A 51,535-nucleotide genomic window follows, 5' to 3' on the forward strand; every position below is an offset into this window, starting at 1 on the left:
CTGATCGTTCTCCATGTAGCGCTCAATGATCGCGTCCAGCACAGCGTAGTCCGGCAGGCTGTCCTGGTCCTTCTGATCGGGCCGCAGTTCGGCGCTGGGCGGGCGCGTGATGATGCGCTCCGGAATGGGATTCGCGCCTGTGCCGTAAGGGTCGTGCGCGTTGCGCCAGCGGGCCAGCTTGAAGACCATGGTCTTGGCAACGTCCTTGATGACGGCAAACCCGCCGGCCATGTCGCCATACAGCGTGCAATAGCCCGTGGCCATCTCGCTCTTGTTACCGGTGGTCAGCACGATGCTGCCGAACTTGTTGGACAGGGCCATGAGCAGGGTACCGCGGATGCGCGCCTGCAGGTTCTCTTCCGTCGTGTCTTCGGGCAGGCCAGCGAACTCGCTGGCCAGGCTGGCCTTGAACGCTTCAAACTGGGGAGCGATGGCAATTTCGTCATAGCGCACGCCCATGCGCGCGGCCATGTCACGCGCATCGATCCAGGAGATGTCGGCGGTGTAGGGCGACGGCATCATCACGGTGCGCACCCGGTCCTTGCCCAGGGCATCGACTGCGATGGCCAGCACCAGGGCCGAGTCGATGCCACCCGACAAGCCAAGAATGGCCCCTGGAAAGCCGTTCTTGCCGAGGTAGTCGCGCACGCCCAGCACCAAAGCGTGCCAGAGGTCGGCCTCCGGACTGTGGGCGCGGTCGGTCTCGGCCGTGATCTGCCAACCCGCGCCCTCCCGCGCAAAAACCACATCGAACAGCGCTTCCTCGAAGCTCACCGCCCGACCGGCCAGCGCGCCGTCGGCGGCCAGCACGAAGCTGCGCCCCTCGAAGACGATTTCGTCCTGCCCGCCCACCAGGTGCGCGTAGACCAGCGGCAGGCCGGTGGAGCGCACCCGCTCCCGCATGGTGGCTTCGCGCTCGCCACCCTTGCCGGCGTGGAACGGAGAGGCATTGATGACAGCGAGCAGTTCGGCGCCGGCTGCGAGGGCGTCGGCGGCGGGGGTATCGAACCAGGCGTCTTCGCAGATCAGCAGGCCGACGCGAACGCCCTCCACGTCGATCACGCAAGGCGCGCTGCCTGGCACGAAGTAGCGCCGCTCGTCGAACACCTGGTAGTTGGGCAGTTCGCGCTTGGCATAGGTGTGCGTCAACCGGCCCTCGCACAACACGCTCGCCACGTTGTGCAGGGAGGCCACGGCCACGCCGCGTTCGCGCCTTTCGACCGTTGCGCCGGGCATCCGCGCGGGATGTCCCACCACGATGTGCAGGCCTTTGAGGTGGGCCGTTCCGTCGACGATGACTTTGAGGGCATCATCGCACGCATCGATGAACGCTGGCCGCAGGAAAAGATCCTCGGCCGCATAGCCGCAGAGGGCCAACTCCGGTGTGAGCAGCAGACGCGCGCCACGGGCATGGGCCTGGGCGGCGGCATCGATGATTTTCCGGGCGTTGCCCACCATGTCGCCCACCACGAAGTTGAGCTGGGCCACGCAAATGGAGAGAGTCATGGAGTCTGGAAACCTTGCAGAAAAGGCCGCAAAAACGCGGTGGGCGGGAGCCGTGTTTGTCTGAAATCGATTATGTCACCCGGGTCTTCGCCTCACCGATGGCGATCGATGCCGCCGCCTGGAACGCGCTGCTGGAGAACGAGCCCGACCCCAGCCCCTTCATGCGCCATGAGTACCTGAGCGCGCTGCACGAAAGCGGCAGTGCGAGGGAGGCCACGGGGTGGCAGGCGCAATTCGTGACGCTGTGGCAAGGCCATGTGCTGCACGCGGCCTGCCCGATGTACCTCAAGAGCCATTCCTACGGGGAATACGTGTTCGACTGGGCCTGGGCCAACGCGTACGCCCAGCATGGACTGGACTACTACCCCAAGGCGCTGGTGGCCGTGCCGTTCACGCCGGTACCCGGCGCCCGCCTGCTGGCCCGCGATCCGGCTTCGCGAGCGGCATTGGTCAAGGCCTTGATCGAGCACGCCCGCCAGGAACAACTGTCGTCGCTGCACCTGCTCTTTGCGCAGCCCCACGACATCGACGCCTGTCACGCTGCCGGCATGATGCTCAGACACACGGTGCAGTTCCACTGGACGAACCGCGATGCGAAGGGCCGGCCTTTCGACGATTTCGAGCAATTTCTCGCCAGCCTGCAACAGGAAAAACGCAAGAAAATCCGGCAGGAACGGCGCAAGGTGGCAGACGCGGGCGTGCGCTTTCGCTGGTCGCGCGGTGCCGACATTTCAGACGCCGATTGGGACTTTTTCTACCGTTGCTACGAGCGCACCTACCTCGAACATGGCAACGCGCCCTATCTGAACCGGGGCTTTTTCGACCGCGTGTCCAAGGCCATGCCGCCGCACTGGCTGCTGTTCATCGCGGAGCGCGAAGGCCGGCCCATGGCCTGCAGCTTGATCGGGATCGATGATCGCTCTGGCGTGGCCTACGGGCGCTACTGGGGTGCGTTGGAGCGGGTGGACTGCCTGCATTTCGAGGCCTGCTACTACCAACCGCTGGCCTGGTGCCTGGCGAACGGCTTTGTGCGCTTTGAAGGCGGCGCCCAGGGCGAGCACAAGATGGCACGCGCCCTGTTGCCTGTGAAGACGACCAGTGCCCACTGGCTGGCTCATCCCGCGTTCGCCGATGCGGTGGAACGCTTCCTGGAACGCGAAGGCCAGGGGATCGGCGAATACCTCGATCACCTGGCCTTGCGAAATCCGCTCAAGGCATCGCCCTGAGCATGGGCCATCAGGCCTGGTTTGCCTTGTTGTAGTTCGCAATGCCGTCCAGGATTTCTTGGTGGGCCGCGTCCTTGCCTTCCCAGCCGATCACCTTCACCCATTTGCCGGGCTCGAGGTCCTTGTAGTGCTCGAAGAAGTGCTGGATGGTGTTCAGGCGCATCGGATTCAGGTCTTCGGGCTTCTGCCACTGGGTGTAGATCGACAGAATCTTGTCGGTCGGCACCGCCAGCACCTTGCCGTCTTCGCCGGCCTCGTCCTGCATCTTCAGGATGCCGATTGCGCGGCAGGGCACAACCACACCAGGGATGAGCGGCACCGGGGTGATCACCAGCACGTCGACCGGATCGCCGTCGCCGGAAATCGTCTTGGGCACATAACCATAGTTGGTCGGGTAGTGCATGGCCGTGCTCATGAAGCGGTCCACGAAGATCGCGCCGGTTTCCTTGTCCACCTCGTACTTGATCGGGTCGGCGTTCATCGGGATCTCAATGATCACGTTGAACGATTCGGGAACGTTTTTGCCAGGGGTGACGTTGTCAAGGGACATGTTGATAAGGTCGTGGTTTGGAAAGGGGCTGTTTCGGCCCGGCGGGCCTGCCGGCGAACAAAGGCGCGCCTGGAATGGGCCCGGCGCGCCTAGGATTTACCCTGATTTTACCGACTCCAGGCTGACAAACCCGCCCACAAACGATAGCCAGGCGGCATTTCCCCGCTAAATTCAAGGGGTTGGCCAATCGCCCTGTTTCAACGCCGTGCAACGCGGCGCAAACCGGCAGCGAGGAAGCAACGCAGCGGGGGCAGCCCCGGAGGCGTTGCCCCCTCCAAGTCGAAACAAGCAGGAGTAACTCTCATGGTTGGACAATCTGCGCTGATCTTTGCGTTGGTCTGCGGGCTGGTGGCCGTCATCTACGGCTTCTGGTCCCGCAGCTGGGTTCTTTCTCAGGACGCGGGCAACGCCCGCATGCAGGAAATCGCGGGGGCCATTCAGACTGGCGCCGCGGCCTACCTGGCGCGACAGTACAAGACGATCGGCATCGTCGGGGTGGTGCTGGCCATCCTCATCGGTGTCTTCCTGGATGGCCCCACCGCCATCGGTTTCGTGCTCGGGGCCGTGCTCTCGGGCGCCTGTGGCTTCATCGGCATGAACATCTCCGTGCGCGCCAACGTGCGGACCGCGCAAGCGGCCACCCGGGGCATCGGCCCGGCGCTGGACGTGGCCTTCCGCGGCGGCGCCATCACTGGCATGCTGGTGGTCGGCCTGGGCCTGCTGGGCGTCTCAGGCTTCTTCTGGTTTCTGGTCGGCAACGGCAACCTCACGCCTGCGGCCAACCTGGCCAAGCTGCTGAATCCGCTGATCGGCTTTGCGTTCGGCTCCTCGCTGATTTCCATCTTCGCGCGCCTGGGCGGTGGCATCTTCACCAAGGGTGCCGACGTGGGCGCCGACCTCGTCGGCAAAGTCGAAGCCGGCATTCCGGAAGACGACCCCCGCAACCCGGCGGTGATCGCCGACAACGTGGGCGACAACGTGGGCGACTGCGCGGGCATGGCGGCCGACCTGTTCGAGACCTACGCCGTCACGCTGATTGCCACCATGGTGCTCGGCGCGCTCATGGTGGCGGCCGCACCCATGCAGGCCGTGCTCTACCCCCTGGTGCTCGGTGGCGTGTCCATCCTCGCGTCCATCGTCGGCTGCTTCTTCGTCAAGGCCAGCCCGGGCATGAAGAACGTGATGCCCGCGCTGTACAAAGGCTTGGCCATCGCAGGCGTGCTCTCGCTGATCGCTTTCTGGTTCGTGACCGCCTGGATCATGCCGGACAACGCCATCAGCGCCACCGGCAGCCAGCTGCGCCTCTTCGGCGCCTGCGCCGTCGGCCTGATGCTGACGGCCGCGCTGGTCTGGATCACGGAGTTCTACACCGGTACACAGTACTCGCCGGTCAAGCACATCGCGCAAGCGTCCACCACGGGACACGGGACCAACATCATTGCCGGCCTGGGTGTGTCCATGCGCTCCACCGCGTGGCCCGTGCTGTTCGTCTGCGTCGGCATCGTGGCTTCCTACACGCTGGCAGGCCTGTACGGCATTGCCATCGCCGCCACTGCCATGCTGAGCATGGCAGGCATCGTGGTCGCGCTGGACGCCTATGGCCCCATCACCGACAACGCCGGCGGCATCGCCGAAATGGCCGAACTGCCCAGCAGCGTGCGCGACATCACCGACCCGCTGGACGCGGTGGGCAACACCACCAAGGCCGTGACCAAAGGCTACGCCATCGGCTCTGCGGGTCTGGCCGCGCTGGTGCTGTTCGCCGACTACACCCACAAGCTGGAGACCTACGGCCATCAGATCAAGTTCGATTTGAGCGATCCGATGGTGATCATCGGCCTGTTCATCGGCGGCATGATCCCCTACCTCTTCGGCGCGATGGCGATGGAGGCCGTGGGGCGCGCCGCCGGCTCGGTGGTGGTGGAAGTGCGCCGCCAGTTCAAGGAGATCCCCGGCATCATGGAAGGCACGGCCAAGCCCGAGTACGGCAAGGCGGTCGACATGTTGACCACCGCCGCCATCAAGGAGATGGTGATCCCGTCCCTGCTGCCGGTGGTGGTGCCGATCCTGGTGGGTGTGTTCCTGGGGCCCAAGGCGCTCGGTGGCCTGCTGATGGGCACCATCGTCACCGGCCTGTTCGTCGCCATCTCCATGTGCACCGGCGGTGGCGCCTGGGACAACGCCAAGAAGTACATCGAAGATGGTCACCATGGCGGCAAGGGCAGCGAGGCGCACAAAGCCGCGGTGACCGGCGACACCGTGGGCGACCCCTACAAAGACACGGCGGGACCGGCTGTCAACCCGCTGATCAAGATCATCAACATCGTGGCGCTGCTGATCGTGCCGCTGTTGCCGCTGGCGGCCTGATCCCGCTGGCGATGGTTCAAGAGGCCCGCTTCGGCGGGCCTTTTTTCTGCCCCCCTTCCACGGCGGCTCCGGCCAGCAGGCGAACCACCGCACTGGCGCTGGGGGTCAGGCGGTCGAGCTGAGCAGCTTCGCCACGTTCGATCGCCTGCAGCACCAGCTCCTGGATGCCGCCCACGGCCGCCACCGCCATGGTCGCAGAGAGCACCTCACGCTCGGCGTTGATCGTCTCCAGCATGAAATCGGCCAGGTGTTGCATCACCTCGCGGCGCACCAGCGCCCCCGCCGGCCCGAGGTGGTGGATTTCCACAAACAGCATTCGGATCAACTGCGGCCCGCTCGCCAGATGCGCCAGATAGGCGCCCAGGGCGTGCTCGACCTGGTCCTGCCAAGGGCGTTCGGGCTGCACCGCTTCGCGCAAGGTGCGCAGTGCGGAGGCGCTCGCAGCCCGGTACAGATCGAGGAAGCAAGCGTCCTTGTCCTTGAAATGCTCGTAGAACGTGCGTTTGGACACACCCGCCTCGGCGACCACAGCCGCGATCGACGTGGCCGCCAGACCCTGGGTCGCCGCCACTGTGGCCATGGCCTGCAGCAGGCGCCCCCGGTGTTCGTTGGGCACTGGGGTGTCGGTGCTGCGGGTGTTCTTCGTCTTCATGGACGGCCATCTTAGATGGCCTGTGCCCCGGTCTTCGCCGCTTGACAGTCCGCGGCAAAAATCGCACCATAGGGAATTGGTACGATGCAGTACCACCACTTGCCAAGCTCCGCCCACCATGACCGAACTCGTTGTCCGCCGCCTGCTGATCGACCTGGAACAACCCGTGGCCCGCCACTGGTGCGGCGGCGACGCCTTTCTCACCGCCTGGTTCAACGCGCTCTCGATGAGCTTTCCCATCGGCGAGCAGTTCTTCATCGACTCGGTGCGCAACGGCTTCAAGGCTTTGCCGCCGCAGCGCCAGGCCGAGCTGCAGGCCGAGGTTCAGGGTTTCGTGGGGCAAGAGGCCACCCACCGGCGCATTCATGCGCTGTTCAATGCGCAAATCGAGAAACACGGCCTGGTGAACGATTGGGAGCCGCGGGCGCGCGAACGCCTCCGGTTGCTGGAAGGCACCGACCCGCGCCATGGCCTGGCCATCACCGCAGCCAACGAACATTTCACCGCCCTGTTCGCCGAGTGGCTGCTGTCGCACCCGCAGTTGCTCGACGGCTGCGAGCCCCGATTGAAAACGCTGTGGCTCTGGCACAGCGCCGAAGAGGCGGAACACAAGTGCACCGCCTTTGACCTGTACCAGGCGCTCGACGGCAGCCACACTTGGCGCTCGACATGGATGCGCCGCATCACACTGGTCTTTCTCACCGACACCTTGCGCCAGACCGTGAACAACCTCCAACGCGACGGCACGCTCTGGCGTTGGAGCACCTGGCGCAGCGCGGCCCGCCATATGCTCGGCCGCGACGGCCTTCTGCGCCAGACCTTCAAACCCTGGCGCGCCTACTTCCGCCGCGACTTCCACCCAGACCAGCAATCCAGCGACCTCTCCGCCAACTGGCTGCGCGACAACGCGACGCAGTACACCCGGGTGGGGCGCGCCGAGCCTGCGTGACCTGAGCCACGCGGGACGGAAATGCCCTCGTGGCATCTCCGGTACCCCCGGTGTTCCCGTGCATCCGGCGGTCACTCGCCCATAATCGGCCCATGTCCGAACGCGTCATCCCCCTGATCGACCAGCGCCTGGTGTCGGTGCCCGCGCGCATCCCTCAGATCGGCACCACTCCGATCGGCCGGGTCGGCGACCAGCTGGGCCGCCCACTGCGCGACCTGCGCATCAGCGTGACCGACCGTTGCAACTTCCGCTGCAGTTATTGCATGCCGAAGGACATCTTCGACAAAGACTACCCCTACCTGCCGCACAGTTCGCTGCTGACCTTCGAGGAGATCACGCGCGTGGCCCGCCAGTTCGTCGCGCACGGCGTGCAGAAAATCCGCCTGACCGGTGGCGAGCCGCTGCTGCGCAAGAACCTCGAGATCCTGATCGAACAGCTGGCCGCGCTGCGCACGGTGGAAGGCCAGCCGCTGGACATCACCTTGACAACCAACGGCTCGCTGCTTGCGCGCAAGGCGCTCGCGCTCAAGGCGGCGGGCCTTCAAAGGGTCACGGTCAGCCTCGACGGGCTGGACGACACCATCTTCCGAGCCATGAACGACGTCGACTTCCCCGTGGCCGACGTGCTTGACGGCATCGCTGCCGCGCAGGCCGCAGGCCTGGGGCCGATCAAGGTCAACATGGTGGTCAAGCGCGGCACGAACGACCACGAGATCCTGCCCATGGCGCGCCACTTCAAGGGCACCGGCATTGTGCTGCGCTTCATCGAGTACATGGATGTGGGCGCCACCAATGGCTGGCGCATGGACGAGGTGCTGCCCAGCGCCGAGGTGGTGCAACGCATCCACCGCGAGCTCCCGCTGGTGCAGCTCGGTGCATCGGCTCCAGGCGAGACCGCCGAGCGCTGGGGCTACGCCGATGGCTCAGGCGAGATCGGCGTGATCAGCAGCGTGACGCAGGCTTTCTGCAGCGACTGCAACCGCGCGCGCCTGTCCACGGAAGGCCAGCTCTATCTCTGCCTCTTCGCCAGCCAGGGCCACGACTTGCGTCACCTGATCCGGGGCGATGCCACCGACGAGCAGCTCGCCAGCGCGATTGCGGCAATCTGGCAAGGCCGTGGCGACCGTTATTCCGAGCTGCGCGCCAGCCTGCCGCCCGAAGCGGGTGCAGGCACCCGCCGCGTCGAGATGAGCTACATCGGCGGCTAGTACGATGACCCCCACGCGCCATCGCTGCACGAGCCGCTGCCACCCCTGTGAGCCCGCCTTGCCTGGAGCCACCTCGAAAGGCGGCCTGCCTACCCCATGATCCATTCCCATCAAATCACGGGCCTCGTGCTCGCCGGCGGCCGCGGCTCGCGCATGGGCGGCGTCGACAAAGGCCTGCAGAACTTCAACAGCACGCCTCTGGCGCTGCACGCCTTGCTGCGCCTGCAGATGCAGGAAGGCGGACTGGTCGGCGGTCAGATGGTCAACGCCAACCGCAACCTGGCGGCCTACGAGGCGTTCGGCGTTCCCGTCTGGCCCGACACGCTGGATGGCTACGCAGGCCCACTGGCCGGCTTCATGACCGGCCTGGAGCGCTGCGAAACCCCTTACCTGCTCACGGTGCCTTGCGACACCCCCCTCTTCCCGCTTGACCTTGCCCCCCGCCTGGCGCAGGCGTTCGAGGACAGCAGCACCGAGATCGCCATGGCCGCCGCCCCGGAGGAAGACGGCCAGTTGCGGCCCCAGCCCGTGTTCTGCCTGCTGCGGGTGGACCTCATGGAGAGCCTGCTGGCCTTCACGCACGGCGGGGGGCGCAAGATCGATCGCTGGACGGACCAGCACCGCACGGTGATCGTGCCCTTCGACCGGCCAGGTGACGACCCCAGGGCCTTCTTCAACGCCAACACCCTGGCCGAACTGCACGCCCTCGAGAAGGGCTGAGCGTTCCGGCCCTTCCGTTCGTCTTTCCATGAAATCCATCGAGCAGATCGCGGCCGAACTGCAGGGCTATGACCCGCAGGCCATCAGCGCCGAACGCGTGAATCACTTCCTGGCCCGCCTGGTCGAACCCATCACCGCGACAGAAGGCCTCGGCGTCTTCGACGCGTTGGGCCGGGTCCTGGCGCAGGACGTGGTCTCACCGATCAGCGTGCCGCCGCACGACAACTCCGCCATGGACGGTTTTGCCTTCGACAGCAGGCAACTGCGCCCGGGCGAACCGCTGGGCCTGCGCGTGGCGGGGACGGCCTTCGCTGGCAAGGCCTGGGCCGGCAGCGTGGGCCCTGGCGAATGCCTGAAGATCATGACGGGCGCCATCATGCCGAATGGGCTGGACACCGTGGTGCCACTTGAATTCGTGAAAACGGAAGGCGAACGCATCGTGGTGCCACCCAACGTCGTCGGCCCGGGCGACAACCGCCGCCTTCTGGGCGAAGACCTCATGGCCGGCGAAGCCGCACTGCGCCAGGGCCAGGTGCTCGGCCCTGCGGCGCTGGGCTTGCTGGCCAGCCTGGGTCTGCCCACCGTGAAGGTGTTCCGCCGCGTGAAGGTGGCCTACTTCTCCACCGGCGACGAGATTCTGAGCCTGGGCGAAACGCCGCGCGAAGGCGCGGTGTACGACAGCAACCGCTACACCGTCTTTGGCCTGCTCACCCGTCTGGGCGCGCAAGTCATCGACATGGGCGTGGTGCGCGATGAGCCCGCCGAGCTGGAAGCCGCCTTTCGCACCGCCGCACTGCAGGCTGACGCCATCATCACCAGCGGCGGGGTAAGCATGGGCGAGGCCGACCACACCAAGGCCATGATGAAGCAGCTCGGCGACGTGGCCTTCTGGCGCATCGCGATGCGCCCGGGGCGGCCCATGGCGGTCGGCCGCATTGACGAGGCGGGCAAGAGCGCCGTGCTGTTTGGACTGCCGGGCAATCCGGTGGCGGTGATGGTCACTTTCCTCGCCTTTGTTCGCCCCGCCCTGCAGCGACTCATGGGTGCTTCAGCCAGCGAGCCGGTGCTCTTGCAGGCGCGCAGCGGCGAAGCGCTGCGCAAGAAGCCGGGCCGCACCGAGTACCAGCGCGGCATCGTCACCCGCACGCCCGATGGCGCGCTCAGCGTGCGCACCACGGGCAACCAGGGTTCGGGTGTGCTCAGCTCGATGGTGGAGGCCAACGGCCTGATCGTGCTGCACCACGGCCAGGGCAATGTCGCCGTGGGCGACACGGTGGACGTGATGATGTTCGACGGCGCGATCTGACCCCATTCATTTGGCCGGGATGACGGCATCCGCGTGGCCGCCGCCGTGCTGCGCGGCCTTCGCCTTCGAATGGGATTTTTCGCGCGAGAGCAGCGTGTACATGGTGGGCACCACGAAGATGGTCAGCAGCGTGCCCACGCTCATGCCTCCCACGATCACCCAGCCGATCTGCTGCCGGCTCTCGGCGCCCGCCCCAGACGCCAGCGCCAGCGGGATCGCGCCCAGCACCATGGCACCGGTGGTCATCAGAATGGGGCGCAGGCGCAGGGAAGCCGAGCGCCTGACGGCCTCGAACTTCTCCAGGCCCTGATCGCGCAATTGGTTGGAGAACTCCACGATGAGGATGCCGTGCTTGGTGATCAGCCCCACCAGCGTGATGAGCCCGATCTGGCTGAAGACGTTGATCGTGCCGCCGGTCATCTTGAGCGCGAGCAACGCGCCCATCATGGACAGCGGCACGCTGAGCATGATGATGAAAGGATCGACAAAACTCTCGAACTGCGCGGCCAGCACCAAGTAAATGAACAACAGCGAAAGCGCGAAGACGATGGCCAGCGAGCCCGAGGCATTGCGGAACTCGCGACTCTGGCCATTCAGGTCGGTGGTGTAGCCTGCGGGCAGCACCTCGCGCGCGGTCTTGTCCATGAACTGCAGCGCCTCGCCCAACGAATAGTCAGGCGCGAGGTTGGCCGTGATCGACGCGCTGCGGCGCTGGCCGAAGTGGTTGAGTTCGCGCGGCACCACCACTTCGCTGATCTTGACCAGCGAGGCCAGTGGAATCATGGCCTCGTTGCGCCCTCGCACGAACAAGCGGTCAATGTCTTCCGGCGTGCTGCGGTTGCCTGAGACCGTCTGCACCACCACGTCGTACTGCTCACCGTCTCGCTTGTAGCGCGTGACGATGCGCCCGCCCAGCATGGTCTCGACAGTGCGCGCGATGGCGTCCACGTTCACGCCCATGTCGGCTGCGCGCTCTCGGTCCACATCCATGCGGATCTCGGGCTTGTTCAGGCGCAGATCGGTGTCGATCTGAACCAGGCCCGGGTTCTTGCTCAGCTCATCCTGGAAGCGGCGCACCGTCTGCGCCAGGTTCTCATAACTGTCGGAAGTGACGATCACATAGTTGATCGGGCGCTCGCGAAAGCCTTGACCGAGCGAGGGCGGCGTGATCGGGAAGGCGCTGATGCCTGGCAGGGACGCCAGGCGCGGCGTGATCTCGCGCGCGATGCGCTGCGTGGATCGTTCGCGCTCCTCCCAGGGCAGCGCGCGCATGAACACCACGCCTTGCGCCACCGAGGGGTTGCCCACGTTGACAAAGATGCGGTCGAATTCCGGGTAGCCCTGGGCGATGCCCTCGATCGCCTCGGCGTACTTGCGGGTGTAGGCCAGCGTGGCGCCATCCGGGCCGTTGATGTTGGCCAGGATCACGCCGCGGTCCTCGATGGGCGCCAGCTCCTGGCGCATCGTCTGCAGCATCCACGCGCTGGCCAGCGCGCTGCCGGCCATGACCGCCACCACCACCCAGCGCACGCGCAGGGATATCCCCAGGGCCCGACTGAATCCGCGCGTGACAGCATCGAGCACGCGCTCCATGCCGCGGTCGAACCGGCCCGGATTCGGGTTGTGCCGCAGCAGCTTGGAGCACAGCATGGGCGAGAGCGTGAGCGCCACGAAGCCGGAGACCACCACAGCGCCGGCCAGGGCCAGCGCGAACTCGGCGAAAAGGCGTCCCGTTCGGCCGGGGGTGAACGCCAGCGGTGCGTACACCGCAGCGAGCGTCAGCGTCATCGCCACAATGGCAAAGCCGATCTCGCGAGCGCCCTGGATCGCGGCATCAAAGGGCTTCATGCCCTCTTCGATGTGCCGGTAGATGTTCTCCAGCATCACGATGGCGTCGTCCACCACCAGGCCGATGGCCAGCACCAGGGCCAGCAGCGTGAGGGTGTTGATGGAAAAGCCGAACATCGCCATCAACGCAAATGCGCCGATCAGGCTGACCGGAATCGTCATGAGCGGGATGATCGAGGCGCGCAGCGTGCGCAGGAAGACGAAGATCACCAGCGCCACCAGCACCACGGCCTCGGCGATGGTGGTGTAGACGGCCTTGATCGAGCGGTCAATGAAGACGGAGTTGTCGTTGGCGATGTCCACGTTCACGCCGGCGGGCAGGTCCTGCCTGACCTTCTCCAGCATCTGCCGCACAGCGGCCGAGAGCTCCAGCGGATTGGCGGTCGCCTGACGGATCACGCCCAGCGAGACCGCGTCGCGGCCGTTGAGCCGCACCGAGGTGCGCTCATCCTGAGGCGCCTGCAACACGCGGGCCACGTCGGCGATGCGGACCGTCTGGCCGTTGACGTTGCGGATCGCCACCGCGGAGAACTGCGCGGGGGTCTGCAGGTCGGTGGCAGCGGTCACGTTGAACTCGCGCAGGGTGCTCTCGATGCGGCCCGCGGGCACTTCCAGGTTGGAGCGGCGCAGGGCGTCTTCCACGTCCTGAACGGTCAGCGCGTAGGCCGCCAGGCGGTCCGGGTCCACCCAGATGCGCATGGCATAGCGGCGCTCACCGTACACACGCACCTCGGCCGCACCCGGCGCCGTTTGAAGCAGCGGTTTGGCCAGGCGGTTCGCGAAATCGCTGAGTTGCAGCGCACTGTGGGTGTCGGAGGTGAGAGCCAGCCAGATCACGGGCGAGGCGTCGGCCTCCACCTTGGCGATCACCGGCTCGTCCACATCCTGCGGCAGGCGCTGGCGCACGCGACTCACCTTGTCGCGCACGTCGGCGGCGGCCGAGTCGGGGTCCCGCTCCAGCTTGAAACGCACGGTGATCTGACTCTGCTCCTGACGGCTGATCGAGGTGATCACATCCAGGCCCTCGATGCCCGCGAGCGAGTCCTCCAGCGGCTTGGTGACCTGCGACTCGATCACCTCGCTGGACGCCCCGCCAAAGCGGGTGGAGACCGTGACGGTGGGCTCGTCGATCTTGGGGTACTCGCGAACCGTCAGGCCGTTGAAGGACACGATGCCCACCAGCAGGATGAGCAGCGACAGCACCGAGGCGAACACCGGGCGCCGGATCGATATCTCAGGCAGTTGCATACGGGCTCCCGGGGGTTCAGCGCGCGGGCGCAGGCGCCGCTTCGGTGGCGGCTGGGGCAGCCATGTTCACGACCCGCACTGCGGTGCCGTCGCGCTGCAGACGCTGCTGGCCGGCAATCACCACGGTCTCGCCCTGTCGCAGGCCGCTGACAACCTCGACCTCCGAACCCCGGCGCGCGCCCAGGGCCACTTCGACCCGGCGCGACAGGCGCTTCTTCGCATCGCCCTCGCCCTGTTCATCGAGCACGTAGGCGTACTGCTTGCCGGCCTGGGGCACCAGGGCCTCCTCGGGCACCACCAACGCACGCTCGTTGACCGAGAAAACGATCAGCACGCGCGCGAACATGCCGGGGCGCAGCACGTTGTCGGCCGCTGGCGGCATGACCGCGCGCACGGAAATGGAACGGCCATTGGCGTCGAGCAGCGGGTCCACGGCCAGCACCTTGGCCTCGAAAGACCGGTTCGGCAAGGCATCCAGCTGCACCTGCACCACCTGGCCCGGGGCGATCTGAGACTGGTAGCGCTCGGGCAGGCGGAAGTCCACGGTGAGCATGGACGTGTCCTCGAGGTTCACGAGGTTGTCGCCGTCCTTCACATAAGCGCCCAGGTTGATGCTGCGCAAACCCACGGTGCCAGCGAACGGGGCGGTGATGCGCATGCGCTGGAGCCGTGCGTCCGCCAATGCCACCTGGGCCTCAGCCACCTGCAGACTGGCCTGGCTCTCCTCCAGCACCCGCTGGGCCACGAAATTCTGCGCCACCAGCTCCTGGTTGCGTTTCAGGTTGGCACGCACGATGGACAGCTGGGCCTGCGCCTGGCTCAGCTCGGCGCGCTGCAAGGTGTCGTCGAGTTGCACCAGCAACTGCCCCGCCTTGACCTTGGCCCCGTCCGAAAACACGATCCGGGCCACCCGGCCGCTGGTCTCAGGCTTGAGCGTCACGCTCTGGCGCGAGCGAAGGGTGCCCACGGCCTGGGCGTCGTCCTGCAGCCGCACGGCCTTCACCCGCGTCACCTCCACGCCGGGTGCGCCACCAGTGGCCGCACCGACCGCGCCCGATCCCGCATTGCCCGCAACGGGGGCTTTTGCATCCCGGTGCTGCAGCCACCAGGCCGCACCGGAGGCCAGGCCCATGCCCGCAACGGCCACCACCACGTATAGCGCTTTGTTCGCCATGGATTCCACTGCCCAGGGGTAAGGACGCCTTACCTCGTGAGGTAGGGCACAGATCGATGAAACGAAATGTAGCAGCGGGTGGGGCGGCCCAGTGACGGGATTTCCCCTGTAGGACTCAGGCCGGCACGCCCCGGTTGGCCAGCGCGTCGGCCCGTTCGTTGCCCGGGTCGCCCGCATGGCCCCTGACCCAGTGCCACTCGATCTTGTGGGGCCCGGCATGCACCAGCTCATCGAGCTTGCGCCAGAGGTCGGCGTTCTTCACCGGCTGCTTGGCCGCCGTGACCCAGCCCTTGCGCTTCCAGCCATGGATCCACTCGGTGATGCCCTGCCGCACGTACTGGCTGTCGAGGTACAGAGAGACCCGGCAAGGGCGCTTGAGCGCGGCCAGCCCTTCGATCACCGCGGTGAGCTCCATGCGGTTGTTGGTGGTTTCCCGCTCGCCCCCCCACAACTCTTTCTCGAATCCCTCCGATTTGAGGTACACCCCCCAGCCACCGGGCCCTGGGTTGCCCTTGCAGGCACCGTCGGTGTAGATCACCACATGGTTCAAAAAACGCTCCTGAATTCAAAAAAGCAAAAGGGAGGGGGTGCTGCGGCCCTCAGTGCCGGTGGGTCACCGACACCGGGGCGGCCGAGGTGGCGCGCCGCGGCTTCCAGGCCGGGCCCAGCAGGCGCATGCCACGCACGCGCTTGACCGCCACCACGAAGTAGACCGCGCCAAAAATGGGCCACCAGCGGGCACCGGCGCGGTCGAGCCACGCGTAGCGCTGCAACCACGTGTCGGTGCGCATCGCTGGGCGGTAGCAGCCAAAGCGGTCCGACTCTACTTCAAAACTGAGCAGCCGCAGCCAGTCGCGCAGGCGCCAGGGACCGATGAAATCGCCTGCTTCGGGCAGGTACAGGCTGGAGGCACCAAATGCGCTGAGGCCGACCCGGGCACAGAAGCGGCCGCGCCCCTGGCGCAGGCCCCACAAGCTTGCGGGGTTGAAGCCCGAGATCACCACCCGGCCTTCGGGCACCAGCACGCGCTCGACCTCGCGCAACACGTGGTGCGGGTCGGCGCTGAACTCCAGCGTGTGTGGCAGCACCACGAGGTCCAGACTGGCCTGGGGAAACGGCAGGGCCGCCGCATCGGTGATCAGGGCCACGCGCGGGACACGACCGTCCTGGCCGGCCGGTAGCACCTCGGGCAGGGCCAGCCAGCGATGGGGCATGCGATTGGCTTGCAAGCCCTGCAGTTCGGGCAAGCCAAGCTGCAGGGCGTTGTAGCCGAACAGATCGGCCACGGCCAGGTCGAACTGTGCCTGCTCCCACGCCAGCAGGTACTGGCCGGGCGCGGTCGAAAACCAATCGGTCAACCCTATAATTTTTGCGGTCATGTGCGGTGTGGGGCCGATACCGGTTCGGGCGCGAAGTCTGCGACACTGCAAACCACCGGGAAGGCCAGCCCGCACTCTACACGCCCTACCCGACATCCGCCCCATGCACCTCATTCCCATCCCGGCCTTCAGCGACAACTACATCTGGGCCCTGCACGACGGCGTGCAGGCGCTGGTGGTCGACCCAGGCGAAGCCTCGGGCGTGACCCAGTGGCTGGCGCAGGAAGGCCTGAGGCTCGACACCATCCTGATCACCCACCACCATGCAGACCACACCGGCGGCGTGGCCGAGCTGCGCGAAGCCACCGGCGCGCGCGTCATCGGCCCGGCCTTCGAACCCATGCCCGAACCGCTGCAACGCGTGGGCGAAGGTGAGTCGGTGGAGGTGCTCGGCCTGCGTTTTGAGGTGATCGAGGTGCCCGGTCACACCGCCGGCCACATCGCCTACTACACGCCCGCCATGGACGGTGCGCCGCTGCTGTTCTGCGGCGACACGCTGTTTTCGGGCGGCTGTGGCCGCCTGTTCGAGGGCACACCGGCCCAGATGCTGGACTCGCTCACCCGCCTGGCCGCCCTGCCCGATCGCACCCGCGTGTGCTGCACCCACGAGTACACGCTCTCCAACCTCAAGTTCGCGCTGGCGGTCGAACCCGGCAATGCCGAGCTGGCGGCCTACACCGCCCATTGCCAGGCCCAACGCGCCCAGAACTTTCCCACGCTGCCCAGCTCCATTGGGCTGGAAAAAAAGATCAATCCTTTCTTGCGCACGAGCGAAACCGCGGTCGTGCGCTCCGCCCAGGCCCACGAGCCGGGCAAGACCACCGATGCCGTGGCGGTTTTCGCCACGCTTCGCGAATGGAAAAACGTTTTCAGATGACCCCTGCCTTCCCGACCGCCCTCTCCGCCCCCGCCTGTGCCCCCGTGGTCAGCGGTCCGGCTCGCCGCTGGCTCACACTGGCCGGCACCGCCCTCGTGATGCTGGTGTCTGGCTGCGCGACCACCGCGCTGCCTGAAGCCAGCAGCGGCTCCACCGGCACGTCCAGTGCCTCCTCGCCCGCCACCGCCCACGCGCCGCGGCTGCCCTCGTACCGCCTGCCCAGCGACGTGCCGCTGAGCACGATCGGCACCGCCGAGACCTCGCTCTCCAGCGTGAAAACGCTCGACGCCCCGGCCGATCTCTGGGACCGCATCCGCCGGGGCTTTGCCATGCCTGACCTCGAAGGCGATCTGGTGCGCGACCGCGAGCAGTGGTACGCCACCCGGCCCGACTACATGCAGCGCATGACGGAGCGGTCCAGCCGCTACCTGTTCCACATCGTGGAGGAGATCGAGCGCCGCAACATGCCGATGGAGCTGGCCTTGCTGCCCTTCATCGAAAGCGCCTTCAACCCCCAGGCCGTCTCCAGCGCGCGCGCCGCCGGCATGTGGCAATTCATGCCGGCCACCGGCCAGTCGTTCGATCTCAAGCAGAACGCCTTCCGCGACGATCGGCGCGACGTGCTCGCCTCCACCCGGGCCGCGCTCGACTACCTTCAGCAGCTCTATGGCCGCTTCGGCGACTGGCACCTCGCGCTGGCGGCCTACAACTGGGGCCAGGGCAACGTCAGCCGCGCCATCACCAACAACCAGCGCCTGGGCAAACCCACCGGCTACACCGACCTCAACATGCCGGCCGAAACGCGCATGTACGTGCCCAAGCTCCAGGCGGTGGAGAACATCCTGGCCCGGCCAGAGGCCTACAACACCACCTTGCCCCTGATCGGCAACCACCCCTTCTTCGACACCGTCGCGCTGGAGCGGGACATGGATGTCGCCCTCATCGCCCGCCTGGCAGAGGTGGCGGAAAAGGACTTTCGCGCGCTCAACCCCTCGCTGCGCCAGCCCATCGTGATGGCCGCCGGCACGCCCAACGTGCTGCTGCCCTGGGATAACGCGGTGATCTTCCAGCGCAACCTGCAGTCCTACAACGGCCCGCTGGCCAGCTGGACGGCCTGGGTCGTGCCCACCACCATGTCGGTGTCGCAGGCCGCCGAGCGGGCCGGCATGAGCGAAGCCGAGCTGCGCGCGGTCAACAACATTCCGCCGCGCATGCAGGTGCGCGCCGGCTCCAGCCTGCTCGTGCCGCGCACCGACAAACGCAACGGCGACGTGCCGGTGCATGTGGCCGACAACGGCCAGATCAGCTTCCAGCCTGAGGTCATCCTCAGGCGCACCACCGTCAAGGCGCGCAAGGGCGAAACCCTGACGCGCCTGGCTCAGCGCTATGGCGTGAGTCCGGTGAGTGTGGCGGGCTGGAACAAACTGGCCGTGAACGCGGCGCTCAAACCGGGCCAGCGCATCATGCTCATGCTTCCCCAACGCGTCGCCGTGGCCAAGGCCTCCTCGCCCAGCACCGCATCGGCAAAGAAGGCCGCCACGGCCACGCCGGCTCGCAAGGCCTCGCCCACCGCCAGCAAACCGGTCAAGACCAAGGCGAAGACCGCCAGCAGCGCGAGCAAGACGCGCGTGGCATCCGGCGGCAAGTCCGACAAGAAGCGCTGAGCGGCCAAGCGCTCGGGCCGGTGTCAGGCCCGGAACCGGGCCTTGGCCTTGCGGGCGAAGTCGTTGGTGAACGTGAGCGCAAGATCAACGCGCTGCAGCGAGCCCGGCTCCTCGAACTGCGCCAGCATGCGCGCCGCCGTGGAAGGCCCGGTCTCGGGCATCATGCCGTCGACCGTCCAGGCCTCGCGCACACGGGCGAAAGCCGCGAGGTACAGCGCGCGATCGCCCTGGAAATAGCGCTCCGGTACCACCTTGATGATGTCCGACGGCCCCGCCGTCTGCAGCCACTTGAGGGCATGCACCATCGCATCGGTCATCGCCTGGCTGGCCTTGGGGTACTGCGTCAGAAAACTTGCCGGGGCACAAAGGCAACCGGAGGGCAAGGGGCCGCCAAAGACCTCGGCCGTGCCCCGCATGCTTCGCGTGTCGGCCACCACCTTGAGCGAGCCCATCTGTTCCAGTTGCGTCACTGTCGGGTCGGTGGTGCTGATCGCGTCAAGCTCACCGCGGCGAAACGCCTGCACCGCCGCCGCGGCATTCGCCAGCGGGACGTAGCGCACATCGGCAGCACGCAGCCCGACCTTGCCCAGCACCAGGCTGGCCACGCGATGCGAGGCCGCACTCGTGGTCATCACGCCCACGCGCCGGCCGCGCAGGTCGGCCACGCTGCCGCTGTGGCCCATGGTCTCCAGCGACACGCCCACCACCACCTGTGGCGAGCGGCCCTGCAACACAAAGGACTGGAGATTCTGGCCACGCGCCTGCAGCGCGATCGTGTTCGGGTAGGGCCCCGACAGCACATGGGCCGCGCCAGTCTGCAATCCCTGCAGGGCCTGAGCCACGTCAGGAAACTCGCGCACCTCGACATCCAGGCCTTCCTGGGCAAAGTACCCGAGGCGCTCGGCGATGGTCAGTGGGAGATAGCAGAACGAGGTGCGGCCATCGACCGCAATCGCCAGCTTGGGCGCACCGGGCCGCAATGCGGGAGATGCCGCAGGGCCCGGCGCTGATTGCGCGCGCACGGACGGCAGAGCGACCGCCGCCAAGCTCAACGCACAGACACGCCCCCAGTTTCGGCGACTCCACATGACCCGGTTTCCTCTCTCGGCGCATTCTTTGGACGAGCCTTGAGCCTAGGGGGCGGGCCGAAAACCCGCATCAGGACCAATCCCGAGCGGGTTTGTACCGAGCACTTGCAAGCCGATGTAACGGCGTCGAAAGCAAGCGCGCGTCAAACGAAAAGGATCGCGATATTGACGATCAGCGCAAGGGTCCAGGCCAGGCTGCGCGCTGTCGCCAGGTTGGCGACATACATCATGATGTAGAGCACCCGCAGCACCACGAACAGGAACGCGAGAACGTCCAGGCGGACCTGTGCGGCCCCGAGCTGGTGCGCGATGATCACCGCGCCGATGAAGAACGGCAGGGCCTCGAAGCTGTTGGCCTGCGCGGCGTTCGCGCGGGCGCGCCAGTCGCTCTGTCGCGCCAGCCATTCGCGCGGGTGCTGGTTGTCAAAGCCACCGTCGCGGCGCGGCTTGGAGAACGTGCCCGATTTGGCGAGCCACGCGCAACCGATCGGCAACAACGAAGCCGCCACCACCGCCCAATACGCCACGGTCAACCCGGCGAGTTTCATGATGAAGCGCTTTCCACAGGAAATGGCGCGGATCAGCGCCGGTCCACCAGGGCATGGGCGATCGTGCCCAGGTCCACGTACTCCAGCTCGCTGCCCACCGGCACGCCGCGCGCCAGGCGGGTGACCTGCACATCGGAGCGGCCTTTGAGCGCCTGCGCGATCACGTGCGCCGTGGTCTCACCTTCGGCGGTGAAATTCGTGGCCAGAATGACCTCCCGCACCTCGGGCTCACCCTGTTCGGCGGGCGCGGTGATGCGGTCAAAGAGTTTCTGCAGGCCGATGTCGCGCGGGCCTACACCGTCGAGCGGGCTGAGCTTGCCCATGAGCACAAAGAACAGGCCCTTGTAGGCACCGGTGCGCTCCATCGCGGCCTGATCGGCCGGCGTCTCCACCACGCACAGCTGGCTGCGGTCGCGACGGGGATCGCGGCACGTGGGACAGATGTCGTCCTCGGTGAAGGTGTGGCACAGGCTGCAATGCTTCACCGAGCTGGCCGCGTGCTCCAGCGCTCGGGCGAGCTGCACGGCGCCATCGCGGTCGTGCTGCAACAGGTGGAAAGCCATGCGCTGTGCCGACTTCACCCCCACGCCAGGCAGGCGGCGCAACGCCTGCACCAGGAGTTCAAGCGAGTGGTTCTCAGCCATCGATGAGCAAAGCAGCCCGCGCGGCCGTCATCAGAACGGGAACTTCATGCCACCCGGCAGGCCGGGCATGCCCGCCGTGAGCTTGCCCATCTTCTCGGCCGAAGTTTCCTCGGCCTTGCGCACCGCGGCGTTGAATGCGGCGGCCACAAGGTCTTCCAGCATGTCCTTGTCGTCGGCCAGCAGGCTGGGGTCGATGGTCACGCGCTTGACGTCGTGCTTGCAGGTCATGAGCACCTTCACCAGGCCCGCGCCCGATTCACCGGTGACCTCGATGAAGGCCAGCTCGTCCTGGGCTTTCTTCAGGTTGTCCTGCATGGCCTGGGCCTGCTTCATGAGGCCGGCGAGTTGTCCTTTGTTGAACATGGTCTTCCTAACGTTCCGAGTGAAAAAATGAAAAGGCTCAGGCCGTGGTGATGGCCTTGAGGGTACCTGGCACGATTTTGCCGCCAAAGTCGCGCATCATGGCCTGAACGAAGGGGTCGTTGAGGATGTGCGCCTCGGCCTCGCGCTGGCGGCGCGCCGCCTCGGCCGCCACGCGTCGCGCGGGCGAGTCCGAGACGCTGCCGATCTCGACCGACAGGCGCACATCGTGGCCGATGGTTTTCAGCGCAGTCGCCAGGCGTTCTCGGGTGTTGCCCTGGTTGAGCGAGCTGCGCTCCACGCGCAACATCCACTGGTCTGTGTCGCGCGCGATCAGTTGGGACTGCAGGCCGAGCTCGCGCACCAGCGCGGTGATGGCCTCCGCGCGCACGAGCTGCATCACGGTCTCGAACCAGAAATCGCCTTCCACGCTGCCACCGGGCGCCGCGGGCAAGACGGTCTGGGTGCCGTGCTCGTCTCGGGGTTGCGGCTGGTCTGCCGGACCGGGCTCACCGGCATCGCGCACCGGCACGGCCAAGACGCGTGGCGGCGCCGGTTCGGCGTCCTCCCAGGGCGGGCCGTCGTCTTCCGGCCAAGGCGCATCGTCCAGCGGCTCAGTGGCCATCTGCGGGCCCGAGACAGGCGCGGGCGCGGCGCTGGTCTGCGGTGCCGGCGCGGGTGCGGGCCGCATGGCGGCCGGCGGCGGGTTCACCACAGGCAAACGGACCATGGGGGCCGGCATTGGCGCCACCGCAGGTGCGGGCGCCGCCACGTTCGCGGCGGGCGCCTCAGCTGTTTTCAGTGTTTTTTTTTCCGCTGTGCCGCTGGCAGCAGCCGTGTGGGCAGGTTTGAAGGCCATCAGGCGCAACAACACCATGGTGAGCGCGGCGTATTCGTCAGGCGCCAGGCCGAGCTCGCCGCGCCCATGCAGGCACAGACTGTAGAGCAGTTGCGTCTCATCGGCCGGCAGGCTTTGCGCCAGCCGCGCGATCTGCGCCTCATCGGGGTCGTCCACGCCTTCGGCCTGGGCACGGTCGGGCACGGCCTGCAACACCGCCATGCGCTGCAGCACGCCGGTCATCTCTTCCAGCGTGGACGCCGCATTCAGGCCATTCACGCGCAGCGCGTCCACGGTATCGACCACGGTGGCACCGTCGCCGCGCGCCAGAGCATCGATCAACCGCAGCACATAGGAGCGGTCCACGGCGCCCAGCATCTGGCGCACCGTGGCCTCCTGCAACTGGCCACCGCCAAAGGCGATCGCCTGGTCGGTGAGGGAAAGGGCGTCGCGCATGGAGCCGCGCGCAGCACGGGACACCAGGCGCAGCGCCTGCACATCGGCAGGCACGTTTTCAGCTTGCAACACCTGTTGCAAATGCTCCAGCACCGTTTCAGGTGCCATGGGCCTCAGGTTGAACTGAAGGCAACGCGAGAGCACGGTCACCGGCACCTTCTGGGGGTCCGTCGTCGCCAGCACGAACTTGAGGTACTCAGGCGGTTCTTCCAGCGTCTTCAACATGGCGTTGAACGCCGTGTTGGTGAGCATGTGCACCTCGTCGATCATGAAGACCTTGAAGCGCCCCTGAACCGGCTTGTAGACCGCCTGCTCCAGCAAGGCCTGGACCTCGTCCACGCCCCGGTTGGATGCGGCGTCGAGCTCGGTGTAGTCGACGAAACGGCCGCTGTCGATATCGGTGCAGGCCTGGCACACGCCGCAAGGCTCGGCGGTGATGCCGCCCTGCCCGTCGGCGCCCAGGCAGTTGAGCGATTTGGCCAGGATGCGCGAGACCGTGGTCTTGCCCACGCCACGCGTGCCTGTGAACAGGTAGGCATGGTGCAGGCGCTGCGTCGTCAATGCATTGGAGAGGGCTTGCACCACATGGCCTTGCCCCACCATTTCGGTGAAATTGCGCGGGCGGTATTTGCGGGCCAGGACGACATAGGACATGGGAACGATTCTAAGCGGCGGGGTATTGCCAGGCGATCCGGCATCGGCACACCCCATCGCCTACAATCGACCTCGACGGGCCTTCCCGCATGGTGAAGCGGCCAACCGGGTCAGGTGGGGAACCAAGCAGCCCTAACTGTGAATCCAGTGCCGGGGTCAAGGCTCGTCACCCCTCTTCCCATCTCACCATGTCCGTGCGCGATCCTGCCTCCATTGCCAGCTGGCACGCCCACGTGTACTTTGGTGCGGACTCGCGCGATGCCGCCTGGGCCTTGCGCGAAGTCATCGCCACCGAGCTCGGCGCGCGCGTCCAGCTGGGGCGCTTCCATGAAAAGCCGGTCGGGCCGCACCCCGCCTGGACCTATCAGGTGGCCTTTGATGCGCTTGAGTTTTCCCATGTGGTGGGCTGGCTTGCGCTCAACCACGGCGCGCTCGATGTGCTTATTCACCCCAACACCGGCGACGCGCTGAGCGACCACCGGGACGGCGCGCTATGGCTGGGCAGGTCGTACCCCTTGAACCTGCAGGCCCTGGTGGATTGAAGCGCCGCCCATGAACCCCTGGATCTTGCTCGGACTGGCCATTGCCGCAGAAGTTGTCGGCACCTCGGCGTTGAAAGCCAGCGAAGGCTTCAGCAAACTCTGGCCATCGGCCATCGTCATGGTGTCGTATGGCGCGGCGTTCTATCTCCTGTCGCTGACCTTGCGCACCATTCCGGTGGGCGTAGCCTATGCCGTCTGGTCGGGCGTGGGCGTGGTGCTCATTGCGCTGATCGGCTGGCTGGTGTTTGGCCAGAAGCTCGACGCCGCTGGCATGCTGGGCATGGGCCTGATCGTGGCGGGCGTTCTGGTGCTCAACCTGCTCTCGAAAACCTCGGCCCACTGAAATGAATCAGGCCGCCATCCAGCGGCGCACCCCCTCACCGGCGACCACCCCACTGGCCAGGCACGCCGTGAGGAGATAGCCCCCGGTGGGCGCTTCCCAGTCGAGCATTTCACCCGCGCAGAACAGACCCGGTCGAGACCGCACCATCAGGCCGGCGTCCAGCCCCTCCCACCGGACGCCGCCCGCGCTGCTGATGGCTTCGTCGATGGGCCTGGCGGCCGCCAGCCTGATTGGCAGGGCCTTGAGTGCAGCGGCAAGCCGGGCGGGCTCGTGCATCGCGTCCTTGCTCACCAGTTCGTTGACGATGGCCATCTTGATGCCCTCCAGGCCGAGACGGCTCTTGAGATGACTCGACAGACTGCGCGAGCCGCGCGGGTGCGCCACCTGGGCCAGCACCTGCTCGGCCGTGCGATCGGGCAGCAGATCCAGCTCAAAAGCGGCCTGGCCCTCGCGCGCGATCTGATCGCGCAGCAGACCCGACACAGCGTAGATCAAACTGCCTTCGACTCCGGTGGCCGTGGCGACAAACTCGCCTTTGCGATGGAAGCTGTTTCCCTGGCCGCGCGTGAACCGCACGGCCACCGATTTGAAAGGCTGGCCGGCGAAGCGCTCGGCGAAGAACGGGCTCCACCCGCCCGCCACGTCGAAGCCGCAGTTGCTGGGCTGCAGCGGCGCCACCTCGACGCCCTCGGACTGCAGCCTGGGCACCCAGGCGCCGTCAGACCCCAGGCGCGCCCAGCTCGCGCCACCCAGTGCGAGCACGGTAGCGCGGGGCTGCACCTGCAGGGGCCCCTGCGGTGTATCGAACACCAGGGCCGCCCCGTCCCAGCCCATCCAGCGATGACGCATGTGGAAACTCACCGGCCGGCCCCCCTCCTGGGGATGGCGCAACCGATGCAGCCAAGCCCGCAGCAACGGCGCGGCCTTCATGTCGGTGGGGAAGACGCGCTGGGAACTCCCCACGAACGTGCAAATGCCCAGGCTGGCCGCCCAATCGCGCACCGCCTGAGGCCCAAAGACGTCGAGCAGCGGGCGCAAGCGGTCCGCCTGCGCGCCGTAGCGGGCCACAAAGGCCGGCAGCGCTTCGGCATGCGTGAGGTTCATGCCGCCCTTGCCTGCCAGCAGGAACTTGCGGCCCACCGAAGGCATGGCGTCGAACAGGTGTACGTTGAGGCCGGCGCGGCCCATGACTTCGGCGGCCATGAGGCCGGCGGGGCCACCGCCGATGACGGCCACATCCACAGGCAGGAAAGAGCTCGAATCGGTCATGAAAAGCGTGAAGCATCGGCCAGCTCGATGAGCCGGCCCTGAGCATTGATAAAGGCCAGCCGCACGGCCTCGCCCGGCCTGGCCTGCGCCATGGCCTGGCGGTAGCCCTCCATCTGTGCGACGAGTTCGGGCTGGCGTTCGGGGTGTGCCGCGCTCTTGTAGTCCAGCACCCACCACTCGCCGCTGTCGCGGCGACGCACCAGGCGGTCAAGCCGCAGCAGCTCCCCCTGGTGGAAAAGCTCGACTTCGTTGCCCCAGTGGTTCAGCGCTTGCGCGTCCCAGGCCCAGGCGGCCTCGCCGCTCACGATGCGCCGGGCCATCGCGAGCACGTCGCGCGCCTGGGCCGTGTCGAGCGCGAACTCGCGCGCCACGGCCTGTGTGTGTTCTGGCGTCCACTCGAAGCCTTGTGCCGGCGTCGGCCGCCACTCCAGCAAGCGGTGCAACGCCAGTCCGATGCGGTTGGCTGTGTCGTCCCCGGGCAGGGGGACTTCCACGTCCCTCTTGGGCATGGCAGCTACGTTCAGGGACGGCAGGCTTGGCAGCTGAAAGGCCTGGGCCTGCACCGAAGGGGGATCGTCGGCGCCCGTGGCGGGCGACGGCGCCTCCAGCGGCGAGGCCAGCGGCAGCAAGCGCGCGTACCAGGTGGTGGCGCCGCGCTTGTGCGGTTCAAAGCTGGAGATGACCAACCGCGACTCGGCGCGCGTCAGTGCCACGTAGAGCGCATTGAGTTCCTCAAGCGAGCGCGCCTGCTGTTCTTGCTGCAAAGCCTCCTGCGCACAGGTGGGCGGTGATTTTTCGCTGGCCAGGAACACAAAGCGTCGGGGCAGCGGGTCTTCGCCCGGCCAGTCCACCAGCACGCCCATGCTCTCGGGCCGGGCAGATCCCGAGTCGGTGTCGAGCATCAGAACGGTGTGGGCTTCCAGGCCTTTGGCTCCGTGAATGGTGAGCAGACGCACCGCCCCGTGCGTTTGCACCGCCGTGGCCTTGATGCCACCGGCCTTGAGCGCGCGCACGAAGCGGTATGGGGTGAGAAAGCGCCCACCATCCTGTGCGAGCGATTGAGTCAGCAGGTCGCGCAATTGAGCGAGCACGGCGGCGCGCTGGCTCGCAGGCACCACTTGCGCAAAGCGCGCGAGCACGTCCCCATGGTCATAGAGGGCGGACAGCGCATCGTGCGGCGGCAGGCTGAGCAACCAGGTCCGGTAGAGCGCAAGGCGCTCTGCGGTCTGCTGGAACTGTGCAGCCTGCACCGGCGAAGAGGCGGCCGATGCTTGTTCACCGCCAGGCAAGGCCGCAAAACGCTGCAGCACCTCCCACCACGAAGGCCGGGGGGCCGGCGCGCTCGCGCCATCGACGCGCTGCGGCGTCCAGCTCAGGCGCAGGCGCGCGAGCTGGGCCAGGTCGTCGTCGCTCCAGCCGCACAGCGGCGACTTGAGGGCCCGAGCCAGGCTCAAGTCGTGGCGGGTCGAGACCAGCGCGTCGAGCAGCGCCACGACGTCCTGCACCGCAGGGGATTCGCCCAGTTCGAGCTTCTCGGGTTGTTCGCTGGCCAGGCCGCGTTCGAGCAGGGCCTCGTGCATCCAGGCCAGGCGCTCGCGGCGACGTGACAGCACCATGATGTCGTCGGGCAGCAGGCGCCCATCGGCGACTTCGGTGGCGATCCAGTCGGCGGCCTGCCGGGCCTCCAGCGCGGCCAGGCTGTCTTCGGGCAGCACGCGGGGCGTGGTCAGGCTGTCGCGCCACACGGGCTCGCCCTCCTGCTGCGCAGAGCCACGATCCAGCAGGCTTCGCGGCAGCTGTGGCAGACACAAGACCTCGCCCTGCGCGGTGCTCTCTGTCGTGTGGGGGCGGTAGTCGCTTCCGTATTCGCCAGCCTGCACCGCCGCGCCCATGGCGGCATTGAGTGCGTCCACCACCGCCGGTGCACAGCGGCGCGTGTGATCGCAGCTGAGCAAGGCGCCAGCCAGGCCCTGCACCACGAAAGCCTGCGCGGCCTTGAACACCTGCGGCTCGGCACGGCGGAAGCGATAGATCGATTGCTTGGGGTCGCCCACCAGGAACACGCAAGGCGCCTCGCCCGGGCCGGCGCCTGCGTAGGCCGAAAGCCAGCCGTAGAGCGCCTGCCATTGCAGAGGGTTGGTGTCCTGGAATTCGTCGATCAGCACGTGGCGCACGCGCGCATCCAGCCGCTGCTGGAGCCAGCCCGAGAGTTCGGCATCGCCCAGCAGGCGCCGCGCGGCGCCTTCCACATCGTTCATGTCCACCCAGCCGCGTTCGCGCTTGAATGCCGCGAAGGCGGCCAGCAGCAAGCGCGCGAGCCGGGACAGCCGCTGGTGGTGCAGCCAGGCGCGATGCTGGCGCAAGGCCTCGAGCGTGCGCAACGCCATCGCCTGGGCGGTCCGCACCACCTCGACGCCCGCGAGCTTGTCGCTGAACTTGCGCGGCTCGTCCTTCTGCGTGAGCAAGGCCGTGAGCACACCCGCGCCGTCGGCCTGGCTCAGCGCCAGCTCCAGCTCGGCTCCCTTGGCGGAAAAGGTCGGAGCGCTCGCGCGTCCCAGGGCCTGCGCGGCTTCGCGCAACAGCGTGGCGGCGCGGGCATCCTGCACCAGCCATTGCACCGGATCGTCAAAGCCCGCGAACTCCGGGTAGCGCTGCGCCATCGGCTCGACAGAGGCCTCCACCACACCTGCCGCGTCGGCCAATGCGAACTCCACCCGCTTTTGCAACGCCTTCTCCAGCGCCTTGAGCGTCTGGTGGCGACCATGTTCGGCCACACTGGCCATGAAGTCCTCACGCTCGACCGGACTGGCCGCGAGCGCGGCGTAGAAGCGCGGCCACACCTGGGCCACCGCGCGCGCATCGTCTTCAAGCAACTCGTACTGCACCGGCAACTGCAGCTCCTGCAGCACCGACAGCGGGGCGCCACGCAGCAAGGCGGCGAACCAACTGTGGAAGGTGCGCACCTGCACCGGGCGACCGATGGCGGTCACCGTTGCGTGCAGGCCCCGCGCCTCGGGCACGCGCCGCCGGGCATCCGCTTCGCTCAGGCCGCGCGCGCGCAATTCGTTGATCAGTGCGTCGTCGCCCAGCGTGGCCCAGCGGCGCAGTTCGGCATTGAGCCGGTCGCGCATTTCACCGGCCGCCTTCTTGGTGAATGTGATCGCCAGCACGTCCTGCGGTGCGCAGCCATCGAGCAGCGCGCGCAGGATGCGCGAGACCAGCATCCAGGTCTTGCCGGCGCCGGCACAGGCTTCCACCGCGATGCTGCGACCGGGGTCGCAGGCCAGCGCATAGAAGGCTTCGCGCGCCGCGGGCGCGCCGTTGATGCGGTAGGCAGGTGCCGTCATGCGGGCGTCCAGAAGTCCTTGCGGCAAAGGCCACGCGCCGCGCAGAACTCGCACACGCGGCCTTCACCCAGCGCTGGCATGGGTTGGCCGGCAGCCACCCGGGCCATGTCGTGCGCGAGGCCGGCGCGCAAATGATCGCGCGCCATCAGCACGTCAGGCTGCTCGACGAGCCAGGTGGGGCCATCCTTGCCGCTGTCGCCGCGCTTGTCGGTGATGCTGAGGTAGGCGGCGCGCAGGTTGTCGTCGGGCAGCAGGGCCGCGTAAAAGGCCAGTTGCGTGTCTTCCAGTGGCTCCTTCACGCGGTCGTTGGTCTTGCTGCGGCTCTCGGTCTTGTAGTCAATCACGAAAGGGATCGGTCCTTCGGGGCTGTGCTGCGCATCGATGCGGTCGAGCTTGCCGTAGAGTTTCCAGGGCCCCGCGCTCGCGCTGCGCTCGGCTTCGGCCTGGACAAAGCGCGGGCCCGGCCGGTCGTCTGTCGCTTCGAAGCCGGCCAACCAGTCCAGATAACCTTCTCGCAAAGCGGGCCACACCGCCTGGTAAGGCAGGAAACCCGCCCCGCCTTCGCCGGCGTTCAGGCCCATGGCGGTGGCGGTCTCGTCGGCCAGCCGGTCAAGACAGGCCTGATCGGCAGCGCGCCCTGGGCGGGTGTCGCCCCGCAGCTCGTGGAAGGCTCGAAGCACCGCATGCAACCAGTTGCCCATGTCGCGTTGGTCGGGCTCGGCCTCGAGTTCGGCCGCCTCGACCAGGCGCAACTGGCGCATCGCAAAGAAACGGTAAGGGCAATCGCGCAAATCCTGGTAGGCGCTGGCCGAGAGCGACTCGGGCAAGACATCGCCGGCGCAAGGCGAAGGTCTCGGTTGTGCCGTTGCCGACAGCGAACGCAACTCCCGCGGGTCGGACCCGGGTTGCAACGGCAACGCCTGCACCCAGGCACTGGGCAGCACGGCTTCACCTCGCTCCTGAGTGCGCCACAACAGATCCAGGCACGGCAAGGCGAGCGCAGCCCGCCATGCGCTGGCAGCGGCCAGGGCAACGGCTTCGCGGGACGGCAGGCCCAACAACTCGCGCTGCGCCGTTGTCCAATCGCCAGGAGGCTCTGGGCTGGGACTCAGATGCGCCTCGTCGCACCCCGGGACCACGGTGGCGGCAAAGACCCGCCCCAGCAGTTGCGCCATGGGCAGGACCACCACAGCCGCATCGGCCGCGCTGCGAGGCATGAAACTCGCACCTTCGAGCACGTCGCGCACCCAGGCGGTGAAGGCGTTCAGAGACAGACGAGCACCACCCCGCGCGATCCCATCGACGGCCTGGGCCACGCCAGCCAACTCCATCGCCGCGCCCTCCCCCAGGCGCAAGGTCTGCATCAGTTGTTGTCCTGCGGGATCGGCCTCGAACAAGGTCCAAAGGCCACAGGCCTTGAGCGCGGCGGCCAGGTCCCCCAACCATGTCGTCAAGGGTCGCCCCCCCTGCAACCCCTCGAGCCAGGCTGGCAGGCCTTCAGGGATGGTCGGTGCCAGTCGGGCGTGCCGAAGGGCCGCCTTCCAGCGCGACACACCCACTTCGCGCGCAAGTTGCTCCAACTGCTGCACCTGTGCCTGCGGCCAGGCCGTGGCCTGCTTGAGAAAATCCAGCACATCGTCCATCGACGCTCGCGCATCGGCCGCGCGCAGCACGCTCATGAGCTGGGCGGCCGCGTGGGTGGTCGAGAGCTTCCAGCCCGTCTCGTCGCGCACGGGCACGCCCACACGGTGCAGCATCGCGCTGACACGCCGGGTGAGGAGGCGGTCATTGGCCACCAGGGCCACAGGTACGTGCCCCTGGTTGACCCGCGCTATCACGCAGGCCGCAGCGCGCTGGGCTTCATCTTCCGCGTCGCCGCAGGCATGCAGCACGGGCGCATCGCCTGTTCGCGCGCTTGCCTCACCGAGCGACAACTTCAGCGACAGATCCCCCCAGCGTGCGGCCAGCGACGCCACCAGCGGATCTTCCTGAAAACCTTGCAGCACCACCAGCAGGTCGGCAGGGCCACCGGGCTGCGCCGCAGGCGCCCACAGCACATCGGTGGCGTAGCCAGACGTGCTCACCCAGGTGAGCGCCAGTGTGGCCAGCAGGCCCTCCCAATACAGGGAGGAAGCGGCGGGGGCAAGGGATGCACGCAGCGGCTCGGCCCATGCCAGCCGCTTCTCAGGGGGCACAGCCGCTGCCAACGGAGCGAGCTGGCGTGCGGCCTCCACAAGGCGGCCCACCATGATGGCGCGCAGGGCGGCATCGGCACGCGCGGGCGCCACGCGATCGATGAGGGCCTCGGCCATCAGGCTGTCGCGAGCCATGTCCATGCTCAGGTCGCCCGGCCCTGGCAGGAAGGGTCGCAGGCTGGCGGCCCAGTTGCGGCTGGATTCAAAACGCGGCGCAAACCCGCTCGGATGCGAAGCGGCCCAGGCCTTGCGGCCAGCGTCCATCAACTGGGCATAGGGCACCAGCACCACCACTCGGCTTGCGGGCACGGCGCGCTCTTGCATGGCCTGGTCGATATGCCCGATCCACTGCGCCCATTGGCGCATCGAAGGATGGCCCTCCTGCGCAGCCGGCGAACCGGCCTCTCGGATCGAGCTTACAGGCGTCATGGAAATGGGTGTTTCTGTCACAATGATGCGGACCGTGCGCTCAGAGGGTGTGAGAACACCTTGAACTGCTGGCATGTGACCCAAACTGTAACCCCTCCCCCGTTCAACGATTTTTAGGATGAATCATGGCCAGCGACCTGATCAAACACGTTTCCGATGCCAGCTTCCAGGCTGATGTGCTGGAGGCCGGAGCGCCGGTGCTGGTGGACTTCTGGGCCGAATGGTGCGGCCCCTGCAAGATGATTGCCCCGATCCTGGACGAAGTCGCCGGCTCGTACAACGGCAAGCTCAAGATCGCCAAGCTCAACGTGGACGACAACCGCGACGTGCCCGCCAAGTTCGGCATCCGTGGCATCCCCACGCTGATGCTGTTCAAGGACGGCCAGCTGGCCGCCACCAAGGTCGGCGCCGTGAGCAAGGCGCAGCTCACCGCCTTCATCGACCAGCAACTGGCCTGAGGCCTTGCTGAAGGGTGCTCGGGTGCAACGCCCGGGCACGGTTTCCCCGCCCTCCATTTCCTGTCATAATTTGCGCCAGCGGGCCTGACAGACGCCCGCCCTTCTTTCCGCGCACCGTCCGCCATCCGGACGCCGGCGCCCCCTCCCCCGGCTTTGACTCAACTCCCTTTCGGAGTGAATTCCATGCACCTTAACGAACTCAAGGCACTGCACGTGTCTGAAGTCCTCAAGCAGGCCGAAGCGCTTGAGATCGAAAACCCTGGCCGCATGCGCAAGCAGGAGCTGATGTTTGCCATCATCAAGAAGCGCGCCAAGGGCGGCGAGCTGGTGTATGCGGACGGCGTGCTGGAAGTGCTGCCCGACGGCTTCGGTTTCCTGCGGGCCCCGGACACCAGCTACACGGCCAGCACCGACGACATCTACATCTCGCCCAGCCAGATCCGCCGCTTCAACCTGCACACCGGCGACATGATCGAGGGCGAGGTGCGCATCCCCAAGGATGGCGAACGGTATTTCGCACTCAACAAGCTCGACAAGATCAACGGCCTGCCCCCTGAGGACAACAAGCACAAGATCATGTTCGAGAACCTGACGCCCCTGTTCCCCAAGGAGCAGATGCGCCTGGAACGCGACATCAAGAGCGAAGAGAACATCACTGGCCGCGTGATCGACATCATTGCCCCCATCGGGCGCGGCCAGCGCGCGCTGATCGTGGCGCCTCCCAAGAGCGGCAAGACGGTGATGATGCAGCACCTGTGCCACGCCATCACGGCCAACCACCCCGAGGTGGTGCTCATGGTTCTGCTGGTCGACGAGCGCCCCGAGGAAGTGACCGAGATGCAGCGCACCGTGCGTGGCGAGGTCATCGCCTCCACCTTCGACGAACCGGCGGCCCGCCACGTGCACGTGGCCGAGATGGTGATCGAGCGCGCCAAGCGCCTGGTGGAGCTGGGCAAGGATGTCGTGATCATGCTCGACTCGATCACCCGCCTGGCCCGCGCCTACAACAACGTGCTGCCCTCCAGCGGCAAGGTGTTGACCGGCGGCGTGGACGCCAACGCCCTGCAGCGGCCCAAGCGCTTCTTCGGCGCGGCGCGCAAGATCGAGGAAGGTGGCTCCCTCACCATCATCGCCACGGCCCTGGTCGACACCGGCAGCCGCATGGACGAAGTGATCTTTGAAGAGTTCAAGGGCACGGGCAACTGCGAGATCCACCTGGACCGCCGCCTGTATGAAAAGCGCGTGTTCCCCTCGATCCAGCTCAACCGCAGCGGCACGCGCCGCGAGGAACTGCTGCTTCAGCCGGAAATCCTGCAAAAGACACGCATCTTGCGCCAATTCATGTACAACATGGACGAAATCGAGGCCATGGAGATGGTGCTCAAGAGCATGAAATCGACCAAGAACAACTCCGAGTTCTTCGACATGATGCGTCGGGGCGGTTGAGGCTATAATCCAAGGCTTTGCTATTTGCGGCAAGTACAACGAAACGGTTTCGTTGCGGCTGCGGCACCTGAACTGAAAGAAACGCCATGAAAGACGGTATCCACCCCAACTACCGCGAGATCTGCTTCCAGGACCTCTCCAACGGTTTCAAATTCGTGACCCGCTCCTGCGCCAGCACGAAAGAGACCATCAAGATGGAAGACGGCCGTGAGCTGCCGCTGTACAAGCTGGACACCTCCAGCGAGTCGCACCCCTTCTACACCGGCACGCAGAAGAGCGTGGACAACATGGGTGGGCGCGTCGAGCGCTTCCGCAACCGCTACGCCAAGACCGCCAAGTAAGTGGCGTGTGCCCGGGTCTGCCCGGGCGTTCGCATCTTGCTCAGAAAAGCAGCCCCATCCGGCTGCTTTTTTTTCGCCCCTGTATATTCGCCGCAGTGAACCAGCCCACCCCCGCCATCGTCACCCAGTCGGCCGTGCGCCGTCTACCGCGGCTCGCACTCGTCCTGTTCTGCGTGGCCTATGTGCTGCCCGGCTTTCTCGGTCGCGAGCCCTGGAAGAACGCTGACGTCTCCGCCTTTGGCGTGATGCTGGAAATGGCCGCGGGCCGCAGCGGTTGGTGGAGCCCCCAGGTGCTGGGGCTGGCCGTGGAAGAGGCCGGCCCCTTGCCCTATTGGCTGGGTGCGGCTTTCATACGGCTGCTGCCTTTCGTGTCGCCCGATTTCGCGGTCCGCATTCCGTTCGCGGTTCTGCTGGCACTCACGCTGATCTGCACCTGGTACACGGTGTACCACCTGGCGCGCCAGCCCGCCGCGCAACCCGTGGCCTTCGCCTTTGGTGGTGAAGCCCAACCCACGGACTACGCGCGCGCCTTGGCAGACGCCGGGCTGCTGGCCCTCATGGCATGCCTCGGCCTGGCCCAGCTTTCGCACGAAACCACCCCCGATCTGGCCCGCCTCGCGTGGGTATCGCTGTTGCTGTTCGCGGCGTCCCGGCTCGCCCACGCGGGCAGCCGCCGGCCGCTGCGAAGCGTGTTCGCCTGGGGCGTCGCGGTGCTCGGGCTGATCTTCAGCGGCGCACCCTGGATCGCTGTGCTGCTGGCCAGTGGGCTGCTTCTGGTTCTGTGGTTCTCGCGCCGCACGCCTCCCTCCGCTGTTCCTCAGACCGACTGGCTGCTGGAAGCACCGGTCTCGGGGCGCGACCCGCTGCTGTGGGCGGCGCTGCTGCTGGTGGCGGTGCTTGCCGTGGCGATCGCCCTGGGTCAGGTGCCCGCCCCGGCCCTGCAAACGCCTTGGGCCGAGGTGCAATGGCGCAGCTGGGGCAAGCTGCTGGTGTGGTTCACCTGGCCCGCCTGGCCGCTTGTGCTCTGGACCCTGTGGCGATGGCGCCATCAACTGCTGCGGCCCCATGTGGCGCTGCCGCTGTGGGCCGCTCTGGTGAGCGTCGCGGACAGCGCGCTGTCCGACGAACGCGACCGCGCCCTGCTGCTGGGCCTGCCTGCGCTGGCTTCGCTCGCCGCCTTCGCCCTGCCGACGCTGCGCCGCAGTGTGGCCGCGCTGGTGGACTGGTTCACGCTGGTGTTCTTCTCCGGCTGTGCGCTGGTGATTTGGGTGATCTGGCTGGCGATGCAGACCGGCTTTCCCGCCAAGCCCGCCGCGAATGTCGCCAAGCTGGCGCCCGGATTCGTGCCCGAATTCTCTTTCCTGCTTTTCGCCGTCGGCGCGATCGCGACGGCGGCTTGGCTGTGGCTCGTGTCCTGGCGCGTTGGCCGGCATCGCCAGGCGCTGTGGAAAAGCCTGGTCCTGCCGGCGGCCGGCAGCACCCTGTGCTGGCTGTTGCTGATGACACTCTGGCTGCCTCTGCTGGACTTCGGTCGCAGCTACGGACCGATCTCACGGGGCATCGCGAGCCTGGTATCGCCTCAGGGTTGTGTGCTCGTGGATGGCCTGAGCCAGGCGCAGATTGCGGCCTTGCAGTACCACGGCCGCCTGGAACTGGTGCGCACGGGCGCCAGCAATGAACGCCGGTGCCGCAACCTGGTGGTCGACCCGGAAAATCAGCCCACGCTGGACCAGCGCGTGGATCTCACGCAATGGGCTTTCAAGGCCACGGTCAGGCGGTTGACCGACAACAAGGAAAGCCTGCTGGTGTACCAGCGCGTCAGCCGCTGACGCGCTCGCGCACCCGCGAAGGGGGCAAGGCGATCGCGAAGGTCGAGCCCTCACCCAGGACGCTCTGCACCTCGATATGGCCGCCATGGCGCTGCGCCACGTGCTTGACGATGGCCAGGCCCAGGCCCGTGCCCCCGGTTTCCCGCGAACGGCTGCGATCCACGCGGTAGAAGCGCTCGGTCAGGCGGGGCAGGTGTTCCGCCGCCACGCCCGGACCCGTGTCATTGACGAAGAACTCCGCCCAGCCGTCGGCACGCCGCCGCCAGCCCGAGCGAATGCGCCCGCCCCCCGGCGTGTAGCGCACCGCATTGCTCATCAGATTCGACATCGCGCTGAGCAACTCGGTGCGGGCACCCGACACCCAGAGGTCAGGGCCATCCACCGGCTCGATGTCGTGCGGTGTGGCGGCAATCGCCTGCGTCAGTCCTCTCGCCTCGGCCACCACGTGGCTGAGCAGCTCGCCGGCATCGATCCACTCGCCTGGCCCCGGAGCGGGACTGCCTTCCAGCCGGGAGAGGGTCAGCAAATCGCTCACCAGGGTCTGCATGCGGTGGGCCTGCTGGCTCATGAGGTCCAGGTAGCGCTTGCGGTCGGCCTCTTCCAGCGGGATGCTCTGCATGGTTTCGACGAAGCCGCTGAGCACCGTCAGCGGCGTGCGGATCTCGTGCGACACGTTGGCCACGAAGTCGCGCCGCATCGTCTCGGCCAGCTGCACGGCGGTCACATCGCGCGTGATCATCAGCTTGCGCTTTTTGCCGTACGGGTGGATCTGCAGCGAAATCTTGGTGGGCTGCGAAGGCCGCGGCCCAGGCCCGTCGATCTGGATCTCGTGGCCGAAGTCGCCGCCGGCCAGGTAAGCCGTAAAGGCCGGGTTGCGCACCAGGTTGCGCACATACTGTCCCAGATCGCGCTGCGGGTCGAATCCAAGATGGTTGGCTGCGGTCAGGTTGGACCACTCGATGCGCCCGGACGAGTCGAGCAGCACCACACCATTGGGCGATGCCTGGATGGCCGCGAGGAAGTCTTCCAGGCGCGCGTCGCTGCTTTGCGCCTTCTTCTCCAGCTTCTTGATGACCTTGCGGCAACGCTCCACGAGCTCGCCCCAGGCCCCGCTGAGATTGGGTGCGCGGGTCGCCTCACCCTTGTTGAGCCAGCGCATCACGCGCCGCGCCCTCATGCCATCGATGAAAGACCATGCGAGGGCGCCCGCCAGCCCCCCGGCGAAGGTGATGCCGGGCGACTCGTGGGCCCAGCCCCACACTGCCCCCACGGCGACCAGGAGCAGCAATTCAATGGCGCGGCGGGTCATGCGGCCGGGATCGGGGCGCCTTGAGCCGGTTTTCCGGTGTGATTCATCGCCGTGAGGCGGTAGCCTGCGCCGCGCACCGTTTCCACCATGCCGGACGCCTCACCCAGTGACTCTCTCAATCGCTTGACGTGCACGTCCACGGTACGCTCCTCGATGAACACATGGTCTCCCCAGACCTTGTCGAGCAGCGTACCACGGGTGTGAACGCGCTCGGCGTGTTTCATCAGGTAGTGCAGGAGCTTGAACTCCGTGGGGCCGACCTTGAGCTCCACACCCCGGAAGGTCACGCGGTAGGTGGCCGCGTCCAGTGCCAAGTCACCTACCTGCACTGAGTCGTTCACGATCTCCGGCGCCCTGCGGCGCAGCACCGCGCGGATGCGCGCCAGCAGTTCCTGGGTGGAGAACGGCTTGGTGATGTAGTCATCGGCACCGGCATCCAGGCCCTGCACCTTGTCGCTCTCGTCGCTGCGCGCGGTGAGCATGAGAATGGGCACGGTCTTGGTGCGTTCGTTCTTGCGCCACTGGCGCGCCAGCACGGCGCCGCTCTCGCCAGGCAGCATCCAGTCGAGCAGGATCACGTCGGGCAGCACGGCGTCCACCTCGCGCTGGGCGGCGGCGCCATCGAACACCACCGTGGGCGCGAAACCGTTGTGGCGCAGATTGACCGCGATCAATTCGGCGATGGAGGGTTCGTCCTCGACCACGAGGACGCGTGGCAACTTTCTCATCCGACCACCGACTCCACAGCCGACATGGGCACGTGCCGCACGTCTTCTCCCTTGACGATGAAGATGATCTGCTCCGCGATGTTCTTGGCATGGTCGCCCACGCGCTCGATCGACTTGGCCAGGAACAGCAGATCCAGACTGGGCGAGATGGTGCGCGGGTCTTCCATCATGTAGGTGATGAGCTTGCGCAGGAAGCCGTTGTATTCGTGGTCGATGGCATCGTCGCCCTTGATGATCGCGACCGCCATGGCGGTGTCCAGCCGCGCGAACGAATCCAGCGACTTGCGCAGCAGCGCGGCAGCCAGGTCGGCGGCCATGCGCAACTCCGAACTCGGCAGGTTGCGCGGCGAACCGTTCTGGATGATGGACTTGACCATGCGGGCGATGCGTGCCACCTCGTCGCCCGCGCGCTCCAGGTTCTGGGTGGTGCGGGAGATCGCCATCAGGAAACGCAGGTCGCGGGCGGTGGGCTGGCGGCGGCCGATGGTGGAGATGATCTCGTGATCGATCTGCACTTCCATCTGGTTGATGCGGTTTTCGTTTTCCATCACCTGTTCGGCCGATTCCAGGCTCATGTGGATCAGCGCATAGACCGCCTGGTGCAGCTGCGACTCCACCAGGCCGCCCATTTCGAGCACGTGCGTGGAAATGGAGTTCAGCTCGGCATCGAACTGGCTGGAGATGTGTTTGTCGTTCATGTAGGGCCTCCTTGGGTCGCTGAATGAGCGGGCTCAGCCGAAACGGCCCGTGATGTAGTCTTCCGTCTCCGTCTTGTTCGGCTTGAAGAAGATCTGCTCGGTCGAACCGAATTCGATCAGCTCGCCGAGGTACATGTAGGCGGTGTAATCACTGCAACGGGCGGCCTGCTGCATGTTGTGCGTGACGATGGCGATGGTGTAGTCCTGCTTGAGTTCGTGCACCAATTCTTCCACCTTGCCCGTGGAGATGGGGTCCAGGGCGGAGGTGGGCTCGTCGAGCAGCAGGACCGAGGGCTTCACGGCCACGCTGCGCGCGATGCACAGGCGTTGCTGCTGGCCACCGGAGAGCGACAGGCCGCTCTGGTTGAGCTTGTCCTTCACCTCGTTCCACAGGGCCGCCTTGGACAGCGCCCATTCGACCCGATCGTCCATCTCGCCGCGGCTGAGGTCTTCGTACAGCTTCACGCCGAAGGCGATGTTGTCGTAGATGGACATGGGAAACGGCGTGGGCTTCTGGAACACCATGCCGATGCGCGCACGAAGCAGGTTGATGTCCTGCTTGGCATCCAGGATGTTCTGGCCGTAGAAGTTGATCTCGCCCTCGGCGCGCTGGCCAGGGTACAGGCTGTACATGCGGTTGAGCGTGCGCAGCAGCGTGGACTTGCCGCAGCCCGAAGGGCCGATGAACGCCGTGACCTTGCGCTCCTCGATGTTCATGTTGACGTTCTTCAGGCCCTGGAACTTGCCGTAGAAGAAGTTCAGGTTGCGCAGCTCCAGCGCATTCTTGGCGGGGGCCGTGGCGGCCGAGGCAGTGGCGGTGTTGGGCATGGTCGGTTCCGTGTCGGATGTTCGGTGATGCGGGCGGGGCTCAGCCCGCCTTCTTTTCGCGCAGGAAGACCCGCGCCACGATATTGAGGGCTAGCACAGAGAGGGTGATGAGCAACGCGCCCCCCCAGGCCAGTCGAATCCAGTTGTCGTATGGGCTCAGGGCAAACTGGAAGATCACCACCGGCAGGTTGGCCATGGGCGCGCCCATGTCGGTGCTGAAGAACTGGTTGTTCAGCGCGGTGAACAGCAGCGGTGCCGTTTCGCCACTGATGCGGGCCACCGCCAGCAGCAAGCCGGTCATCACGCCGCTTTTGGCCGCGCGCAGCGTCACCAGCGTGGCCACCTTCCAGCGCGGCGCGCCCAGGGCGAAAGCCGCTTCGCGCAGGCTGCCGGGCACCAGGCGCAGCATGTTTTCGGTGGTGCGCACGACCACCGGGATCGCAATCAGCGACAGCGCCAGGCTGCCGGCCCAGCCGGAGAAATTGCCCACGGTGGCCACGGCAATGGCATACACGAACAGGCCCAGCACGATGGAAGGCGCCGACAGCATGATGTCGGTCACGAACCGGGTGAGCTCGGCCGTCTTGCTCGTATCGCCATACTCGGCCAGGTAGACACCAGCAAAGATGCCGATCGGCGTGGAGACCAGCACCGAGAAGCCCACCATCAGCAGGCTGCCGACGATGGCATTGGCCAGGCCGCCGCCGTCCGTGCCGGGCGCGGGGGTGGACTGGGTGAACATGTTCCAGTCCAGGGCGGCCAGTCCGTTGCTGAACAGCACGCTGAGGATCCAGAGCAGCACGAACAGACCCAGCACCATGGCGCCCATGGACAGGGTCAGGCCGATGGCGTTGGCGCGCTGGCGACGCTTGTAGAGGCGTTGGTTGAATTCCATGATGGGGTGTCTCAGAGACCTTTGGCCTTTTCAGCGCGCAGCAGCATGATCTTGGCGGCCGACAGCACGATGAAGGTGATGACGAAGAGCAGGAAGCCGAGTGCGAACAAGGTCGAGAGGTGGAAGTCGGCCGCTTCTCCGAACTCGTTGGCCAGCGTCGAGGCGATCGAGGTGCCGGGCGAGAACAGCGAGGTCGGCAGGCGGTTGGCGTTGCCGATCACGAAGGTGACGGCCATGGTCTCCCCGAGCGCGCGGCCCAGGCCCAGCATGATCCCGCCGATGACACCCTTTTGCGTGTAGGGCAGCACCACGCGGCGCACCACCTCCCAGGTGGTACAGCCCAGGCCATAGGCCGATTCGCGCAAGATGGGCGGCACGATCTCGAACACGTCGCGCATCACGGCGGCGATGAAAGGCAGCACCATGAAGGCCAGCACGATCCCGGCGGCCAGGATGCCGATGCCGTTGGTGGCGCCACCGAACAGGGGACCGATCAGCGGCATCGATCCCAGCAGGCCCTGCAGCCCGGGCTGCACGTGGTCGGCGAACAGCGGCGCGAAGACGAACAGGCCGAACATGCCGTAAATGATGGATGGCACGGCCGCCAGCAGCTCGACGGCAGTGCCCAGGGGGCGACGCAGCCAGACGGGGCAGTTCTCGGTCAGGAAGAGCGCGATGCCGAAGGCCAGGGGGACGGCGATCAGCAACGCGATGCCGGCGCTGGCCAGCGTGCCCACGATGGCGATCGCGGCACCGAACTCCTCGTTGACCACGTCCCATTCGACGCGCCAGACGAACCAGAGGCCGAACTTCTGGAAAGCCGGCCACGCGTTGACAAACAGGGAAATGATGATGCCCATCAGGGCCACCAGCACCAGCAGCGAAAAGCCCTGGGTAACCCGGTGAAAGAAGATGTCTTCGATGCGCTGGCGCTTCGCAATCGACACCATGCTGGCGTTGCCGGACGACGCCGGCGCGGATTTCGAACTCATGGTTGTTCCCACGCTCATGTTGACTCCGTATTGTGATCCTGAGAACAACGGGATCCGCCGGCCGGCCCTCACCTGCCGGCGGATGTCATCGGACGGGTCCGTTGCCGATTACTTCTGGATCTGGCTCCAGACCTTGGAACGGATCTCGTTCGTCAGGCTGTCGGGCAGAGCCACGTAGTCCAGGTCGGCGGCCATCTGCTTGCCGTTCTTGAACGACCAGTCGAAGAACTTCAGCACTTCGGCGGACTGTGCCTTGTCGGTCGGCTGCTTGTACATCAGGATGAACGATGCGGTGCTGATGGGCCAGCTCTCGGCACCCTTGGCGTCCACCATGGACACGCCCATGCCCGGCACGCTGAACCAGTTGACGCCAGCGGCGGCAGCGGCGAACGACTTGTCGTCCGGGCTCACGTACTTGCCATCCTTGTTCTGCAGCTGCAGGAAAGGCATGTTGTTCTTCTTGGTGTAGGCGTATTCCACGTAACCCAGCGAGCCCTTCACGCGGGTCACGTTGGCGGCCACGCCTTCGTTGCCCTTGCCGCCGACGGAGGAAGCGGCGGGCCATTTCACGGCGGCGCCCTTGCCCACCTTGTCGGCCCAGTCCTTGCTCACGGCGGACAGGTAATCGGTGAAGTTGAAAGTGGTGCCCGAGCCGTCCGAGCGGTGAACGACGGTGATGGCCTGGTCAGGCAGCGTCTTGCCGGGGTTGAGGGCGGCCAGCTTGGGATCGTTCCACTTGGCGATGGTGCCCAGGAACATGTCGGCCAGCACGGGGCCCGTCACGCGCAGTTCGCCCGGCTTGAAGCCTTCGAGGTTGATCACAGGCACCGTCCCACCGATGATGGCCGGGAATTGAACCATGCCGTCTTTGTCGAGATCTTCGCCAGACACGGGCGCATCGGTAGCACCAAAGGCCACAGTTTTTGCCTTGATCTGACGGATGCCGCCCGACGAGCCGATGGACTGGTAGTTCAGGCCGACGTTGGTTTCCTTCTTGTAAGCCTCGGCCCACTTGCCATAGATCGGATAGGGGAAAGAAGCACCTGCGCCCGTGATATCAGCGGCGAATGCCGAACCCATGCCAGCGGTCGCCATGGCGGCTGCGGCCATGGTCTTGAGGAAAAATCGTTTGTTGATCATGAAGTGACTCCTAGCGGTTGGGGATTCAGAACAAGGAGGACTTTAGGCAGCCAATATGACATCCATGTGACACCCGACGCTTGTCACACAGATGGCGGGCGTCGGTGAGCCCGTCAATCGGCGGCCGGTCACGCCCATGCGTCACAATCCGGGTTTTCCCGCTCAATCCAGCCCCTGGGGCCACCCCTCGGCCCCGCGCCGTCGTCTCGCATGCAAAACGGAACCCTCCTCGCCGCCATCGACCTCGGCTCCAACAGCTTCCGGCTGGAGATCGGCCGTTACCACTCGGGCCACATCGAGCGCATTGAATACCTGAAGGAAACCGTGCGCCAGGGCACCGGGCTGGACGAGGAGAAGAACCTCAGCCAGGCCGCCATGGAGCGAGGCTGGGAGTGCCTGGCGCGTTTCGCCGAGCGGCTGCACGGGTTCAAGAAGCAGCAGGTCCGGGCCGTGGCCACGCAGACCCTGCGCGAGGCGAGGAACCGCGACGAGTTCCTGCGCAACGCCCAGGCCATCCTGGGCTTTTCGATCGACGTGGTCTCCGGCCATGAGGAAGCCCGCCTGATCTACCAGGGCGTCTCCCGCCTGTTGCCCCACTCGGACGAGAAACGCCTGGTGGTGGACATTGGCGGACGCTCCACCGAGATGATCCTGGGCCAGGGCTACACGGCGCGCGCCATGGAGTCGTACCGGCTCGGCAGCGTGGCCTGGTCCACACGCTACTTCCCGCGCGGCCAGTTCACGGCAGCGGCCTTCAAGACCGCCGAGGTGGCGGCCAAGGCCGTGATCGACGAGGCATTGGACAAATTCCCCCCGCCGGAATGGACCGTGGCCTACGGCTCCTCGGGCACCGTCGGTGCGGTGGCCGACATGCTGGCGGCCAATGGCTGGGCGTCCGGCGTGGTCACGCGCACCGGGCTGGACTGGCTCACCGAGCGGATGATCAAGGCCGGCAGCGCCGACCAGTTGCGCCTGGAAGGCCTCAAAGACGACCGCCGCCCCGTGATCGGCGGTGGCATGAGCGTGCTGCGCGCCATCTTCGACCTCTTCGGCATCGAGCAGATGGTGCCTGCACAGGGCGCGTTGCGCCATGGCGCGCTCTACGACCTGATCGATCGCGACAGCGACGGCGGCGACGTGCGCGAGCGCACCGTGCGCTGGCTCGCCCACCGCTTCTCCGCCGACGAGATGCAGGCGCAACGGGTGAGCGAGGTCAGCACCGCGCTCTTCGCCCAGATCGCGGCGCTCGACGCCCAGAACGAACGCTACTCGCAGAAACTGGCGTGGGCCGCGCGCCTGCACGAGATCGGCACGCACATCTCGCACGACCGCTCGCACCACCACGGCGCCTACATCCTGGACAACATGGACGCCCCGGGCTTTTCCCTGCCCGAACTGCACCGCATGAGCCAGCTGGTGATGGGCCAACGGGGCAAGCTGCGCAAACTCGAAGACGCCTTGATGGATGAGCTGTTCGCCAAACAGCTCATGGCGCTGCGCTTGGCCGTGCTGCTGTGCCACGCGCGCCAGATGCCCGAGTACCAGTCGGTCAAGCTGAGCTACAAGCCCCGAGCCTTCAAGCTCACGACCAACCCGGGATGGGCCAAACGCTATCCGCAATCGGCCTGGCTGCTGGGAGAAGAAGTCGTGGCCTGGCAGAAGTCGGCCTGGAAGTTCACGGCGGACATCCGGTAGCACCCACGCTGTCACACGGCTGTCACCATTCCGAGGTAGACGAGAAACCGTATATACGGTTTATACTCCGGCCCCTTTTGTCATCCCCGGAGTGCATTCATGGCCAGTCAGAGCAACAAAACCAGCCCCAAGAAACCCAAGCTGGTGCGCGACAGCTTCACCATCCCCAAGACCGAATTCGCCGCCATCGACCAGCTCAAGACGCGAGCGATTGCCTTGGGCTCCAGCGTGAAGAAGAGCGAATTGCTGCGCGCGGGCCTGATGGTGCTGCAAGGCCTCAACGACGCAGCCTACAAGGCGGCCCTCGCCGCCGTGCCCACGCTCAAAACCGGCCGCCCGGCGGTGACCGACCAACCTGTGGACAGCAAGCGCGCAGCCAAGACGGCCACCAAGCCAGCCGCTCCCGTGGCGGCTCCAGCGCCTGCCACCAAGGCCGCGGTCAAGAAGGCCGTGGCCAAGAAGCCGGCGCCCGCAGCCAAGACGGCACCCAAAACCGCAGCCAAGCGCCCCGTGGCGCGCCGTGCGACGCCAGCCGGCAAAGCCGCCTGATCAGATCAGTTCGGGCGTCTGCACCGTGACCACCACGGTCTGGCCCACGCCATCTCGCTCGCGGTGGCGCAGCCACCAGACCGCGCCCTTCTTCACCGCGCAGTCTTCATCGGTCAGACCGAGCAAGCGCGCCACCACCCGCCCCAGCGTGGGTTGATGGCCGACCACCACCACCGGCGACTTGCCCAAGGGCCAATGCACCAGATCCAGAAGGGCCAGCGGGTCGCCTTCGGGTGCAAGTTCATCGCGCAGCTTGTACTTGCGCCCCAGGGCAAGCACCGTCTCTTCACAGCGCACGGCAGGGCTGCACCAGACGCGGGCCCCCTCGGGCAGTTGCCGGTCCAGCCAAGCGCCCATGCGGGTGGCCTGTTTTTCGCCTCGCGGCGTCAGGCGCCGCGCCAGATCCGGGGAATCTCCGGGCCGCCCCGTCACGGGGTCGGGATGGTCGTGCGCCTCGGCATGCCGCCACAGAATCAGGTCCATGGTCCGGTGTTCCATGTGGTCAGCCTTTGCCACCGTACAAGGCCATCAGGCTGGCCTGCGCCGAGTGGAGCATGACGCGGCCCCGGCCGCTGCCGTGGGCCCCGGCGGGCACGTAGCTGCCATCCGGCCGCAGCAGCCAGGCATCCTTGGTGTCATGCAGGTAGGCCTGCAGGCATTCATCGATGATGCGACGGCGCAGCGCGCTGTCGGTCACGGGCCAAGCGAGTTCGATGCGGCGCAACATGTTGCGGTTCATCCAGTCGGCGCTGGAGAGCCAGAGCTCCTCCACTTCACCGGTGCGGAAGTAGAACACCCTCGAATGCTCCAGCAGGCGCCCGATGACCGAGCGCACGCGCACGTTGTCGGTAAAGCCCGGCACCTGGGCGGGCAGGATGCACGCCCCGCGCACGATGAGGTCGATCTTCACGCCCTGCTGCGAGGCCACGGCCAGCGCGCGCGCCATCGGCTCGTCGGTCAAGGCGTTCATCTTCAGCACGATGCGCGCGTCCTGCCCTTCCTTGGCGGCGGCGCCCGCGGCCTCCACCTTGTCCAGCATGGCCTTGTGCAGATGGAAGGGCGCGATCAAGGCCTTGTTGAGTTTGGGCAGGCGGTTCTGGCTGGCCAGATGCAGAAAGATCTGTTCCAGGTCGGCGGTGAGCGCGTCGTCGGCGGTGAGGTAGCTCAGGTCGGTGTAGAGGCGCGCCGTGCCGGGGTTGTAGTTGCCGGTGGACAGATGCGCATAGCGGCGCAGCCCCGCGGCCTCCCGGCGGGTGACGAGCAACATCTTGGCATGCGTCTTGAGGCCCACGACGCCATAGACCACCTGGGCGCCCACCGACTCCAGCCGCTCGGCGTAATTGATGTTGGCCTCTTCGTCGAAGCGCGCCTTGAGCTCCACCACGGCCGTGACTTCCTTGCCACGGCGCACGGCTTCGCGCAGCAGGTTCATGAGCTCGGACTTGGCGCCGGTGCGGTAGATGGTCTGCTTGATGGCCAGCACGTCCGGATCTTCCACGGCTTCGCGCAGAAAGCCGAGCACCGCGTCGAAACTCTCGAAAGGCTGGTGGATAAGCACATCGCCCTGCCGCAGGCGCTCGAAGTACGACTGCCCGGGGGTGAGCTGGGCCGGCCAGCCCGCGTTGTAGGTTTCAAAGCGCAACGCAGGAGCTTCCACCTGGTCGATCAGCTGGTTCAGCCGCACAAGGTTGACCGGGCCGGGCACGCGGTACAACGCCCGCTCGGGCAGCGCGAACTGTTCCAGCAGGAAGTTGGAGAGGTGGATCGAGCAGCCGGCCGAGACCTCCAGGCGCAAGGCCTGGCCATAGTGCCGCTGCTGCAAGCCCTTGCGCAAGGCGGTGCGCAGGTTCTTCACCTCCTCCTCGTCCACGGCCAGATCGGAATGCCGGGTGACGCGGAACTGGGAGAACTCGGTGACCTGTCGCCCGGGAAACAAGTCGTTGAGGTGTGAGCGGATCAGGCTGGAGATGGAAACAAAGTGCGTTTGCCTGGAGCCCTTGACCGGAGGCATGCGGAAGAAGCGTGGCAGGATGCGCGGCACCTTCACGATGGCGATCTCATTCTCGCGGCCGAAGGCATCCTTGCCTGTGAGGCGCACGATGAAGTTGAGCGACTTGTTCGCCACCTGAGGAAACGGATGCGCAGGATCCAGCCCCACCGGCATGAGCAGCGGCTGCACTTCCTTGATGAAGAACTCCTTGACCCATCGGCGCTGGCGCGGGTTGCGCTCGCCGTGCGAGATCAGCTTGATCCCCTTCTTCTCCAGCAGGGGCAGCAACTCATCGTTGTAAATGGCGTATTGCTGGGCCACCAGCGAATGCACCTTGTCCGAGAGCTGTTCGTAGGACAACGAGGTGAACGGGCCGCGCTGCTCGTTGGCCCGCGCCGCCGTCAAATGGGGCGCCACGCGGACTTCGAAGAACTCATCCAGGTTGCTGGAGACAATGCTCAGGTAGCGCAGGCGCTCGAGCAGCGGCACGTCGGCCCGGCGCGCCCAGTCCATCACGCGTTCATTGAAAGCGAGGATGCTGTGATCGCGATCGAGGAGGGGTAGCTTCTGGTGCAGGATGTTGCCGCTCATGGATGCCGCTGGAATCAAAGGGTTCGCCCGCTGCCCGCCGTTCCCGGCTGGTGATCCCTGGCGCACCATGTGTCGATTATTCAACGATTGGATGACGTTTGTGTGACATCGCTGTCCCGTCCACCTCCGTCACGCGTCCCGGCGCGGACCTCTGCCGGCGCGGCCGGGGCAGCACGCTGAGGTAGGAAACAAACAGCGACGCCGCCCGGGCCCACCCGAATTGCAGGGCACGGTCCCGCGCCTCATGGCGTTTGACCTTGAGCGCATCCTTCCAGGCCTCGCGCAGGTCTTCGCGCAAGGCACCCGCCCCACTGTCACCAACCACCTGCAAGGGGCCATCCACCGGGTAGGCCGCCACGGGCACGCCACAGGCCATGGCCTCGAGCATGACCAGGCCGAAGGTCTCGCTGCGGCAGGGGAAGACGAACACGTCTGCCGCCGCGTACACCCGCGCCAGCTCATGGCGCGGCAGCACACCCAGCCAGTGCACATTGGGGTAGCGCTGGCGCAAAGCCGGCGCCAGCGGCCCCACGCCGCAGACCACCTTGCTGCCGGGCAGATCCAGGCGCAGAAAGGCGTCAATGTTCTTCTCGTAGGAGAGGCGGCCCACGAACAGACTGACGGGATGCGCCAGCGGCCCGAGAGGGGCGTAACCCGTGGGTGGGTCCGTCAACGAGAAAAGCCGAGTGTCCACACCATGCGTCCAGGCGCGCAAGTGGCGAAAACCCCGCGCCTGGAGCATGTCGAGCACGCCCTGGGTGGGCACCATCACGCCGCTGCTGGCACGGTGAAAGTGGCGAAACAGCGCGTATCCCCAAGACACCGGGATGCCCAGGGCCGCGTTCAGGATCTCGGGAAACTTGGTATGGAAGGCGGTGGTGAAAGCCAGCTTGCGGCGCAGGCAATGGCGCCGCGCAGCCCATCCCAGTGGGCCTTCGGTGGCGATGTGGATCGCATCCGGCTCGGCCGCATCGATGCGCTCGCGCATGCGGCGACCGGGAAACAGCGCGACATCGATGCCCGCATAACCCGGGCAAGGCCGGGTGCGGAACTGACCCGGATGGATCACCACCACCTCATGGCCGTTGGCCTGGAGCTGCCGCGCCAGTTCCACCAGCGTCGTCACGACGCCATTGACCTGGGGTTGCCAGGCGTCCGTGACGATCAGGATCTTCATGCGGTGTGTCCCCTTGTCGCCCGTCCACTCAGGAGAGCTGGCATTCGGTCTGTTCTGACGACCGCTCCTCATGAGGCGGTCGTGTCGTGGCCTGCGCGCTCCATTGCACGAGCTCAAGGCGGCCATCCAGATGCTCCACCAGCGCGGTCAGGCTCTCCACCCAATCGCCGTCGTTGCAGTACAGCGTGCCGTCGATGTGCCGCATTTCCGCCCGGTGGATGTGGCCGCAGACCACACCCTGGTAGCCCCGCGAACGCGCTTCGGCCGCTACCGCGCGCTCGAAATCGGTCACGTAGTTGAGCGCGCTCTTGACCTTGTGCTTGAGGTACTGAGACAGCGACCAATAGGGCAAGCCCAGGCGCGCGCGCAGGGAATTGAGGTGGCGGTTCAGCCGCAACGTGAACTCGTAGGCGTTGTCGCCCAGGTAGGCGAGCCACTTGGCGCACTGGATCACGCCGTCGAAGTGGTCGCCGTGCACCACCCACAGGCGCTGGCCGTCGGCTGTGGTGTGCACAGCCTCGTTCGCCACCTCGATGCCGCCGAAGCTGTGGCCGTCGAACTGGCGCGCGAACTCGTCGTGGTTGCCCGGCACGAACACCACCCGGCAGCCCTTGCGCGAACGGCGCAGCAGCTTCTGCACCACGTCGTTGTGCGCCTGCGGCCAATACCATTTGCGGCGCAGTTGCCAGCCATCGATGATGTCGCCCACCAGGTACAGCGTATGGCTGGGGTGGTGCTTGAGGAAATCGAGCAGAGGCCGCGCCTGGCAACCGGCGGTGCCCAAGTGCAGGTCCGAAATGAAAACGGCCCGGTAGCGGGCCCGCTCGCCTCCATCGCCGTGGGGCTCGTCGTCAGACAGCGGCGCGGCATCCCCATCGGCCAGTGCATCGCCGAACTGGCTTCGCCAGGCCGCCAGTGCCGCACCCTGGGGGATCGCGCGAAGCGCGGCGGGAAGCGCCATGTCACGCCCCCAGGAAATGCTTGCGGTAGCGCGCCGGCAGATCCGAGATGCGCATCAGCATCGGCAGGTCGGCCGCGTTGAAGTCCGGGTCCCAGGCCGGCGGGCCCAGCACCTTGGCGCCCAGGCGCAAGTAACCCTTGATCAGCGCGGGCGGCTCCACGTCCAGCGTGTCGTCGAGCTGCTCGATCGGCAGGGGCAGGCGTGGCCGCACGTGACAGTCGATGGGCGCGAGATGCGTCGCCTTCACCTGGCGCCAGATGCTGGCGGCCGCGTGGCCGCCACCGACCATGCCGTGCGGGCCTTCGTGCTGCATGGGAATGCTGGCGCAGCCGATCATCGTGTCGAGCTGGTTGCGCACCATGAACTCGGCCAGGGCCCCCCACAGCGCCATGATGACGCCGCCGTGGCGGTGATCGGGGTGCACACAGCTGCGGCCCAGCTCCACCATGCGCTCCCGCACCGCGCGCAGGCGGGTGAGGTCGAACTCGGTGTCGCTGTACGTGCTGCCCACGCGCTTGGCCTGGGCCGGCGTCAGCACCCGATAGGTCCCGATCACACGCCGACTCGCGGCATCGCGCACCAGCAGGTGCTCGCAGAAGTCGTCAAACAGGTCCACATCGTGGCCGGGCATGTGTTGCGGCAGGCGTGCGCCCATCTCGGTGGCAAAGACGTCGAACCTCAGCCTTTGCGCTTCACGAACCTCGTCCAGATGCCGCGCCCAGGAAACGGCGATGCCACCGCTGACGGGCTGCGGCGTTGGCGCGAGAAACGAGCGGGGATGAAGTGACCCCCGTGGCAACGAGACCGGCGAAAGGTCCAGCGTGGGAGTGGGCAGTTCTTTCATGGCGGGCTCCTGGGACAGTGCGCCCGACAGGGACGCGGAGTTGAGTGAAGCTGTGGTCATGAACAGGCAGTGTGCGAACCGGCGGTGTCTGCGGCATGGCAATCGCATGAAGTTTTGGTGACACCAACCCGGCCCCCAGGGGCCTGCCAGAATACGAAGCTGTGAACCCCACTCCCCCCCTCCTGCGCGCGCAATTGCGCTGCCACCCCGCCACGCCTTGCGGGGTGGCGCTGGCCGTGTCGGTGGAGGCCCGCGTCCACGCCGATGGCTTGCGCCTGCGCTACACGCTGCGCGGGGACACCTCGGCCTTGCGCATCCCGGCACCGGCCGCCCCCCTGCCCACCGACGGTCTGTGGCGACATACCTGCATGGAAGCCTTTGTGGCCGTCGACGGTGAAGCCGCCTACCGGGAGTTCAACTTCTCGCCCTCGAGCGAGTGGGCGGCCTACCGGTTTTCATCCGAACGCCAGCGCGACGAGGTGGCCGAAGCCCGCGACCCCGCATTGCTTCGCCCACCCCTGGCCCATGCCACGGCCCGCTCCCTCACACTCACCGCGCGCGTGGCGACCACCGCCCTGCCCCGCGGCCCTACCCTGCTGCGCCTGGGCCTGTGCGCCGTCATCGAGGAGCGCAACGGGCAGCTGAGCTACTGGGCGCTGCACCACCCGCGCGAGCAACCCGACTTCCACCACCCCGACGGCCGAGCCTTGCGACTGGCCGCACCCCTTCCCTGAACCCCGATCTCATGCAATACGGCATCGAACGATTTCTGCAAGACCCCGCCCTGCGTGCGCCCCTCAAAGGCCGGCGTGTGGCCCTGCTTGCCCACCCGGCTTCGGTCACGCGCGACCTGACCCATTCGCTCGACGCACTGGCCGCCCTGTCGGACGTGCGGCTCAGCGCCGCTTTCGGCCCCCAGCACGGCCTGCGCGGCGACAAGCAGGACAACATGGTCGAGTCACCCGACTTCAACGACCCCCGTCTGGGCATCCCCGTGTTCAGCCTCTACGGCACGGTGCGGCGCCCCACCGAGGCCATGATGGACAGCTTTGACGTGCTGCTGGTCGACCTGCAGGACCTGGGCTGCCGCATCTACACCTTCATCACCACCCTGCGCTACGTGCTGGAAGCCGCCGCGCGCCACGGCAAGGCGGTGTGGGTGCTCGACCGCCCCAACCCCGCGGGCCGTCCCATCGAGGGCCTCACACTGCGCGAAGGCTGGGAAAGCTTCGTGGGTGCCGGCCCCATGCCCATGCGCCACGGCATGACCATGGGCGAGCTGGGCCAATGGTTCAACGCCACCCTGCGCCTGCAGCTGGAATACCGCGTGATCACCATGGCAGGCTGGGCACCCGATGCGGCCCCGGGATTCGGCTGGCCCGAAGGCCGCAGCTGGGTGAACCCCAGTCCGAACGCGGCCAATCTGTCGATGGCGCGCGCCTACGCCGGCACCGTGATGCTCGAAGGCACCACGCTCAGCGAGGGCCGGGGCACGACCCGGCCCCTGGAGCTCTTCGGCGCGCCCGGCATCGACACCCGCCGCCTGCTGGCCGACATGCGCGCGCTGGCACCCGAGTGGCTGGCCGGCTGCCTGCTGCGCGAATGCTGGTTCGAGCCCACCTTCCACAAGCACGCCGGCCAGCTGTGCGCCGGCGTGCAGATCCACACCGAGGACCC

General features: G+C 66.7%; 45 protein-coding genes and 1 other RNA gene. 19 read left to right on the forward strand and 27 right to left on the reverse strand.

Features of this window, described 5'->3' with window-relative positions; translation table 11 throughout:
- Window positions 1–1,506: NAD+ synthase (locus KIT86_RS10145; protein WP_297397892.1), on the reverse strand; the 1,506-nt coding region annotated here is incomplete at its 3' end.
- A 98-nt stretch (window positions 1,507–1,604) separates the two neighbouring features.
- Here KIT86_RS10145 and KIT86_RS10150 point away from each other — a divergent pair.
- Window positions 1,605–2,732: a GNAT family N-acetyltransferase gene (locus KIT86_RS10150; RefSeq protein ID WP_297397977.1), complete on the forward strand. Its 1,128-nt coding sequence runs from the start codon at window positions 1,605–1,607 to the stop codon at window positions 2,730–2,732.
- A gap of 10 nt (window positions 2,733–2,742) precedes the next feature.
- Here KIT86_RS10150 and ppa read toward each other — a convergent pair whose 3' ends face one another.
- Window positions 2,743–3,282 carry an inorganic diphosphatase gene (gene ppa, locus KIT86_RS10155; protein ID WP_297397894.1) on the reverse strand — a complete coding sequence of 180 codons (540 nt, stop codon included), beginning with the start codon at window positions 3,280–3,282 and terminating at the stop codon, window positions 2,743–2,745.
- A 303-nt stretch (window positions 3,283–3,585) separates the two neighbouring features.
- On the opposite strand from ppa, the gene KIT86_RS10160 reads away from it, so the two are divergent.
- A complete protein-coding gene (locus tag KIT86_RS10160) occupies window positions 3,586–5,649 on the forward strand; it encodes a sodium-translocating pyrophosphatase (RefSeq protein WP_297397896.1) in 2,064 nt (687 codons plus the stop codon).
- A 16-nt stretch (window positions 5,650–5,665) separates the two neighbouring features.
- Here the strand turns inward: KIT86_RS10160 and KIT86_RS10165 are convergent, their stop codons facing one another.
- Window positions 5,666–6,301 (reverse strand): TetR/AcrR family transcriptional regulator, encoded by a 636-nt coding sequence (locus KIT86_RS10165; RefSeq protein ID WP_297397898.1) that lies wholly within the window; start codon window positions 6,299–6,301, stop codon window positions 5,666–5,668.
- 118 nt (window positions 6,302–6,419) lie between these two features.
- Between KIT86_RS10165 and KIT86_RS10170 the strand changes: the two genes are divergently transcribed.
- The 4 genes from KIT86_RS10170 (at window position 6,420) to glp (ending at window position 10,484) form a co-directional block, all read left to right on the forward strand.
- Entirely contained in the window at window positions 6,420–7,250 is an 831-nt protein-coding gene (locus KIT86_RS10170; RefSeq protein ID WP_297397900.1) for a metal-dependent hydrolase, read from the forward strand.
- Window positions 7,251–7,342: 92 nt separating this feature from the next.
- Window positions 7,343–8,458, forward strand: coding sequence for a GTP 3',8-cyclase MoaA (moaA, locus tag KIT86_RS10175; protein ID WP_297397902.1), 1,116 nt, complete (start codon window positions 7,343–7,345; stop codon window positions 8,456–8,458).
- A gap of 96 nt (window positions 8,459–8,554) precedes the next feature.
- Window positions 8,555–9,178: a molybdenum cofactor guanylyltransferase MobA gene (mobA, locus tag KIT86_RS10180; protein ID WP_297397904.1), complete on the forward strand. Its 624-nt coding sequence runs from the start codon at window positions 8,555–8,557 to the stop codon at window positions 9,176–9,178.
- 28 nt (window positions 9,179–9,206) lie between these two features.
- Window positions 9,207–10,484 (forward strand): gephyrin-like molybdotransferase Glp, encoded by a 1,278-nt coding sequence (gene glp / locus KIT86_RS10185; RefSeq protein ID WP_297397906.1) that lies wholly within the window; start codon window positions 9,207–9,209, stop codon window positions 10,482–10,484.
- Window positions 10,485–10,490: 6 nt separating this feature from the next.
- On the opposite strand, the gene KIT86_RS10190 is transcribed toward glp, so the two are convergent.
- The 4 genes from KIT86_RS10190 to KIT86_RS10205 all read right to left on the reverse strand — a co-directional run bounded on the left by KIT86_RS10190 (window position 10,491) and on the right by KIT86_RS10205 (window position 16,133).
- Window positions 10,491–13,580 (reverse strand): efflux RND transporter permease subunit, encoded by a 3,090-nt coding sequence (locus tag KIT86_RS10190; RefSeq protein ID WP_297397908.1) that lies wholly within the window; start codon window positions 13,578–13,580, stop codon window positions 10,491–10,493.
- A 16-nt stretch (window positions 13,581–13,596) separates the two neighbouring features.
- Window positions 13,597–14,754, reverse strand: coding sequence for an efflux RND transporter periplasmic adaptor subunit (locus KIT86_RS10195; RefSeq protein ID WP_297397910.1), 1,158 nt, complete (start codon window positions 14,752–14,754; stop codon window positions 13,597–13,599).
- Window positions 14,755–14,869: 115 nt separating this feature from the next.
- Window positions 14,870–15,304, reverse strand: a complete 435-nt coding sequence (gene rnhA / locus KIT86_RS10200) for a ribonuclease HI (RefSeq protein WP_297397912.1) — start codon at window positions 15,302–15,304, stop codon at window positions 14,870–14,872.
- A gap of 49 nt (window positions 15,305–15,353) precedes the next feature.
- A complete protein-coding gene (locus KIT86_RS10205; RefSeq protein WP_297397914.1) occupies window positions 15,354–16,133 on the reverse strand; it encodes a methyltransferase domain-containing protein in 780 nt (259 codons plus the stop codon).
- A 103-nt stretch (window positions 16,134–16,236) separates the two neighbouring features.
- Here KIT86_RS10205 and gloB point away from each other — a divergent pair, with 103 nt between their 5' ends.
- Window positions 16,237–17,010, forward strand: coding sequence for a hydroxyacylglutathione hydrolase (gene gloB / locus KIT86_RS10210; RefSeq protein WP_297397916.1), 774 nt, complete (start codon window positions 16,237–16,239; stop codon window positions 17,008–17,010).
- A 98-nt stretch (window positions 17,011–17,108) separates the two neighbouring features.
- Window positions 17,109–18,674, forward strand: coding sequence for a transglycosylase SLT domain-containing protein (locus KIT86_RS10215; RefSeq protein WP_297397979.1), 1,566 nt, complete (start codon window positions 17,109–17,111; stop codon window positions 18,672–18,674).
- Between the two features lie 23 nt (window positions 18,675–18,697).
- Here KIT86_RS10215 and KIT86_RS10220 read toward each other — a convergent pair whose 3' ends face one another.
- The 5 genes from KIT86_RS10220 to dnaX form a co-directional block, all read right to left on the reverse strand.
- Entirely contained in the window at window positions 18,698–19,762 is a 1,065-nt protein-coding gene (locus tag KIT86_RS10220) for an ABC transporter substrate-binding protein (protein ID WP_297397918.1), read from the reverse strand.
- Between the two features lie 143 nt (window positions 19,763–19,905).
- Window positions 19,906–20,310, reverse strand: coding sequence for an MAPEG family protein (locus KIT86_RS10225; protein ID WP_297397920.1), 405 nt, complete (start codon window positions 20,308–20,310; stop codon window positions 19,906–19,908).
- Window positions 20,311–20,342: 32 nt separating this feature from the next.
- Complete coding sequence (gene recR / locus KIT86_RS10230) at window positions 20,343–20,954, reverse strand: recombination mediator RecR (protein ID WP_297397922.1); 612 nt, start codon at window positions 20,952–20,954, stop codon at window positions 20,343–20,345.
- Between the two features lie 30 nt (window positions 20,955–20,984).
- Entirely contained in the window at window positions 20,985–21,317 is a 333-nt protein-coding gene (locus tag KIT86_RS10235; protein WP_066266019.1) for a YbaB/EbfC family nucleoid-associated protein, read from the reverse strand.
- Between the two features lie 37 nt (window positions 21,318–21,354).
- On the reverse strand, window positions 21,355–23,262 hold the full coding sequence (gene dnaX / locus KIT86_RS10240) for a DNA polymerase III subunit gamma/tau (protein WP_297397925.1): 1,908 nt from the start codon (window positions 23,260–23,262) through the stop codon (window positions 21,355–21,357).
- Window positions 23,263–23,336: 74 nt separating this feature from the next.
- On the opposite strand from dnaX, the gene ffs reads away from it, so the two are divergent.
- The 3 genes from ffs to KIT86_RS10255 all read left to right on the forward strand — a co-directional run bounded on the left by ffs (window position 23,337) and on the right by KIT86_RS10255 (window position 24,147).
- Window positions 23,337–23,433: signal recognition particle sRNA small type (gene ffs / locus KIT86_RS10245), an RNA gene on the forward strand.
- A 17-nt stretch (window positions 23,434–23,450) separates the two neighbouring features.
- Window positions 23,451–23,804, forward strand: coding sequence for a DOPA 4,5-dioxygenase family protein (locus KIT86_RS10250; protein WP_297397927.1), 354 nt, complete (start codon window positions 23,451–23,453; stop codon window positions 23,802–23,804).
- 10 nt (window positions 23,805–23,814) lie between these two features.
- Window positions 23,815–24,147 (forward strand): SMR family transporter, encoded by a 333-nt coding sequence (locus tag KIT86_RS10255; RefSeq protein ID WP_297397929.1) that lies wholly within the window; start codon window positions 23,815–23,817, stop codon window positions 24,145–24,147.
- A 6-nt stretch (window positions 24,148–24,153) separates the two neighbouring features.
- Here KIT86_RS10255 and KIT86_RS10260 read toward each other — a convergent pair whose 3' ends face one another.
- From KIT86_RS10260 to KIT86_RS10270, 3 genes are read right to left on the reverse strand one after another with little or no spacing between them, the layout of a single operon-like run.
- On the reverse strand, window positions 24,154–25,416 hold the full coding sequence (locus tag KIT86_RS10260; protein WP_297397931.1) for a TIGR03862 family flavoprotein: 1,263 nt from the start codon (window positions 25,414–25,416) through the stop codon (window positions 24,154–24,156).
- Entirely contained in the window at window positions 25,413–28,763 is a 3,351-nt protein-coding gene (locus KIT86_RS10265; protein WP_297397933.1) for an exodeoxyribonuclease V subunit beta, read from the reverse strand. The genes KIT86_RS10260 and KIT86_RS10265 overlap by 4 nt, the downstream gene beginning before the upstream one ends.
- On the reverse strand, window positions 28,760–31,387 hold the full coding sequence (locus tag KIT86_RS10270; RefSeq protein ID WP_297397935.1) for a PD-(D/E)XK nuclease family protein: 2,628 nt from the start codon (window positions 31,385–31,387) through the stop codon (window positions 28,760–28,762). Before KIT86_RS10270 ends, KIT86_RS10265 begins: the two co-directional genes overlap by 4 nt.
- 125 nt (window positions 31,388–31,512) lie before the next feature.
- Here KIT86_RS10270 and trxA point away from each other — a divergent pair, with 125 nt between their 5' ends.
- The 4 genes from trxA to KIT86_RS10290 all read left to right on the forward strand — a co-directional run bounded on the left by trxA (window position 31,513) and on the right by KIT86_RS10290 (window position 35,461).
- Entirely contained in the window at window positions 31,513–31,845 is a 333-nt protein-coding gene (gene trxA / locus KIT86_RS10275) for a thioredoxin TrxA (protein ID WP_291120781.1), read from the forward strand.
- A 183-nt stretch (window positions 31,846–32,028) separates the two neighbouring features.
- Window positions 32,029–33,291 (forward strand): transcription termination factor Rho, encoded by a 1,263-nt coding sequence (gene rho / locus KIT86_RS10280; protein WP_297397938.1) that lies wholly within the window; start codon window positions 32,029–32,031, stop codon window positions 33,289–33,291.
- A gap of 86 nt (window positions 33,292–33,377) precedes the next feature.
- Window positions 33,378–33,632 (forward strand): type B 50S ribosomal protein L31, encoded by a 255-nt coding sequence (locus KIT86_RS10285; RefSeq protein ID WP_297397940.1) that lies wholly within the window; start codon window positions 33,378–33,380, stop codon window positions 33,630–33,632.
- A 95-nt stretch (window positions 33,633–33,727) separates the two neighbouring features.
- The gene (locus KIT86_RS10290; protein WP_297397942.1) at window positions 33,728–35,461 is read left to right on the forward strand and encodes a hypothetical protein; all 1,734 of its coding nucleotides are present in this window, start codon (window positions 33,728–33,730) and stop codon (window positions 35,459–35,461) included.
- Here KIT86_RS10290 and phoR read toward each other — a convergent pair.
- The 7 genes from phoR to pstS form a co-directional block, all read right to left on the reverse strand.
- The gene (gene phoR / locus KIT86_RS10295) at window positions 35,451–36,770 is read right to left on the reverse strand and encodes a phosphate regulon sensor histidine kinase PhoR (RefSeq protein ID WP_297397944.1); all 1,320 of its coding nucleotides are present in this window, start codon (window positions 36,768–36,770) and stop codon (window positions 35,451–35,453) included. The genes KIT86_RS10290 and phoR overlap by 11 nt on opposite strands.
- The gene (gene phoB / locus KIT86_RS10300; protein ID WP_297397947.1) at window positions 36,767–37,498 is read right to left on the reverse strand and encodes a phosphate regulon transcriptional regulator PhoB; all 732 of its coding nucleotides are present in this window, start codon (window positions 37,496–37,498) and stop codon (window positions 36,767–36,769) included. The genes phoR and phoB overlap by 4 nt, the downstream gene beginning before the upstream one ends.
- Window positions 37,495–38,196: a phosphate signaling complex protein PhoU gene (gene phoU, locus KIT86_RS10305; RefSeq protein WP_297397949.1), complete on the reverse strand. Its 702-nt coding sequence runs from the start codon at window positions 38,194–38,196 to the stop codon at window positions 37,495–37,497. Before phoU ends, phoB begins: the two co-directional genes overlap by 4 nt.
- A gap of 33 nt (window positions 38,197–38,229) precedes the next feature.
- Window positions 38,230–39,024 carry a phosphate ABC transporter ATP-binding protein PstB gene (gene pstB / locus KIT86_RS10310; RefSeq protein ID WP_297397951.1) on the reverse strand — a complete coding sequence of 265 codons (795 nt, stop codon included), beginning with the start codon at window positions 39,022–39,024 and terminating at the stop codon, window positions 38,230–38,232.
- Window positions 39,025–39,064: 40 nt separating this feature from the next.
- A complete protein-coding gene (gene pstA, locus KIT86_RS10315) occupies window positions 39,065–39,919 on the reverse strand; it encodes a phosphate ABC transporter permease PstA (RefSeq protein ID WP_297397953.1) in 855 nt (284 codons plus the stop codon).
- Between the two features lie 11 nt (window positions 39,920–39,930).
- The gene (gene pstC, locus KIT86_RS10320) at window positions 39,931–40,911 is read right to left on the reverse strand and encodes a phosphate ABC transporter permease subunit PstC (RefSeq protein WP_297397955.1); all 981 of its coding nucleotides are present in this window, start codon (window positions 40,909–40,911) and stop codon (window positions 39,931–39,933) included.
- A gap of 108 nt (window positions 40,912–41,019) precedes the next feature.
- Complete coding sequence (gene pstS, locus KIT86_RS10325) at window positions 41,020–42,051, reverse strand: phosphate ABC transporter substrate-binding protein PstS (protein ID WP_297397957.1); 1,032 nt, start codon at window positions 42,049–42,051, stop codon at window positions 41,020–41,022.
- 210 nt (window positions 42,052–42,261) lie between these two features.
- On the opposite strand from pstS, the gene ppx reads away from it, so the two are divergent.
- Together ppx and KIT86_RS10335 are read left to right on the forward strand one after the other, a co-directional pair.
- Window positions 42,262–43,746 carry an exopolyphosphatase gene (ppx, locus tag KIT86_RS10330; protein ID WP_297397959.1) on the forward strand — a complete coding sequence of 495 codons (1,485 nt, stop codon included), beginning with the start codon at window positions 42,262–42,264 and terminating at the stop codon, window positions 43,744–43,746.
- A 99-nt stretch (window positions 43,747–43,845) separates the two neighbouring features.
- On the forward strand, window positions 43,846–44,295 hold the full coding sequence (locus KIT86_RS10335; RefSeq protein WP_297397961.1) for a hypothetical protein: 450 nt from the start codon (window positions 43,846–43,848) through the stop codon (window positions 44,293–44,295).
- Here KIT86_RS10335 and KIT86_RS10340 read toward each other — a convergent pair whose 3' ends face one another.
- The 5 genes from KIT86_RS10340 to KIT86_RS10360 all read right to left on the reverse strand — a co-directional run bounded on the left by KIT86_RS10340 (window position 44,296) and on the right by KIT86_RS10360 (window position 49,858).
- Complete coding sequence (locus KIT86_RS10340; protein WP_297397963.1) at window positions 44,296–44,778, reverse strand: histidine phosphatase family protein; 483 nt, start codon at window positions 44,776–44,778, stop codon at window positions 44,296–44,298. It lies immediately after the preceding gene.
- A gap of 19 nt (window positions 44,779–44,797) precedes the next feature.
- On the reverse strand, window positions 44,798–46,876 hold the full coding sequence (gene ppk1, locus KIT86_RS10345) for a polyphosphate kinase 1 (RefSeq protein WP_297397965.1): 2,079 nt from the start codon (window positions 46,874–46,876) through the stop codon (window positions 44,798–44,800).
- A 76-nt stretch (window positions 46,877–46,952) separates the two neighbouring features.
- Window positions 46,953–48,053, reverse strand: a complete 1,101-nt coding sequence (locus KIT86_RS10350; RefSeq protein WP_297397967.1) for a glycosyltransferase family 1 protein — start codon at window positions 48,051–48,053, stop codon at window positions 46,953–46,955.
- A 28-nt stretch (window positions 48,054–48,081) separates the two neighbouring features.
- Window positions 48,082–49,014: a UDP-2,3-diacylglucosamine diphosphatase gene (locus KIT86_RS10355; protein ID WP_297397969.1), complete on the reverse strand. Its 933-nt coding sequence runs from the start codon at window positions 49,012–49,014 to the stop codon at window positions 48,082–48,084.
- A 1-nt stretch (window position 49,015) separates the two neighbouring features.
- Window positions 49,016–49,858, reverse strand: a complete 843-nt coding sequence (locus tag KIT86_RS10360; protein ID WP_297397971.1) for a GNAT family N-acyltransferase — start codon at window positions 49,856–49,858, stop codon at window positions 49,016–49,018.
- Window positions 49,859–50,019: 161 nt separating this feature from the next.
- Here KIT86_RS10360 and KIT86_RS10365 point away from each other — a divergent pair, with 161 nt between their 5' ends.
- Both KIT86_RS10365 and KIT86_RS10370 read left to right on the forward strand, forming a co-directional pair.
- Complete coding sequence (locus KIT86_RS10365; RefSeq protein WP_297397973.1) at window positions 50,020–50,592, forward strand: DOMON-like domain-containing protein; 573 nt, start codon at window positions 50,020–50,022, stop codon at window positions 50,590–50,592.
- An 11-nt stretch (window positions 50,593–50,603) separates the two neighbouring features.
- Window positions 50,604–51,535, forward strand: a 932-nt coding sequence (locus KIT86_RS10370; RefSeq protein ID WP_297397975.1) for a DUF1343 domain-containing protein, incomplete at its 3' end; no start/stop codon positions are given.

It is taken from the genome of Hydrogenophaga sp. (genome assembly GCF_026125825.1).
Taxonomy (GTDB): Bacteria; Pseudomonadota; Gammaproteobacteria; order Burkholderiales; family Burkholderiaceae_C; genus Hydrogenophaga.

Coding starts and splice junctions, on each gene's coding strand:
- KIT86_RS10205 (WP_297397914.1), bottom strand. CDS start 16,133: ATGACCGCAAAAATTATAGGGTTGACCGATTGGTTTTCGACCGCGCCC.
- glp (WP_297397906.1), top strand. CDS start 9,207: ATGAAATCCATCGAGCAGATCGCGGCCGAACTGCAGGGCTATGACCCG.
- recR (WP_297397922.1), bottom strand. CDS start 20,954: ATGGCTGAGAACCACTCGCTTGAACTCCTGGTGCAGGCGTTGCGCCGC.
- KIT86_RS10150 (WP_297397977.1), top strand. CDS start 1,605: ATGGCGATCGATGCCGCCGCCTGGAACGCGCTGCTGGAGAACGAGCCC.
- ppx (WP_297397959.1), top strand. CDS start 42,262: ATGCAAAACGGAACCCTCCTCGCCGCCATCGACCTCGGCTCCAACAGC.
- KIT86_RS10350 (WP_297397967.1), bottom strand. CDS start 48,053: ATGAAGATCCTGATCGTCACGGACGCCTGGCAACCCCAGGTCAATGGC.
- gloB (WP_297397916.1), top strand. CDS start 16,237: ATGCACCTCATTCCCATCCCGGCCTTCAGCGACAACTACATCTGGGCC.
- KIT86_RS10340 (WP_297397963.1), bottom strand. CDS start 44,778: ATGGACCTGATTCTGTGGCGGCATGCCGAGGCGCACGACCATCCCGAC.
- KIT86_RS10355 (WP_297397969.1), bottom strand. CDS start 49,014: ATGGCGCTTCCCGCCGCGCTTCGCGCGATCCCCCAGGGTGCGGCACTG.
- ppa (WP_297397894.1), bottom strand. CDS start 3,282: ATGTCCCTTGACAACGTCACCCCTGGCAAAAACGTTCCCGAATCGTTC.
- KIT86_RS10165 (WP_297397898.1), bottom strand. CDS start 6,301: ATGAAGACGAAGAACACCCGCAGCACCGACACCCCAGTGCCCAACGAA.
- dnaX (WP_297397925.1), bottom strand. CDS start 23,262: ATGTCCTATGTCGTCCTGGCCCGCAAATACCGCCCGCGCAATTTCACC.
- pstA (WP_297397953.1), bottom strand. CDS start 39,919: ATGGAATTCAACCAACGCCTCTACAAGCGTCGCCAGCGCGCCAACGCC.
- pstS (WP_297397957.1), bottom strand. CDS start 42,051: ATGATCAACAAACGATTTTTCCTCAAGACCATGGCCGCAGCCGCCATG.
- pstC (WP_297397955.1), bottom strand. CDS start 40,911: ATGAGTTCGAAATCCGCGCCGGCGTCGTCCGGCAACGCCAGCATGGTG.
- KIT86_RS10270 (WP_297397935.1), bottom strand. CDS start 31,387: ATGACGCCTGTAAGCTCGATCCGAGAGGCCGGTTCGCCGGCTGCGCAG.
- KIT86_RS10220 (WP_297397918.1), bottom strand. CDS start 19,762: ATGTGGAGTCGCCGAAACTGGGGGCGTGTCTGTGCGTTGAGCTTGGCG.
- KIT86_RS10260 (WP_297397931.1), bottom strand. CDS start 25,416: ATGACCGATTCGAGCTCTTTCCTGCCTGTGGATGTGGCCGTCATCGGC.
- phoU (WP_297397949.1), bottom strand. CDS start 38,196: ATGAACGACAAACACATCTCCAGCCAGTTCGATGCCGAGCTGAACTCC.
- KIT86_RS10225 (WP_297397920.1), bottom strand. CDS start 20,310: ATGAAACTCGCCGGGTTGACCGTGGCGTATTGGGCGGTGGTGGCGGCT.
- KIT86_RS10215 (WP_297397979.1), top strand. CDS start 17,109: ATGCTGGTGTCTGGCTGCGCGACCACCGCGCTGCCTGAAGCCAGCAGC.
- phoR (WP_297397944.1), bottom strand. CDS start 36,770: ATGACCCGCCGCGCCATTGAATTGCTGCTCCTGGTCGCCGTGGGGGCA.
- rho (WP_297397938.1), top strand. CDS start 32,029: ATGCACCTTAACGAACTCAAGGCACTGCACGTGTCTGAAGTCCTCAAG.
- trxA (WP_291120781.1), top strand. CDS start 31,513: ATGGCCAGCGACCTGATCAAACACGTTTCCGATGCCAGCTTCCAGGCT.
- KIT86_RS10285 (WP_297397940.1), top strand. CDS start 33,378: ATGAAAGACGGTATCCACCCCAACTACCGCGAGATCTGCTTCCAGGAC.
- KIT86_RS10160 (WP_297397896.1), top strand. CDS start 3,586: ATGGTTGGACAATCTGCGCTGATCTTTGCGTTGGTCTGCGGGCTGGTG.
- ppk1 (WP_297397965.1), bottom strand. CDS start 46,876: ATGAGCGGCAACATCCTGCACCAGAAGCTACCCCTCCTCGATCGCGAT.
- KIT86_RS10360 (WP_297397971.1), bottom strand. CDS start 49,858: ATGAAAGAACTGCCCACTCCCACGCTGGACCTTTCGCCGGTCTCGTTG.
- KIT86_RS10250 (WP_297397927.1), top strand. CDS start 23,451: ATGTCCGTGCGCGATCCTGCCTCCATTGCCAGCTGGCACGCCCACGTG.
- pstB (WP_297397951.1), bottom strand. CDS start 39,024: ATGCCCAACACCGCCACTGCCTCGGCCGCCACGGCCCCCGCCAAGAAT.
- KIT86_RS10195 (WP_297397910.1), bottom strand. CDS start 14,754: ATGGCGAACAAAGCGCTATACGTGGTGGTGGCCGTTGCGGGCATGGGC.
- phoB (WP_297397947.1), bottom strand. CDS start 37,498: ATGAGAAAGTTGCCACGCGTCCTCGTGGTCGAGGACGAACCCTCCATC.
- KIT86_RS10265 (WP_297397933.1), bottom strand. CDS start 28,763: ATGACGGCACCTGCCTACCGCATCAACGGCGCGCCCGCGGCGCGCGAA.
- KIT86_RS10335 (WP_297397961.1), top strand. CDS start 43,846: ATGGCCAGTCAGAGCAACAAAACCAGCCCCAAGAAACCCAAGCTGGTG.
- KIT86_RS10255 (WP_297397929.1), top strand. CDS start 23,815: ATGAACCCCTGGATCTTGCTCGGACTGGCCATTGCCGCAGAAGTTGTC.
- KIT86_RS10190 (WP_297397908.1), bottom strand. CDS start 13,580: ATGCAACTGCCTGAGATATCGATCCGGCGCCCGGTGTTCGCCTCGGTG.
- KIT86_RS10170 (WP_297397900.1), top strand. CDS start 6,420: ATGACCGAACTCGTTGTCCGCCGCCTGCTGATCGACCTGGAACAACCC.
- moaA (WP_297397902.1), top strand. CDS start 7,343: ATGTCCGAACGCGTCATCCCCCTGATCGACCAGCGCCTGGTGTCGGTG.
- KIT86_RS10235 (WP_066266019.1), bottom strand. CDS start 21,317: ATGTTCAACAAAGGACAACTCGCCGGCCTCATGAAGCAGGCCCAGGCC.
- mobA (WP_297397904.1), top strand. CDS start 8,555: ATGATCCATTCCCATCAAATCACGGGCCTCGTGCTCGCCGGCGGCCGC.